Below are 57,671 nucleotides of genomic sequence, written 5' to 3'. Positions count from 1 at the left end.
GTTCTTTTCCGTCCATGTACCCTGCTCTTAGCCACGCTTGAATTTGACGGCTTAATGTAGGGTATGTGTTTATTTTGGAGATTAACGCTTTGTGGTTTATGCGGTCGAAGCATTTGGAGATATCAGCATCAAGTACATATTTGGACTTGTATCTAATGTTGTTAAATATTGCTTCGATTGCATCGTGGCAGGAACGTCCTGGTCTGAAACCATAACTGTTCGGCTCAAATTTAGCCTCCCATTCTGGTTCTAACGCTAGTTTTACTAACGCTTGCAATGCGCGGTCGTTGATTGTGGGTATTCCGCCCCCCAAACCCCCCGTGCACGGGGGGCTTGGGGGGGGTTTCTGTTGTACCAGGTTTGGGAATATTAACTCTGCGAGTTGGTTTTACCTTATTGGTTAACTTTAATCGTCCTACCAAGTTCATACGTTGCTTTGGGGTCAGAGATTTAACTCCATCCACTCCAGCCGTATTTTTGCCTTGGTTATCTTGTGTTACCCTGCGAACCGCAATACATTTAGCACTCCAGGAATTAATCAGGGTCTTTTGAAGTTTACGAACTGCTTTAACATCGCCTCGTTCACTCGCTCGAAATATGCGCTTTTGCAACTTGAAAGTTACCTTTTCCAGCTTACGCCAGTTAAGGTCTTTCCATTCCACCGTCTGAGTTTTAATCAGCGTTTTAGACATATAGATTGCTACTTGTTCTATTTCTTTGGAATTACCGAGTATCTGTCTGCATATCTTTGCCATTACAGCAAAGCATTCGCTTTTGATACCATCCCTTCCCCATATATCATTCGTTAGCTACTTACTGGACGCACGACCTCTCCAGAGATATATAGGGGTTACTTCGTTCCGATTACACATTTGTTTGAAGTCTTTAGCGTGATGTTATCCACCGGGTTTTTGGGCGGTGCTTATAAGTCGGTTGAACACCCGCTTATGCCCTATCCTTGCCTTTTGGCTTGGTGTTATTCAAGATTGTTCTTGATTTAGCCATTACACCATCACAATTAACGGTGGTTCAAACACATCTTTGCTTTCGCTACGCATGGACTTCTTACTCGATAGTTACCAGATTTGGCTTCCAGTAGTTCTACCTTTTAACCCCGCTTTAGCTTGTTGGTTGCTACCCATTCAAACTAGGGGTTATGTTTTCACCTCAGCACTTGAGGGATGGGACTTACCGCACGGCGGTTCACCCATAAATGTAATCAGTTATCACCAGTCTTATAAACTGGGTTAACCGTCCCATAAACCTTTCGGTTTATTTTAGGTTAAACGAATCGCACATCCATATATTGTTGATAAATCCCGGCAATGAATTCACAGCGATCGCGCAAAACACTATCGGTTTTCCAAAACTCATAAACAAAGGTTCTCCGATCGGATGGAATAATCGTTTCAATCATGTATTGATAACTCTGATTGTGCATCGCCTCCTGAGAAGTTTGTTCTGCCATACAAAGACTAATTTCTGGGGCAGTTACACAACTTTTCAGATGAGGAATATTGCAGGTTTGAACAGAATCTAAGAAGGTTAAATAACTTAAAATTCCATCAAATGCCCAACGTTCATCGGGAGTTAAGTTAACATAATCCACGACATCCTGAGTAATATCTAATTTTTCGGGTCATTGGTGTTCAGTTAGATTCGCTAAGTCTAACCCGCTTGATTTAAGCTGCCATAAGTCACCTTATGGATCGGACTATCTCATCATCCTTTTAATAGAAAAAGGAGTCCCCCGCTTCGACTGTCAATCGCTTACAGCCTACTCCCTTATAGGGTTAGTCTCTACACCTTCTTGCTTTTTAGCAAGCTTGGCACGGTATTGTCTGTAATGTAGAATCCTGTGACAGTTAGAACACAAGAGAATACATTTATCTAATTCTTGGAATACCTTATCTTTTCTCATTAACACCATATCTGATGGAGTATATTCCTTTTCAGAAGGATCAGTGTGATGAAAATCAAAGGCAGCAATAGTATCTTCCGTTGCAACAAATCCACATTCTGAACAACAACCACCTTTATAAATACAAAACTCTAGTTTATTTTTATTTTTTATTCCAGAGTTTCTATATTCCCTAAGATACTGCTTGTTATAGGATTGTATCTTTTCTTTATTTCTTTCAACGTAGGCTTTGGATTTAGCTTTCCCATGACTTGATGCGTAATAGTCTTGCTTGTATGCAAGAATACAACTTTTGCACCTTGAGACTATTCCACTTTTTAACCTAGCGTCTTTGTGAAATTCGGAAATATGTTTAACAACGTGACACTTGCTACAGGTCTTGCTTTCCATTTTTGATATTATGAAAGTTATATTTCATAATACAAAAAACTTTCTCGCAACGCCAATAAATTACACAGAGTTTCACCGTTTTCAAGGGATTTAGTCTGAGCTACCTAATTAACCCAGAAATTCTCGCGCATTTGTTTATACAAACCCACGGCCCAGGAATAACGCACATCATTTAATTGCATTAAATTTGTGGTTTCCCCAAACCAAATAGAACGATGATTAATATCATCATTTCCATTCGGATTGAAAATCGGATTTATGGGCATAGTTAAGGGCTTTCTACGCCCATTTTTGTCCAGGGGTGGGGATGAAGCAAAGTCTAAGGTCATACTCGTAAAATCAAGGAATTTAAGATAACTTTCCCCCACCAGTATGACATAGTTTTATCAAGTTAGCTTGTTAGCCTTTAATTAGCACAAGCAACGCAACCATCATCAGTTTCTTTGAAACTATCACGCTGCACGGTTCTGACATAATAAACCGCTTTACAGCCTTCTTGCCAAGCTAAGATTAAGGTATCAAAAATATCCTTAGCTTTGATAGCGCGATCGGGTTCATCAGGAAAGTAAACTCCCTCATTCAAATTAAACATTAATTCCATGGAAATTCCGGTATCAATCCACTTTTGAACCGTCGCCACCGCCTTAACAACAATTTGTTGATTTAGGCTTTTATTTTCCGGGTAAAACCAAAAATGATCCTGAAGAAACGGTGGAGCAATTGGAACTGTTCCCTTCGCCCATTTGTCATAGAAAAAACGACTATAACAGGGCAAAATACTAGCGGTACATCCTTGCACCAAAGAAGAGGATGTGTTAGGAGCGATCGCGGTAATATGAGAATTACGAATCCCATATTGTTGAATATCTAAACTCAATTGTTGCCAACGTTCTTTCTGCGCCGCGTGTTGCAAAAACCACTCTACGGGTTTCGCCCCAATTAACTTTCCTTGACTCCAAGCACTGCCTTTAAATGCTGGGTAATAACCCCGTTCTTTTGCCAGTTCCATTGAGGTTTTAGTACAATAGAAACCGATATCTTCAAACAGATGACTAATTTCGTTTAAATGGTTATAAGTTAAGCGATTTTTTGCTAACCAATCCGCTAATCCCATCGCCCCTACCCCAATTGTCCGATATTTTTGGTTATGGGTTTTACTAGCTTCAAAGGGAGTGTTAGTAATTTCAATCGTATTATCTAACATTCGCACCGCAATTTCACAGACTTCCGGCAGTTCTTCTCGTTCAATATTAGCTAAATTCAAAGAATCCAAGTTGCAAGTGTGTGCTTCTTCTCCAGGTTTAACATTCGACCAGCTTTCTTGGCACAAATTCCCCCCCGGAATATAGCCTTCATGTTGATTAGGATTAGCCCGATTTGAGGTATCTTTAAACCATAAATAGGGCATTCCGGTTTCTACTTGGGAACGCATGATTAACTTAAATAAATCCCGAGCATTAACCTTTTTATAAAGGGTGATTTCCGTATCTAAGTTTGCTTCTATTTTTTGATATACACTTTCAAAGGATTCCCCCCAAGTTGTGGCTAATTCAATGCCCAGTTTTTCCCTAACTTCATAGGGGTCAACCAGTGTCCAATCTTCTCGACTGATCACCCGACGCATGAACTCATCAGGAATCACTAATTGAGGGAAAATATCATAAGCTTTGCGACGTTGATCGCCATTTTCCGTCTGCATTTCCAGAAATTCAGGAACATCTAAATGCCAGACATCTAAACTCACCGTAATCGCCCCCGCCCGACGTCCGCCTTGATTCACCGCGATCGCCGTATCGTTTAATAATTTAATCCAAGGAATCACACCCCCCGAGGTGTTTTGTTTTCCCATCACCCAACTGCCAGTTGACCGCACTCGGCTAACATTTGTGCCCACACCGCCGCCATTTTTAGAAATTCTGGCGGCATCTTTAATCGTGTCAAAAATGCTTTCCAAATTATCATCCATTGCCGTAATAAAACAGCTACTCAGGGAGCCGTGAGGAATCCTTAAATTTGCTAAAATTGGGGTAGCTAAGGAAACTTTACGTTGAGCGATCGCTTGATAAAACTTTCTCGCCCAGAATAACCGATTTTCTGGTTTTTCTACAATTGCTAATAGCAACGCACAGGTTAATAGAGCTTCTTGGGGTAATTCATCTGTTAATAAATAGCGTTTATTTAACAAAACTGCCCCAGCATAATCATAATCTTTGTCCCATTCGGGATTAATCCAACTTCCGGCCTCTTGAAGTTCTTCGGCGGTGTAAGTCAGAATCCGAACGTCATATTGTCCCTGTTCCACTTTATTATGAACCGTTCTGCAATAGTCGCCGTATTCATAGCCCCGACGGACTAAGGTATCTTTCCATAAACTCCAAATCTGTAGTCTTCCCGCCACATAACGCCAGTTTGGGTCGGAGGGACTGCATAACTCTAAGGCGCAATTAATTAAATTATCCTGAATTTCTCGGGTAGTCACACCATGCCGCAGTCGGGTGGTTAGTCCCGCTTCTAGGGTAATCGGATTCGCCTCCATTCCCTCACAAGCCCAGTTAACGACTTCTCGAATTTTAGAGACATCTAATGGGGCCAGACTACCATCTCGTTTAATGACTTTAATATTTTTATTAGGGGTGATAGTAAGGGATGGTGATGTTGATTGCATAGTCAATATTTTTACCCAATGCTATAATGAATTGACGCCTTACCACTGTACTCTAATTCCATATTTAGTGACAGGGATTGACAGAAATCTTATTTTACGCTATATTTAGTGTGACACTGGGTAACTTTACTTAAAATTAGGCTTATTAGTATTATTAAGTTGCCCAAAAAGCCAACCCCAAACTTCTAACCATGGGTGGCTTGATGCGCCCAGATAAATCAGATCAATTGATACTTAAAATCAAATTAGCGATCACAACTTCCCACTAACCTTAAATTTCCTTAACCACCAAAACCGAACAATTTGCTTCCGAAACCACCTGAGAACTCACTGACCCTTCCAGAATTCGTTTTACTCCCGTTAATCCCCGATTCCCAATAATAATTAAATCCGTCTTATATATATTAGCCAAACGAATAATTTCCTCCGCCGGATCACCCGCTACAATCTCAATTTCAGTTTCACAATCTAACTGATCCTGATAAACCCGCAGTTGCTTTTCCAAATTACCATAGGGAAACTCATCTGCACTCGGACGCGGTCGATCCGCCACCAGATCAAAATCTGATTCTACCGTTGGAATAACATGGCAGAAGATCACGTTAGTTGTGGGTTGCAATTGCAGTTGACCCAGGGCCTTAATCACAAACTTAGCAGTTGGTGAATCATCCACAGCAACCAAAATCGTATTCAGCACAAAAACGTCTCCTCTAAACAACTGGAAAATCACCGCGCCTTAAAATCCTACCGCTTCAAATCGCTATTCTAAAGGCAAGACTTGATACTCCCCACATCTGAAGCCGGGGGATTCTTGAAGATCTGTGAACCGTTTCAATGGTGCTATCAAGACACCCTACACGCTCAAAACAACTACCAGTACGACAGGTATTGCAATTGCGCTTACTTTGATTTTTTTCGCTTTCCGAGTCCATCACAACGCCAGTTAGGTACGATCAACATCCTGCCATTATTTGCCCTTTAACTATTCCGAATCGAGTCGGATATGTCCGTTGCCGGGATTACTCCGCACTAGGATGGTTCAACACGCAGATGGTTATTCTTACTTGCTTTGTTTTGATTATATCACTATGGCTAAAGCCACGCAATCGTTTCACGGGATTTAAAAATCCCTACCGACTTATCCATGAGTCTGAAGCCAGGGGCTTGCGTCTCGCTTTTTGGTCAAAATTAACAGCCATCACGATTAAGGTTGAGTTCTGAGTCGTACCGAGTCACCATGGGAGGGTAAACCCTCCGCATCAGTCAACACCTGAATCAATCCGGCAACTTTCTGTAAAGCCGTTGGCGAATACTGAATTAAACTTGAATGTTTCATAAACGTTTCCACCCCCAAGGCCGAGGCATAACGGGCTGCCCCCGATGTGGGTAAGGTATGGTTAGGGCCAGCCAAATAATCCCCAACCGCCTCCGGGGTCGAACAACCCAAAAAGATTGCCCCGGCATGGCGAATTTTTTCTAGTAAATCCCAGGGTTCGGCTACCTCTAATTCTAAGTGTTCTGGGGCAAATTCATTAGATAACTCGGCTGCGGCCTCCAAGGAATCCACCACCACCACCACACCATAGTGGGCGATCGCCTTTTCCGTCAACGTCCGTCGGGGATGATTCACCAACTGCCGTTCTACCTCCGCCACCACCTGTCGGGCTAAAGCCGAATCCGTTGTTAATAAAATTGCCGCAGCCATGGTGTCATGTTCCGCCTGGGCCAATAAATCCGCCGCGATATGAACCGGATTCGCCGTACTATCCGCAATAATCAGAACCTCCGATGGCCCCGCCAGGGAATCAATGCCCACCGTCCCATAAACCAACTTTTTCGCCAAGGTCACATAAATATTGCCCGGGCCGGTAATCACATCCACCTTCGGGATCGTTTCCGTGCCATAGGCTAAAGCCGCCACGGCCTGTGCCCCACCCACCCGATAAATTTCATGGACTCCCGCCTCTTGAGCCGCCACTAACACGGCTGGGTTTACCTTAGAGTCTGGCCCTGGGGGAGTCACCATCACAATCCGGGGAACCTTGGCTACCTGAGCCGGAACTGCATTCATCAAAACCGTACTGGGGTACGACGCTTTCCCCCCAGGTATATATAATCCAGCCCGGTCAACGGGGGTAAACCGTTTCCCCAGAACCACATCATCCTCCCCAAACTGCACCCAGGACTTAGGAGTGCGCTGGCGGTGAAAGGCTTCAATTTGTTGGCGAGCAAATTGGATCGCATCCAACAATTCCTTCGAGACTTGCTGGTAAGCTGCGTCCAACTCCGAACCACTCACCCGCAACTCATCTAATGTTAATATTTTTTGATCGAATTCTTCCGTATAGTGCAAAAGAGCCTTATCCCCTTGACGCCGAACCGTTTGCAAGACTTCTCGCACGGTTGCTTCTTTATGGGTCATCGCGTCATCATGGGTACGGTCAGAGATCCGTCGTAATTCAGCTTGTGCTTCAACCCACTGAGTAATAATTCGCAGCATGGTGATTCGGAGTGCCAACCTTAAAAAAACTAGGGCGCAGATACGGAACAGACAACAGGGTTGAATATCTTGACACCGAGGCTTATTAACCCAGGTGAAAAATTTCTCCCCCTTGTTTCCTTGGCCATACCCAGACTTTGTATCCTTAAGCGATACTTTAGAGTTCTAGCCACAGGGGCAACACTCTGGGGATTCATACCGCATCTAGCATAGCACAAAAAGCTATACCCGCCTACGCGAGAGCAACCCTAGAAGCACAGGATGTTAAACCCGTTTTTTTTTGCTACAATGGCTCAAATCCAGAACTTTATTGCTCCTTCCTATGGGTAAATAGGAAGATAGGTTGAATTTGACAAAATAAATGTTATATTGGTATGTCTGTAACTGAGTATCTCTAATCGAAATACTTGCGTCTTCTTCAATCACAACCTATGGCTAATATAAAATCTGCTGTCAAACGAGTCGAAATCGCAGAGCGCAATCGCCTGCGTAACAAATCTTACAAGTCAGCCGTCAAGACTTTAATGAAAAAATGTCTCACCTCTGTTGATAAATTTGGGACTGACCCCACAACCGATAATCTCACTAACGTAAATCAACAAATGTCGGATGCCTTTAGTAAAATCGACAAGGCCGTAAAAAAGGGTATCCTGCATCCTAACAATGGCGCTCGTAAAAAATCTCGCCTGGCGAGAGCCTTAAAGCGCCACCAAACCGTTGCGGCCTAGCTCATCATTGATCAGTTATCAGTAAACGGTTAACAGTTAAGAGCCAATGCTTAGTAGTAGTCAACTCTTAGCCATGAAGGATACGGGTAATATAAACTATCCCGCGAGGACGCTGGCACTGCAAAATTGGTAACTGATCACTGATTGCTGATGAATCTGAATAAAAGGACTATGCAACTGATCGATACCCACGTCCATATTAACTTCAAAGCATTGGCATCCGATTTAGACGCAATTCGGCAGAGATGGCAGGAGGCGGGAGTAGTCCGTTTGGTGCATTCCTGTGTTCACCCTGGAGAATTTCAGGAAATACAGGAAATTGCTAATCAAGTCCCCGAACTAAGCTTTGCTGTTGGGTTGCATCCCTTGGATGCTAAACTCTGGAATTCCACCTCGGCCCAAACCATTACCCAACTCGCCCAATCCGATGATAGAGTCGTTGCGATTGGAGAAATGGGACTCGATTTCTATAAAGCCGATAACCGAGATCAACAAATCCAGGTCTTCACCCAACAGCTAGAGATTGCCTATAGTTTGAAGAAACCTGTGATTATCCATTGTCGGGAGGCAGCAGAAACCATGATTCCCCTATTAAAGCAATTCTGGCAACAACAAGGCCAAGTTTCCGGGGTCATGCACTGTTGGGGAGGAACTCCCGAAGAACAGCAGGAGTTTCTGAAGTTGGGGCTGTATATCAGTTTTAGCGGAACCGTTACCTTTAAAAACGCAATTGCTATTCAGGAATGTGCTCGTCTAGTTCCGTCTGATCGAATTTTAATTGAAACAGACTGTCCTTTTCTAGCGCCTGTTCCTCAACGGGGAAAACGCAACGAACCCGCCTTTGTGCGCCATGTTGCCGAAACCGTTGCCCGACTGCGGGACATTTCCCTAGAAACCCTATCTCAACAAACCACGAATAATGCCTGTCAACTCTTTCAGTTATCAGTTATCAGTTAACAGTGATCAGTTGAGGAGTGATTCAGTTGAGGAGTGATCAGTTGAGGAGTTAATAAATTAACTGTAAACTTCTTAACGATTAACTGATGACTGATGACTGATGACTGATGACTGATTATTGATAACTGACAACTATTAACTCAATCACTGATAACTGATAACTGATAACTAATAAATGGCAAGTCTAACCCATAACGAACCCACTTTTGTACTCCCTGACTTAATTGAAATTCAACGGTCAAGTTTTCGTTGGTTTTTAGAAGCAGGGCTAATTGAAGAATTAGAAAGTTTTTCCCCAATTACCGACTATACCGGGAAACTAGAACTCCATTTTTTAGCCAAAGATTATAAACTTAAACGTCCTAAATATGACGTTGATGAAGCCAAACGGCGGGATAGTACCTATGCCGTTCAAATGTACGTTCCGACTCGTTTAATTAATAAAGAAACTGGAGAAATTAAAGAACAAGAAGTCTTTATTGGGGACTTACCCCTAATGACAGAACGGGGAACTTTTATTATCAATGGGGCTGAACGAGTTATCGTCAACCAAATTGTCAGAAGTCCTGGGGTTTATTATAAATCTGAAATTGATAAAAACGGCCGACGGACATATAGTGCATCCTTAATTCCCAACCGAGGTGCCTGGTTAAAATTTGAAACCGATAAAAATGACTTAGTGTGGGTCAGAATTGATAAAACCCGCAAACTATCCGCCCAGGTTTTATTAAAAGCCTTGGGACTCACCAATAACGAAATTTTTGATGCCCTGCGTCACCCCGAATACTTTGAAAAGACCATTGAACGGGAAGGGGAATTTAGCGAAGACGATGCCTTAATGGAACTGTACCGCAAACTCCGTCCAGGGGAACCCCCAACGGTGGCTGGTGGAGAACAGTTACTCAATAATCGCTTTTTTGATGCCAAACGCTATGATTTGGGCCGGGTGGGACGCTATAAACTGAATAAAAAACTACGACTCACCATTCCCGATACCACCAGGGTTCTAACCTCCGTGGATATTTTATCGGCGATTGATTATTTAATTAACCTAGAATTTGATATTGGTGAAACCGATGATATTGACCACTTAGGAAATCGTCGTGTCCGGTCAGTGGGAGAACTGCTGCAAAACCAAATTCGGGTCGGTTTAAACCGCTTAGAAAGGATTATCCGAGAACGGATGACCGTGAGTGATGCCGATGCCTTAACCCCAGCATCCTTAGTCAACCCCAAACCCCTAGTGGCTGCCATTAAAGAATTCTTCGGTAGTTCCCAATTATCGCAGTTTATGGATCAGACCAATCCCTTAGCGGAACTGACCCACAAACGGCGCCTATCTGCCCTCGGCCCCGGGGGACTAACCCGGGAACGGGCCGGGTTTGCTGTCCGAGATATTCACCCCAGTCACTACGGTCGGATTTGTCCGATTGAAACCCCGGAAGGGCCCAACGCTGGATTAATTGGCTCTTTAGCAACTTTGGCGCGGGTGAACCCCTACGGATTTATTGCCACCCCCTATAACAAAGTTGAAAACGGCAAAGTCCGCTTAGATTTACCTGCGGTGTACATGACCGCCGACGAAGAAGACGATTTACGGGTGGCACCTGGGGATATTAGCACCGATGCCGAGGGAACGATTTTAGGGGAAATTGTTCCGGTGCGGTATCGCCAGGAATTCACCACCACAACTCCCATGCAGGTGGACTATGCCGCGGTATCTCCGGTACAGATTGTCTCCGTCGCCACCTCCTTAATTCCTTTCTTGGAACATGACGACGCGAACCGGGCATTGATGGGGTCTAATATGCAACGGCAAGCCGTACCACTGTTACGTCCCGAACGGCCATTAGTGGGAACCGGACTAGAAGCCCAAGCCGCCCGGGATAGTGGGATGGTGATTGTTTCGCGTATGGATGGGGAGATCAGTTATATTGACGGATCTCGGATTATTGTCAAATCCCTGACGGTAGATGCCGATTCAAATTCCAGCGAGGAAAGTTTCCTGATTCGCGAATACGACGATCTCGACCTCAAAACCAAACAGCCCTCGGTATGGAAGCAAAAATACGCTGGCTATATCGAGTACGAACTACAAAAATATCAACGTTCTAACCAAGATACTTGTTTAAACCAGCGTCCCTTGGTTTATGAAGGAGATCAGGTGGTAGCGGGTCAGGTATTAGCCGATGGTTCCTCCACCGAAGGGGCAGAACTAGCTTTAGGTCATAATATTCTGGTGACTTATATGCCCTGGGAGGGATATAACTACGAAGACGCGATTTTAATTAGTGAGCGTTTAGTCCAAGAGGATATTTACACCTCCATCCACGTTGAAAAATACGAAATTGAAGCCCGACAAACCAAACTCGGCCCCGAAGAAATTACCCGGGAAATTCCTAACGTGGGGGAAGACTCCCTGCGACAACTGGATGGGAATGGGATTATCCGAGTTGGGGCCTGGGTAGAGTCCGGGGATATTTTAGTCGGGAAAGTCACACCCAAAGGGGAATCCGACCAACCCCCCGAAGAAAAATTACTCCGGGCAATTTTCGGAGAAAAAGCCCGGGACGTGCGGGATAACTCCCTACGGGTTCCTAACGGAGAAAAAGGTCGGGTTGTAGATGTGCGGGTATTTACCCGGGAACAGGGGGATGAGTTACCGCCTGGGGCGAATATGGTGGTGCGGGTATATGTGGCGCAAAAACGCAAAATCCAAGTCGGGGACAAAATGGCCGGACGCCACGGAAATAAAGGGATTGTGTCTCGGATTCTCCCCATTGAGGATATGCCCTATTTGCCCGATGGTCGGGCTGTGGATATTGTCTTGAATCCCTTGGGTGTACCCAGTCGGATGAACGTCGGCCAAATCTTTGAATGTTTATTAGGGTGGGCGGGTCAAAACCTGAAAAAACGGTTTAAAGTGGTTCCCTTTGATGAAATGCACGGCCCGGAAATGTCACGGGAAACCGTTCACGGGAAGTTAAAAGAAGCCCGGGATAAAACCAAGAAAGATTGGTTATTTAACGAAAACTATCCGGGGAAAAGCATCGTTTATGACGGTCGCACCGGAGAACCCTTTGACCAACCCGTCACCGTGGGGATTGCCTATATGTTGAAACTGGTTCACTTGGTTGATGATAAGATTCACGCCCGGTCTACTGGCCCTTACTCTTTGGTGACTCAGCAACCCTTGGGAGGGAAAGCCCAACAAGGAGGACAACGGTTTGGAGAAATGGAGGTTTGGGCCTTGGAAGCTTTCGGGGCGGCCTATACCTTGCAGGAGTTGTTAACGGTCAAATCCGACGATATGCAGGGACGCAACGAAGCCCTCAACGCCATTGTCAAGGGTAAAACCATTCCCCGTCCTGGGACACCGGAATCCTTTAAGGTGTTGATGCGGGAGTTGCAGTCGTTGTGTTTGGATATTGCGGTGCATAAAGTGGAAACCACCGACGAAGGTGGAAGTCGAGATGTGGAAGTAGACTTAATGGCTGATATCCCAGCCACCCGGATGACCTACACCTCCAATAACTTTGCCCCCGCTAAACCTACTTATGATTTAAGTAGTTCAGTCGAAGAAGACGAATAATCAGTCATCAGTCATCAGTTACCAGTTATCAGTTGAGAAGTTATCAGTTGAGGAGTTATCAGTTGAGGAGTTAACCAACTATTACCCATTACCTATTCCCTATTCCCAGTTCCCTGTTCCCTATTCCCTTTACCGATCACTGAATAAAATGGCTAAAATTGAACAACGATTTGATTACGTTAAAATTGGAATCGCATCTCCAGAACGCATTCGGCAGTGGGGAGAAAGAACCCTACCCAATGGTCAAGTTGTTGGAGAAGTTACAAAACCTGAAACCATCAATTACAGAACCCTGAAACCGGAGATGGACGGGTTGTTTTGTGAACGAATTTTTGGCCCAGCAAAGGATTGGGAATGTCATTGTGGGAAATATAAACGGGTCAGACATCGTGGAATTGTTTGTGAGCGCTGCGGGGTAGAAGTAACAGAATCCCGTGTCCGTCGTCACCGTATGGGTTTTATTAAACTAGCGGCTCCCGTTACCCATGTTTGGTATCTCAAAGGGATTCCTAGTTATATGGCTATTTTATTAGATATGCCATTGCGGGATGTAGAACAGGTGGTTTATTTTAACGCTTATGTGGTGTTAAATCCAGGTAACTATGACGGCCTATCCTATAAACAGTTATTAACCGAAGATACTTGGTTAGAAATTGAAGACCAAATTTATAGTGAAGATTCCACCTTAACCGGAATTGAAGTGGGAATTGGAGCCGAAGCCATTTCCCGTTTGCTCGAAGATATTCCCTTAGAAGAAGAAGCCGAAAGATTACGGGAAGAAATTGCCGTTGCTAAGGGACAAAAACGCGCCAAATTAATTAAACGATTGCGGGTAATTGATAATTTTGTGGCGACGGGTTCCAAACCGGATTGGATGGTTTTGAATGTAATTCCCGTCATTCCTCCTGATTTACGGCCAATGGTGCAGTTAGATGGGGGTCGATTTGCCACCTCCGACTTAAACGACCTATATCGTCGGGTGATTAACCGGAATAATCGGTTAGCCCGGTTACAGGAAATTCTCGCCCCAGAAATTATTATCCGTAACGAAAAACGGATGTTACAGGAAGCCGTTGACGCCTTAATTGATAACGGTCGCCGAGGTCGGACAGTGGTGGGGGCGAATAATCGACCCTTAAAATCTCTCTCCGATATTATCGAAGGAAAACAAGGACGATTCCGTCAAAACCTATTAGGAAAACGGGTCGATTATTCTGGACGTTCCGTGATTGTGGTGGGGCCAAAATTAAGAATGCACCAGTGCGGTTTACCACGGGAAATGGCAATTGAATTGTTCCAACCCTTTGTAATTAACCGCCTAATTCGTCAAGGATTAGTTAACAATATTAAAGCGGCGAAAAAACTGATTCAACGGAATGATGCCAGCATTTGGGAAGTCTTACAGGAAGTCATCCAAGGACATCCGGTGATGCTAAACCGCGCCCCAACCTTGCACCGTTTAGGGATTCAAGCCTTTGAACCGATTTTAGTCGATGGTCGGGCGATTCAACTGCATCCGTTAGTTTGTCCCGCCTTTAACGCTGACTTTGACGGTGACCAAATGGCCGTTCACGTTCCCCTATCAATTGAATCCCAAGCAGAAGCCAGGTTATTGATGTTAGCCTCGAATAATATTCTATCCCCAGCAACGGGTAGACCGATTGTTACACCTAGTCAGGATATGGTGTTGGGATGTTATTATTTAACCGCAGAAAACCCTAAATTAGAGGATCAAAGTCACCGCTATTTTCCTGATTTAGAAGATGTAATCTTAGCCTATAAACAGGGCGCTTTGGGTTTACATTCATACATCATGGTGCGATTTGATGGGGAGATTTTATCGGATGAAGTAGAACAGATAGGGGTCGAACTTAAAGACGACTTAACTGGAGTGATCACTAAAACTTATGTGGGCAAAAAAACAGGGAAACTAATGCGACGAGTTCGAGAAGATTCCGAGGGGAATATTCTCGCCCAATATATTCGTACTACCCCGGGGCGTGTCATTTTCAATAAAACCGTTCAAGACACCCTGATACAGTAATCAGTTACCAGTTATCAGTTATCAGTTAGGAAGTTTACAGTTAATTTATTAACTCCTCAACTGTTACAGACGCGCCGTGGCACGTCTCTACACTGAATAAGTGATGACTGATTTACTGATAACTGGTAACTCTTAAACTGATAACTGATCACTGATAACTAATAACTGATTTAAGTCATGGCTAACAAAAAAATCTTTCGGAATCAAGTTATTGATAAAGGACAATTAAAAAAAATCATGTCCTGGGCTTTTATGAATTATGGCACGGCTCGTACCGCCCAAATTGCCGATGAATTAAAGGAATTAGGGTTTACCTATGCCACAAAAGCCGGGGTTTCTATTAGTGTTGATGATTTACAGATTCCCCCTTCCAAAAAAGCTCTATTAGAAGAAGCGGAAGAAGAAATTAGAAATACAGAACGCCGTTATATTAAAGGGGAAATTACCGAAGTTGAACGGTTCCAAAAAGTTATTGATACTTGGAATGGTACATCCGAAGCCCTAAAAGATCGGGTGGTAGAAAACTTTAAAGCCAGTAACCCCCTGAACTCCGTTTATATGATGGCCTTCTCCGGTGCGCGGGGGAATATTTCCCAAGTCCGTCAGTTAGTCGGAATGCGGGGACTAATGGCTGACCCCCAAGGGGAAATTATTGATTTACCGATTAAAACCAACTTCCGGGAAGGTTTAACCGTTACGGAGTATATTATTTCCTCTTATGGGGCGCGTAAAGGTCTAGTAGATACGGCTCTACGAACCGCCGACTCTGGGTATTTAACCCGCCGTTTAGTCGATGTTTCCCAGGATGTGATTCTGCGAGAAATTGACTGCGGAACCAGCAAGGGGATTTGGACTCGCAGTATGACCGATGGCGAACGGGTGTTAATTCCAATCAAAGATCGGTTAATGGGTCGGGTGTTAGGGGCAGATGTTCGCCACCCCCAAACCGGAGAAATTGTCACATATCAGTCAGAACAGGCGGTCAAAAATCACTCCGTGAGTGAGGAGTTATCCGTAGCCATTCAGGAAGCCGGGGTTGAGGAGGTGTTATTGCGATCGCCTCTAACCTGTGAAGCCAATCGTTCCGTCTGTCAACATTGCTATGGCTGGAGTTTAGCCCATGGTCATAACGTCAACCTTGGGGAAGCGGTGGGAATTATTGCCGCCCAGAGTATCGGCGAACCCGGAACCCAGTTAACCATGCGGACATTCCACACCGGAGGGGTATTTACGGCCGAAGCTGCTGGAATGATCCGGGCCGGAATTAATGGGGTGGTCAAGTTCTCTAAATCCCTGCGAGTCCGTCCCTTCCGTACCCGTCACGGAGATGATGCCTTCATCGTGGAAAACACGGGCCAAATTATTGTGGACGGTAGTGGAAAAAATACCGAAAAACACAGTATCGCCCAAGGGACAACGATTATTGTCCAAGAAGGTCAACAAGTTAAAGCTAACGAAATTCTAGCGGAAATTGCCGCCGGGGGTCGGACAGCCCGGAAAACTACGGAAAAAGCTACTAAGGACGTCGCCACGGACTTAGCCGGGGAAGTCAAATTTGCCGATGTGGTTCCCGAAGAAAAAACCGACCGTCAAGGGAATATGACCCGTATCGCCCAACGGGGAGGTCTGATTTGGGTTCTCGGAGGAGAAGTTTATAACCTACCCCCGGCGGCGGAACCATTGGTCAAAAATGGTGATCCAGTGCATCCGGGAAGCGTTCTCGCCCAAACTAAACTGGTTTCAGAGCATGGGGGATTAGTCCGAATTCGGGAACAGTTTGCCGAAGGTGAGCTACCTCGGGAAATTGAGATTATCACCGCCTCGGTATTGCTGGATCAGGCCTTAGTGCGGTTGGTACAGATGCAGGGACGGGAACAACATATTATTGAAACCAATAGTAACCATCGCTTCATGCTCAAAGTCAGTCCGGGTTCCAAAGTGGAAAACCACGATGTGATTGCGGAATTGATGGATGATAGCTACCGGACAAAAACCGGGGGGATTATTAAATACGCCGGGGTAGAAGTCGCCAAACGGGGTAAGGGAAAACAGGGTTATGAAGTCACCCAGGGAGGTACTTTATTATGGATTCCCGAAGAATGCCATGAGGTGAATAAGGATATTTCCTTACTGTTAACAGAGGATGGACAGTATGTAGAAGCTGGGATGGAAGTGGTTAAGGATATCTTCTGTCAGAGCAATGGGGTGATTGAAGTTACTCAGAAAAATGATATTCTACGAGAAATCGTAATCAAACCCGGGGAACTGCATCTGGTAGATGACCCCGAAATGGTGATGGCAATTGATGGCCAGATTGTCAATCCCGGCCAAGAGGTGATTCCAGGGATTATCTCGGACAACTTGCGTTATGTGGAATATGTGGAAACTCCCGAAGGCCCAGCCTTGCTGTTGCGTCCCGTGGTGGAGTTTAGCGTTCCCGAAAATCCTACCGTACCTTCTCAGGAATCTCTGAACGAGTCCATCGTTCTGCGTGCCGTGCAACGGTTAACCTACAAAGATGGGGAACGGGTACGGTCTGTGGAAGGGGTGGAACTGCTACGAACCCAGTTAGTAATTAGTATTGGCATCGAAGCCCCGCAGTTAGCCGCCGATATTGAGTTACTTCCCGATGAGAATGACCCCGACGTCAGGAAGTTACAGTTAGTGATTTTAGAATCCTTGGTAATTCGTCGGGATGCGATCGCTGATGCGACTCAGGGCAGTACCCTGACGCGGTTAATGGTCAAGGATGGAGATGAAATTGAGAAAGGCGCCGTTGTTACTCGCACGGAAATCATGTGTAAGGAAGACGGGATTATTCAGGGGATTCGGTCGGGGTCGGAAATTGTGCGCCGTTGTTTGGTGGTGCGCGAGAGTGACCAAATGACCATTCAGTTACCCGAAGGCGTTAAACCTACGGTGAAATTGGGTCAACTGTTGGTAGAAGGAATTGAAATTGCTGAAGGGGTTAACCTATCGGAGTCCGGTCAAGTCATTGCCGTTGGTAACAAAATCGTGGGTCAGGGGACTATCCCGGTAACGGGAAATCAGATTACCATGCGTCGGGGTCGGCCCTATCGGGTGTCTCCCGGTGCGATTCTGCATATTAAGGATGGGGACTTGGTACAACGGGGGGATAACCTGGTGTTGCTGGTGTTTGAACGGGCTAAAACCGGAGATATTATTCAAGGGTTGCCCCGGATTGAAGAATTATTAGAAGCCCGTAAACCCAAGGAAGCCTGTATTTTAGCCCGACGCCCGGGAACCGCCCAGGTGACTATGGATGATGACATCACCGAACTGCGGGTAATTGAAAATGATGGCACGGTTACGGATTATCCCCTGGGTTCGGGTCAATCCCCGATTGTCTCCGATGGTTACAAAGTAGAGGCCGGACAAACCTTGACCGATGGCCCTAGTAATCCCCATGAAATCCTGGAAGTGTTCTATGACCATTATCTGGAACAGGGAGAAGGGATGTATGACGCGGCTTTGGGTAGTTTCCGCCACTGTCAAGCATTCTTGGTTAACGAGGTGCAGTCGGTGTATCAGTCCCAGGGGATTGATATTTCCGATAAGCATATTGAGGTGATTGTCCGTCAGATGACCTCGAAGGTGCGGATTGATGATGGGGGCGATACAACTATGTTACCCGGGGAATTAGTGGAACTGCGCCAGGTAGAACAGGTGAATGATGCCATGTCGATTACCGGAAGTGCGCCCGCCAAATATACCCCCGTGTTATTGGGGATTACCAAGGCGTCCTTAAATACCGATAGCTTTATCTCGGCGGCTAGTTTCCAAGAAACTACCCGGGTCTTGACTGAAGCGGCTATTGAGGGCAAATCCGACTGGTTACGCGGTCTCAAGGAAAACGTGATTATCGGACGTCTGATTCCGGCGGGAACGGGATTTAATGCCTATGAGGAATCGGGTAATGCCGAGTATGGCTTTGATAATGGCACGTTGTATTTGGATGAGGAGGATGAGGACGAACTGCGGGATGTGGTTTTGGATGATAAAACCGCCCGGGTTTATAACAGTTTTGAACGGGAATTACCCCCGGAGTCCAAAGCAGCACCGTCTAGTTTAGGAAAAGGTAGCAAGGTTATATTTGAAGATAGTGAAGATGATCCTTTATTATCAGCTATCCTCGATGACGAGTTAATTGATGACGAATACGAAGACGACAACGAGGACGAAGACGAATAAAATTAGTAGAGACGTTGCATGCAACGTCTCTACTGGTCTATCAATTTAAGAGTTAATCAATGACTCAAATTATCCCCAAATTTACAATTAAACCGGGTTATCGACCTCAATCTCAAGATACGACACCGGAAGTTGATTGTTTGGAATTCTGGCTACTAAAACAACGAACACCCGAACAGCGATTGATAATGGGAAGTTCGATTAATCAAAATGCTCGTCGCTTTTCCATAAGTTGTTTTCGTCAAAGATTCTCATATTTATCTAAGGAACAATTTTCCCGAAAACTTGCGGAAGCTTGGTTGGCAGAAGATTGTCCGCACCATTATATTCCCACTGGAAATGAAATAAGTTGGGTTCAAGATTCTATTACTTTAGCTGAAATTCTCCACCCGATTTTGGAGTCCCTTAATATTCCTTATTATATTACGGGCGGTGTGGCTGCTATTGCTTATGGAGAAGTCCGAACCACCCGAGATTTGGATATCGTTATCTCAATTTCATCTCAAGATTTAACGTTATTAATTTTACAATTAGAAGCAATAGGTTTTTATGTTTCGGGTGTAGATGATGTGGTTTCGGGTCGAATGCGAATTCTACAAGTTACCCATATAGAAACAATCTCCCGTGCTGATTTAATTATGGCAGAAAATTCGGAATTTGAACAGATCAAATTTGAACGACGGCAACAATATAAAATTCCAACGGGTGCAACTGTTTTTCTAGCTTCTGCGGAAGATGTAATTCTGAATAAATTATATTGGCGAAAATCAAACCAGTCCGAAAAGCAATGGCGAGATGTATTGGGTGTATTAAAAGTACAAGGACAGTGTTTAGATTTAGCTTATCTCAAGCTTAGGGCTGAATCTTTGGGGTTAGTTGAGGATTTAGACCAAGCTTTAATTGAAGCCGGATTTTAGCTATAATGAGATGACTAATAACTGATTACTGATTTATGTCTGAAACAATTAAACTTGATCAATTTCTAAAATTTATGGGTGAAGTTTCCACCGGGGGACAAGCCAAAATCCTAATTAAATATGGTGATGTTGAAGTTAATGGTGAGGTTGAAACCCGCAGGGGACGAAAGTTAGTCACCGGAGATCAAGTATTGGTTAATGGAAAAACCTTAACGGTTAATTTATATAGCAGGGAACACCGGAACAGCCCCCCTAGCCCCCCGTGCAGGGGGGCTAGGGGGGGAGGGAACACCGGAGGAAAAGACTTCACCATCTAGCTTTGCTGCATCACTCTTTGTCCTAATAGGTCTGGCGACTGCTATAACATAGATAATAGCACTTGACCATTGGGCATAATCGTATTATAAATTATTGCATCCTGATCATTAAATCCGATGGCATCGGTTAGGTTGGCGTCGGTTAAGTTAGCTGCTTTGAAATTTGCTTTGTGTAAATCGGTATCGCGTAAATCTGCGCCCACTAACCAAGCATTTTCTAAATTACATTCATATAGAGTTGCATCGCTTAAATCTGCTTGATAAAGATTAGTATAACTTAAATTTGCTTGAGTTAAATTTGCTCCATTGAGATTAATATGGGAAAGATTTGCTCCCATCATTTGGGCACTATATAAACTGGTTTGTTTTAAAATGGCATAACTCAAATTCGTCCCCATTAAGTTAGCCCCGCGCAACGAAGCTCGACTTAAATTTGTGTAACTGAGATTCGCCCCACTCAAGTCCGCCCCAATAAAGACTAACCTACTCAGATCAAAATTTTGTAAATCTGCACCCCTGAAATCCACTCCTTTAAAACTCCATTCTCCTTCTGCCTTTCGCTGTAGTAATTCCAACCCATCCATAATATTAAGCCAAAATCCAATACGATTAATACCATCAAATGTCTATTTAAGGAAAAGCCCAGATGACACCAACAGTCCTGCCAGAAATCGATCAAAAGTTTCACCTAGTTTTACTGACTGCCCGACTTCTCCTCCAGAATAGTGCGGCAACTGAAAGAGTGCATCGAGTCACTCATCAATTGGCGGATAGTTTAGGAATTGAAGCCCGGTTATTAGTTTCCTATGAAGCCATCACATTAACAACAAAAATCCATAATCAATTCTATTCGCGCATTAGCATCCCGATTCCGGTGATGAAAATTAATATGATGGTGATCACTCAAGTGATGCGTTTAGTTGATGATATTCAACAAGGACATAAAACCTTAGAACAAGTTACGGATGAGTTAGAACTAATTAATTATCATTCTCCCCATAATTATCCGCAATGGTTTTTAGTATTAATGTTAGGAATGGCGGGGGGAAGTTTAGCTAAAATTTTTCAGGGAGACTGGCCGGCATTTTTGATTGTTAGTGTGGCAACATCCCTGGGATTAATATTACGGCAGGAATTAGCTAAACGTAAGTTCAATGGGTTTATGATCACATTTTTTGCCGCTTTTTTAGGAGGCTGTATCGGAGGTGTGGGCATTAAATTAGGTTTAACAACAACCCCAGAAACCTGTTTATTAGTTCCCTCCATGATTTTAGTTCCAGGAGTTCATTTAATTAATGCTATTTTAGATATGGTTTATAACCATCAAATTACCGGACTTGCTAGACTTAATTTTAGTTTAATGATGTTAATTTCAATCCTATTTGGGTTATTATTATCAGGCACATTTATAGATATTCCCGTTGCTATTAATTCATTTAAACCACCCCAATTACAACCAGAAAGTATTTTATTTGCTGGGATAGTTGCCGCCGGGTTTGCGATTTTATTTAATGTGCCTAAAAAGATTCTTTGGATTTGTATAGTTTGTGGCATGGTCGGTTATGGGATGCGAATTTTTTCGATTAATATAGGATTAGGATTAATTTGGGGCAATCTTTTTGCCTCCATAGTAGTTGGATTTATGACGGTTTATTTTTCTCAAAAATTCAAAGTTCCTTCAGCAGCCATTGCATTTGGTGCCGTTGTGGGAATGATTCCTGGGATTTATATTTTCAGGGCGGGAAGTGGTTTGATTTTAATGATGAAGTTAGGAATCCATGCCGATGTTCCGTTAATTGCTAATACTATTGTTATGGCAGGCACAGCATTATTAATGACCCTAGGCATTCCTGTGGGTTTAGCATTGCCTAATCTCTTGTTTTTTCGTTCAGAAGATTAGGGGAAATAGGCAATATCAGGGTTTAAGTTAAATGTTAAGAATCCCTGAAAAAATTAAGAATTGAGTATTTTCGATGCTGGATGTTTGACAAAATGTAAAGTTAAATTACAACTGTGATTAAAATGTTGAGAAATTTTCCAAAATTGAATCAATCCCTTAATCTGGAAGTTTAAAGTAATATTACAAGAGAGAACCAATGCAAGATCTGAAAAAGTATCGTATTCGATGCACACTAACCTATGGTGATATCTATAGCCAAATCATCATTTGGTTAATTGTCATCTTTATCGCCTTAGCGACTTCCCTAGCCCTGTGGAGTACAACCCGTCAAATTTATGCGTTAGCGACGGTTGGCTTAATTATTGTGCTGTCTTTACCTTTCCTACTCTTTGCATTCGTCACCACTTTATTTAACCATATTGAAATTCTATCCGTAGACCCCTTGATTCAAGACGAACCCAGTCGTGCTGAATTTCCGGCTTCCTAAACGGCACAGATCAGTTACCAGTTACCAGTTATCAGTTAATAGTTAAGAAGTTTACAGTTAATTTATTAACTCTTACACTGATAACTCTTACACTGATAACTCTTACACTGATAACTGATTAAGATGCTAGAACATGATGTGATTATTGTTGGGGGCGGACTGGCAGGATGTCGGGCGGCCGTAGAAATTGCCCGGACTAACCCCAGCCTGAATATAGCTATTGTTGCCAAAACTCACCCCATCCGTTCCCATTCCGTCGCTGCCCAAGGGGGTATTGCTGCTACCTTAAAAAATATTGATGAAAGTGATAGTTGGGAAGCCCACGCCTTTGATACCGTCAAGGGTTCAGACTATTTAGCTGACCAAGATGCTGTCGAAATTTTAGCCAAAGAAGCCCCGGATGTAATTATTGATTTAGAACATTTGGGGGTATTATTTTCCCGTCTTCCCGATGGCCGGATTGCTCAACGGGCTTTTGGGGGCCATTCCCATAATCGCACTTGTTACGCTGCTGATAAAACAGGTCATGCGATTTTACACGAACTGGTCAGTAACCTGCGACGCTATGGTGTCCATATCTATGATGAATGGTATGTGCTGCGTCTGATTTTAGAAGACGGACAGGCCAAAGGGGTGGTCATGTTCCGAATTGATGATGGACAGTTAACCGTTGTCCGGGCTAAGGCGGTGATGTTCGCCACCGGGGGCTATGGTCGGGCATTTAATACCACTTCCAATGACTACGCCTCAACCGGGGACGGGTTGGCGATGGCGGCAATGGCGGGGGTTCCCTTGCAAGATATGGAGTTTGTCCAGTTCCATCCTACGGGACTATATCCGGTGGGGGTGTTAATTTCCGAGGCTGTGCGGGGGGAAGGAGCCTATTTAATTAATAGTAATGGGGAGAGGTTCATGGCGACTTATGCCCCGAGTCGGATGGAATTAGCACCTAGGGATATTACCTCTCGCGCGATTACTTTAGAACTGCGGGCAGGCCGTGGAATTAACCCCGATGGCAGTGCCGGGGGGCCCTATATTTATTTGGATTTGCGACATTTAGGACGGGAAAAAATTATGAGTCGGATTCCCTTTTGTTGGGAAGAAGCTCACCGTTTATTAGGAATTGATGCGGCGGTGGAACCGATGCCTGTACGTCCAACCGTTCACTATTCGATGGGGGGTATTCCGACTAATATTAATGGTCAAGTTTTAAGTGGTGCGGATAGTTTTGTTGATGGATTATTTGCCGCCGGAGAAGCCGCTTGTGTGTCGGTGCATGGAGCTAATCGTTTAGGCAGTAACTCGTTATTAGAATGTGTGGTTTATGGAAAAAGAACCGGGGCGGCTATTGCCAAATTTGTCCAAAATCGCAAGTTACCAAATATTGATGAACAGCGTTATTTGAAAGAAACTGCATTGCAATTACAAGGTTTATTAGACCAGTCTGGAGACTACAGAATTGGGAAACTGCGTCAGGAGTTTCAAGATGCTATGACATCCCATTGTGGTGTATTTAGAACCGATACAGTCATGCGAGAAGGGTTAAGTCAAATTCAGGAGTTACAGAATCGTTATCAACGGATTTATTTAGATGATAAAGGCAAATGTTGGAATACAGAATTAATTGAAGCATTGGAATTAAAAAGTCTGATGATTGTAGGAAATATGATTTTAACTTCGGCCTTAAATCGCCAAGAAAGTCGAGGCGCCCATAGTCGGGAAGATTATCCTCAACGCCATGATGAAACCTTCCTAAAACATACTTTAGCCTATTATTCCCCTGCGGGTATTGATTTAGCCTATCGTCCGGTAAAAATTACCCTATTTGAACCCCAGGAACGTAAATATTAAGGTGCATAAATAGAATTTTTATATTTTATTTATGGGATAAAACCAAAAAATCCTCTTGTTTTTGGTGACTGAACACCGTAACATTCAGGAGGATAATCTCAAAACCTGTTGAATTAAATCAAACCATCATGGAGCCAAATTCACTACCAACGGAATTGATACTAACACATTCTCATCAATCTCTTGGACGTATTTGTTTAGATTGGACACCCCAACCGGGTCATTATCTAAATTTCCAGGGTCAAACCTATACTGTTTTAGAGCGTCGTCATCGCTATCAACTCAAATCCGGTCGTTACCGACTGCATAAAATTTCTTTGTATGTGCAATCGGTACAACGACCTGAAGATAGAACCTTAATCAATGGACATTGGATTCTAGGAAATGCAAACTGTCGTTTTAATGCCCATTCTGAACTGATACGCTGTGCGGTGAATCCCCTTGGCCCTTGTCAAGAATGTCGTTTTTTTGAATCCGTTTTAGCTGATTAAGGATTGAATTTCTCAAATCATTTCTGCCCGATATTCTTCAGCCGAAACCAGACGCCATTTTTGATCTCCCATGAGTTCTAAAACGTTGTTATGATAACGCAATAAACTGATTCGATGCCCAACGCTAATATAAGTTGTTCCAGTTTCATATAGTTTTTTATAAAGTAGTTCTTCATTTTTTAAATCTAGGGCACTGGTGGCTTCATCTAAAATCGCGTAGCGAGGTTTACTGATTAATAATCGGGCAAAAGCTAATCGTTGCTGTTCTCCCACGGAAAGAACATTACCCCAATCTAATTCGGTATCAAAACCGCTAACTCGTTCGGGTAAATCGGCTAAATTCACTAACTGTAATATTTGATGTAATTCCGTTTCACTCACCTCTCGATTACTATTAGGATAAAGTAATTGTTGACGCAATGTTCCTAAAATCATATAGGGACGTTGGGGTAAGAATAACATTGATGATAATTCAGGACGAACTAAGCTCCCGGTTCCTGATGTCCATAACCCGGCAATGGTGCGTAATAAAGAACTTTTTCCGACTCCACTTTGACCCATAATTAATAATCCTTGACCTTCGGGTAAGCTCAAAGATAAGTCTTTAACCAGTATTTTTTGATAGTTGGGTGTGTTGACAGTAACGTGATCTAAAGCTAGGGAATCATCAACTTTCATATCAATTTGTGTCTGACCTTCCTCCATGGATTTAGGAGATTCTAAAAATTCCGAGAAGGTTGATAAACGGTTAATTCCGGCGGCAAAAGCACTTAATATTTCAATCTGACTTACTACAATTGAAAAAGCCCCTAAAACTTGAGCAAAGGCAAAACCAGCTTGGCTAATATCCCCATATTTAATTGTTCCAGCAAAATAAATAGGAGCTAAGATTAGCGAAGGAATAATAACCACAGCATATCCATAGCTTGTGGTAAAATAATCAACATTTCTCTGCCAACCAATTAATAAATTAAAGTTTTTAAAGGCTTTGAAAAATCTTTCTTTGACTTGGAGGAGTTCCTGTTCTTCCCCTTGATAAAAAGCAATAGATTCGGCATTATCTCGGACATGAATTAATCCATAACGAAAATCAGCTTCTCGTTTTAATTGATTGAAGTTTATAGGAATTAAACGCTGTCCAACAAAAACCGTGATTATCGTACCAACAGAAGCGTAAATCAATAGAAATATGGAAAGAGATTTAGAAATAGACCAGAGGATTCCGGTAAAAGAAATTACATCAATAATTGAACTTAGAATAATTAGTAAAAATTTTAAACTGGTAATCGTAAATGCCTTAATATCCTCTGTAATTCGTTGATCTGGGTTATCAAGTTTATTTTCCGATTCTATTTTATAAAATGCTCGCTGACTTAAATATTGGTCTAAAAATTTATCCGTTAACCATTTTCGCCAATAGTTTCCCAAGCGATCGCGGGTATAAGAATAGATGACAACAATGGGAGTTCCTACGACAAACACACTGGCATAAACATAGAGAAAACGCCAAAATTCATCCTGATTTCTTTCCGCTAAAGCTGTCGTAAAAAAGTTATTAACATAACTAATAATTACATTTAATCCACTGACAGATAGGGATATAAATAAAAGCACACTCAAAAATGCCCAAGGTTGCCAACGGGTTTTAATTTGATTTCTGTACAATAAAAATGTTCCGATAGGAACGACAAGCATTAAGAGAATGATAATAATATAGCGAGAATAAATAATCCTGGCGATCAATTCATACAAACCTGGAGCAATGCTATTAAAGAAATCGGGAAAAACCGATTGACTGATAACAACAACAACACTCACTAAAACAAATACCGTAGCACCCAGAAAGATTAATAATAACAATAATAAACTTAAAAAAACCTTGCCACTACCTGGTTCTAAAGGATAAAAGAAGGGTTGAGCAATTCTTAAAAAACGTTGCCAAAGTTGAGTATCAAATTTATTCATATTTTCCATCATTTTTAACACAAACGTCCCATCCTATCAAATTTCTACATTCCATAGCTAGTTTTCACAGACTCAGTGTGTGAAAAAGGCTATATTTTCTTCCAAGTAGTTACAAAATTGGCACAAGAGGGTGAGGAGATCAGATACTATTGACTGGAGAAATCTAACCCGAATAACTATAACACATTGGGTTCAACTCTATAGTCACCAAACCGAAAAAATTTTAACCGTAAAACCTAATATGATTTTGCCTAGTTGATCATTTTTATAATATATATCCTAGGATAGATGACAAAAGTTGATTTAGTTTGTATGGGTAATTTGATGTCTCTTTGCACAATCAGGAAGGCTCAATATTCAGATCGGCTGCACTCAAGGATACAATAGTTCAGGGTCTAACAAGAATACAATGTCTGAAACCTATACAGTTGAATTTCACGATCAAGGAAACGTCCAAACAGTCGAAGTTCCAGAGGATAAACAAATCCTCCAAGCTGCCTTGGATGCCGGAATTAAGTTGTCCAATTCTTGTAATGCAGGGGTTTGTACCACCTGTGCAGCCCAAATTATGGAAGGCGAAGTTGATCAAACTGAGGGTATGGGATTAAGTCCCGAACTTCAAGCTGAAGGTTATGTCCTTCTTTGTATTGCCTATCCCCGTTCTAATTTGAAACTGGTTGCCGGAAAAGAAGACGAAGTTTATCATCGTCAATATCCCCAAACTTCTTAGTGAACAGAGGGGGTAGGGGAGGCAAACTCTTTTTATTACCCATTCGTAATTCGTAATTCGTAATTCGCAATTACCCATTACTTTTTGAATAGAAAATATAGAGGATTAAATCAAACCATGACAACCCATTTTATTACGGCTGAAATTGATATTCAGGAATCTCCAACCCAGTTAAATCAAGCCATTGAAGCGGAATTAAAAAAACGGGGGGAACCCCTACGCTGGGCAATTACCAGTATTGATTCTGAACAACAAAAAGCCCATGTTGAAGCTGTTGTAACTGTTGAGGAAACCTCTAAGGTTTGATGGTTAATAGTTAACTTTTCTAAGATTGTTCCCCCTAATCTGCTATGCCTCGGCCCTATACGGTTGTTTTAATTATCCCAACGGGAATTGGTGCGGCCATTGGTGGGTATGCGGGGGATGGTTTACCTGTAGCGCGGGCGATCGCTCAAGTTGCAGATACCCTGATTACCCATCCTAACGTTCTCAATGGTGCCCAACTTTATTGGCCAATGCCCAATACCCTATATGTGGAAGGGTTTGCCCTGGATCAATTGGCCGCCGGAAATTGGGGACTGCAACCTGTCCACCAAAACCGGGTGGGGTTACTCCTCGATCAAGCCATTGAGCCAGAATTGCGCCTCCGACATTTACAAGTGGCGGACGCAGCTAGGGCAACCCTGGGCCTAACTTTAACCGACTATGTGGTAACAGATGCCCCTCTGAACGTGGCTATTCGAACCTCGACTTCGGGGGCTTCCTGGGGAACTATTGGCAACCCAGACAGCCTGCTAAGGGCCGCAGAACGCTTAATTAAGGAGGCTAAAGCCGAGGCGATCGCCGTGGTTGCTCGTTTTCCTGAACCAGAAAATAGTGGGGTTTTAGAGGCCTATCGTCATGGACAGGGGGTTGATCCCTTAGCAGGGGCCGAAGCAGTGATCAGCCATTTAATTGTCCGCACCTTTCAAATTCCCTCTGCCCATGCTCCGGCCCTTTCTCCTCTGGCCATTGACCCGGAATTATCCCCCCGTTCGGCGGCGGAGGAATTGGGCTATACCTTCCTACCCTGTGTGTTAGTGGGGTTGAGTCGTGCCCCCCAATTCGTAAATACAGCTATGGCGGGGACAATTTGGGCGGATCAAGTAGATGCTATTGTGGTTCCAGCAACGGCCTGTGGGGGTTCTGCTGTCCTCAGTTTCAGTAGAGACGAGCCACGGCGCGTCTCCGAGCCACGGCGCGTCTGGCCTCAAATTATTGCCGTCGGGGAAAATCAAACCCGAATGCAAGTTACCCCGGAACAGTTAGGAATTAATGCCATACAGGTAAACTCTTATTTAGAGGCTTTAGGAGTTTTAGTGGCGCATAAAGCTGGACTTGATCCCAACTCCCTGCGTCCGAATATATTATCCTTGAATCAACTTAACTTACACCGCCGGGAAGTCCCCCGCTCTACTTCCAGGTGAGCGGGGGGATGAAAGGCGGGTCAACGTAGGTACCTACGTTGACCCCATCTTTTTTCAGTATTATGTAGTAAGATATTCAGACCAGGAGGTGCAAATCGAGTGCTACATCAAGCTGTACAAGTCCGTCTGTATCCAACTGCATTGCAAAAAGCACATCTTGCCCAAACATTTGGATGTTCGCGCTGGTGGTGGAATTATGCTTTAAATAAATCCATTCAGGTTTATCAAGATACCGGGAAAGGGCTGGGACAGGTAGCACTCAACGCCCTACTGCCTAAGCTCAAAAAAGCCGAAGATACCCTGTGGTTAGCTAATTGTTATAGTCAGGTTTTACAAGCTACAACACTTAATCTAACCACTGCTTATAAAAACTTTTTTGAGCAACGAGCAGGCTTCCCTAAGTTTAAATCTAAACATGGTAAACAGTCAATTCAATATCCTCAAAACGTCAAAATTGTTGATGGTAATGTCAAACTTCCTGGCAATATTGGAATAGTCAAAGCCAAAATACATAGACCAATTGAAGGGAAAATCAAGACTGTAACTGTTAGTAAAACTCCTTCCGGGAAATATTTGGCATCTATATTGACAGAAATTGAAGGGGAAAACCCTACTATTTCAGAAGGTAAAATCTATGGTATTGACCTAGGAATCAAACACTTTGCCGTTGTTACTGATGGTAAAAAGGTTTCTAAATACGATAATCCTAAACATCTTGCTAAACATGAGAAAAATCTCAAACGCAAACAGAAAAAGTTAGCCCACAAACAAAAAGGAAGTAAATCAAGACAAAAGTATAGAAAAATTGTTGCCAAAGTTTACGAACGAGTGAGTAATTCCCGGCAAGATTTTTTACATAAACTTAGTCATAAGTTGGTCAGCGATAGCCAAGCTGTTATAGTAGAGAATCTTCATGTCAAAGGCATGGTTCGTAATCATAATTTGGCAAAATCAATATCTGATTGTGGATGGGGAACTTTCACTAATTTCTTAGCTTACAAATTAGAACAGAAGGTATCAGAATCCTAAAGACGGATGGTTCAGCCGTTTGGCGCTGTAGGAGGGGAGGTAAGACCAAAAGGGGGGCGCAAGTCTGTCTTGAGGAATTCGCCTGTGAGTACAGAAGCCGACACTGTACTTGGTACTCCAAGTCAGTGTGGGTAGTTCACCAAAAAACGAGCGAGAAGCCCCTGGCTTTAGACATGGGGAGGAAAGTGGCTGCGGTTTCAACCGCCTTCAATATTTCCTGATCTAACTGATTGAAAAGTTGAGTTAGAATAGATCGTAAGTAAAACAACCATCTGCGTGTTGAAACACTCTAGTATCGGAGAAATCCCGGCACAGTGAGCCACCACACTCCTTGAGGAGTAGTAAGCCTGTATAACTGACAAGTAATGGCAGAGTGTGAAGCGTACCTATCTGGCGTTGTGATGGTCTATGAAAACAAACACAATTTAAAAGTAAGCGCAATTGCAATATCTTTTATAAGGGTAGTTGTTTTGAGCGTGTAGAGGTGATTTGATAGCGCCTTTGAGAGTTTTCGGATTCATTCAAGAATCCCCGTGGCTTCAGCCCTGGGGAGTATCAAATCCTATTAATTTTTAAATAGCGTGGTAGATCAAAAAACACCCAACAATTTTGAACTCGAATCTTTAACCCGGACTCAGGTTTTGATAGCCATGGGGGGGACGGCTATTATATTATTAGCGATCGCTAAAGCTTGGTTATATCTGAGTCATGTCACCCTTTTACCGATTAACTTTACCTGGATTAGTTTAGGGTTGGGGTTAGGTGTCGGGTTAATGATTACAATGGCTAGTTTTGTTATGTATAAAATTTGGCCTGCCTATAGTCGTAGTGCCGATACCTATTTAAAATTAGTCTTAACTCCTTTATTATGGCCGGATTTAATTTGGTTAGGCCTATTACCCGGACTGAGTGAGGAATTATTATTCCGAGGAGTAATGTTATCGGATTTGGGATTAGGAACTCTGGCTTTAGTTGTTTCTAGTATTGCTTTTGGGGTTCTACATTTTAGCGGTTCTCAACAATGGCCTTATGTGATTTGGGCAACGGTTGTGGGGTTTATTTTAGGGTATAGTGCGATCGCCACAGGTAATTTATTAATTCCGATTATAGCCCATATTTTTACTAATTTTATGTCTGGTTGTTTATGGAAATTAAACTATTTTGGTGCTAAACTCCCATAAATCCCCCTGATATCCTGCTGCATTTCTTTGTGTCTTAGTGCCTTTGTGTTTACTTCAAATTGTCAAATTCTCAATCTTCACGCCATACCCCATGCTTATTTTCCCACAAACACAAACTTCAAAACAAAAATAACCGCTAAAATCCACATAGCAATATTGGTTTCATGAAACTTACCTTGACAGGATTTAATCACAGGATAAAATAGCAAGATTGACAATTAAAATATAAGCCATAGTCATAAAAGTCGTGACCCCAGCTATAATTTCAATCCTAAAATTAGTCTGAAGTTCTCGAAAGTTGAAAAAACGGGCAACTGATTCTAAAGTGGAAGAATTAGAGTTCATATTATCCCTTAAAACCAAAGATCAACTATGGATATTAAAGCTGCTGTTGCTTGGGAAGCTGGAAAACCTTTAACCCTGGAAACTATTCAACTAGAAGGCCCAAAAGAGGGAGAAGTCTTAGTTGAAATTAAGGCGACAGGGATTTGTCATACCGACGCCTATACCCTTTCCGGTGCTGATCCTGAAGGATTATTTCCTGCTATTTTAGGTCATGAAGGCGCCGGAATTGTGGTTGAAGTTGGTGATGGGGTAAAAAGTCTTAAACCCGGAGATCATGTTATTCCTTTGTATATTCCAGAATGTCGTCAATGTCAATATTGTTTAAGTTTTAAGACGAATTTATGTCAGGCAATTCGAGGGACTCAGGGCAAAGGTTTAATGCCCGATGGTAGTAGTCGTTTTTCTAAAAACGGTCAGATGATTCATCATTATATGGGAACTTCTACCTTTTCAAATTATACGGTTTTACCGGAAATTGCCTTAGCAAAAATTCGAGAAGATGCTCCATTTGATAAGGTTTGTTATATTGGTTGTGGGGTGACAACGGGGATAGGTGCGGTGATTAATACGGCTAAAGTTGAACCCGGATCAAATGTGGTGGTTTTTGGCTTAGGAGGCATTGGATTAAATGTAATTCAAGGGGCAAAAATGGTTGGGGCGAATAAAATTATTGGGGTGGATCTTAATTCTAATAAAAAGGCAATTGCTGAGAAATTTGGCATGACCCATTTTGTGAATCCTAAAGAAATTGAAGGGGATTTGGTTTCCTATTTAGTGGAATTAACTGAAGGCGGCGCAGATTATAGTTTTGAATGTATTGGGAATGTTAAAGTGATGCGTCAAGCCCTAGAATGTTGTCATAAAGGTTGGGGAGTTAGTGTTATTATTGGTGTAGCTGGGGCGGGAGAAGAAATTAGTACCCGGCCGTTTCAATTGGTGACCGGAAGGGTTTGGAAAGGTACGGCTTTTGGTGGGGCAAAAAGTCGGACGGATGTACCTAAAATTGTCGATTGGTATATGGATGGGAAAATTAATATTGATGATTTAATTACCCATGTCATGCCAATTGAAAAAATCAATGAAGCCTTTGATTTGATGCAACAAGGAGAATCAATTCGGACGGTAGTAACATTTTAAAAAAGATATTTTTATGGGGTAGTTGTCAAATATTTAGATGGCTTTTAAAATTAGCTATTTTGTTCTGAATATTCTCAACTTACCCCATTATTTTAAAGATTAATTTTGACAAATTGATAATTTTAGGAGCAGAAAATACAGGTTAATTGCGATGTGGATTTTTGAGAAGGACAGGTTAAATGATTGGAACCAAACCAAGGATAAAAATTAGCATCCCAATCCGCCTTTGGTACAAATTCAAGAAATAAATCCATCATAATTTGATTGACAACCTTAGCAATAAATTGATTCACTAACCAATTATAGGTTTTCTCAAAATCTCGATCCCACTCTAAATAAACTGCACCAACTAATGCTTCAAACATTTCTGATAATATTTTTTGTTGTTCAAACTCCGGTTTGAAAGGATAGTTTTTTCCCAAATCACTGCCTTGATCGATCTTGATTTTTAACGCTAATTTTGCTAAAATCATGGGACTAACTAAATCACTTTTTAAAAGCGTCCGGGTTGCTTCTCCTAAATGGGAATAGTGCAGATATAAATAATCACTCACCATTTGGCTAAATAAGTTAGAACCTAAATGAGTAATACCCCAATATTCTAGGGTTCTGAGTTTCCTTTCCTTGGGCGTTAAATCCAGGTTTTCTACAATAGCATCAGGATGAGTTAAGGCAATTTCCAATAACTCTTGATGAGTAAAAAACTTAATTCCAATTTGGTGTTTAACAAAATTTGGATTAATCATGATTGAAAAAGATTTTAAGGTTTAATTAAAAGGGGTCTACAAGATATTAAAAGGAGATTACGGAAAACCAGAGATCGCTTTTCCGATTGATAAAATAAGTTGAGAAATTGAAAGTTTACAGAGGATTTCTGCTTGGAATCTAATCTGTGAAAGTTTATGCTTTGGTGGTAAAGTCTGGTTCTATCGCCATTTTTACTGCAAGTTGTCATAGCGAGATGGGATCTTTCGTCTGTCAACCACCCCAAGCTCAATCTCACCCTCTTCCCGTACTTTACTACCTTTTGGGATTAATCTGTAGGTCAGAAAACTTTACAATTCAAGCAGATATCCAAAATTTTCCCGTCATCCCCCATAAAACAGGAATTTTCGGTCATTCTATGGAAGGACATGGTGCTTGTCGTTAAACTAAGCCAGAGAGTCTGGGAATATTGAGCGTCCACAACAGCGTTCAATTCCTAAGCTATCTAATAACAAATCGCTGACCGCATTAGCGATCGCAAATTCTCCAAAAAAACTTTTAGAAAAATCAAAAGATTCCATTTCAGTCACAATCGCCAGCACCAAAGAACCCACATCATTTTCCCCTTCCATTCGTTGACGAACATAAATTTGAGCGACACGCTGTGCAATAGTTTCATTTACAGCTTCAGGGATAAATTGTTCATCCAACCAACGATTTAAGGTTTGTTTTAACCATTCCCCTTCCTGTTGCAAATTCTCACTGGGGGGTAAGGTTATGGGTGCAATGGGTTCATTCATATCCGGTTAAATATTCACGGTTGACTTTTGACTATAACATTTGATGGTTCTAGTCTTGAATTAGGGTAATAATCGGAGAATCTTTACCTTTATATTCCTCTGATATTTTGTTTTTAATTAATTCGGCAAATAACCGATTAATTGAGGATTCAATGGAATTAGCTTCTCTTTTAAAACAAACCTGAAAACTCTTAGCTTTGTCGTAGGTCTTTGTTTCTTTTCTATAGGTTTTTTCGGTTTTTGCCTCTACAAAAACTGAAGGATTGGGACGTTTATACCAATATAATTGATAGGAATAGGTGGAATCATTACCTTTAAATTTTAGAATATCATCTCCGTATCCGGGGATGGTGAGATAATATAATTCTCCCCTATGATAGACTTGGAGATAACCCCAGGTTTTCTCGGTTTTGTTGAGAAGTTTTGTTAAGGTACTCTCTAACATAAAAGATGAGTTAAGATTTAGCATAGATGAGACAATACCCCTTAGTATATTAACCAAAGTATAGCAAAGTTTGTCACCTATGCAATATGATGTCAACGCAATTATCCAAGGGTATGCAGTAGGATACTTTTTGATGGCAAATGACGGGGAACATAGCTTGGAATGGTATTCTAGTCGAGAACGGGCCCTAATTCCCCTCGATCAACGATTTCGCTATCCCAGTTCTTTGCAACGGGTTTTGAATCAAAATCGGTTTACCGTCGCCATTAATCGAGATTTTACTAGCGTTGTAGAAGGTTGTGCAAATCGAGAAGAAACTTGGATTTCTTCAGAATTAAAAGAAATTTATCATGCCTTAAACGAAGCTGGATTTGCCTATAGTTTTGAAACTTGGCAAGGAGATGAATTAGCCGGAGGCATCTTAGGAATTGTGATTGGTGGAGCTTTCATTGGGGAATCCATGTTTTTTAGAATCCCCGATGGTTCCAAGGTAGCAATGGTAAAGTTAGTTGAACGGTTAAGACAGAAAGAGTTTATTTTATTTGATGCTCAAATGAATAACCCTCACCTAGAAAGATTTGGCTCTTATATTATTAAAAATAAAGAGTACAAAACTATCTTAAAAAAAGCAATCAATCAACCCTGCTCTCTCAAGTAGTGAGTCCTTCAGGACTCAATCAAATCTTTCTTAATTATCTCAATTGAGATAAACCCGCCCCTAGGAATGAAACTAATTCAAGCAATATTAAATAGATATTTAAAATTCTATTCCGGGTTGAGCCTTAATACCTTGTTCTCGAAAAGGATGTTTAATTAAAGACATTTCTGTCACCAGATCTGCTTGTTCAATTAAAGTCTGGGGAGCACCTCGACCTGTTAAAATAATATGGGTATCCTCAGCTTTTTTTTCAAGTCCAGCGAGAACTTCTTCAACGGGTAAATAACCTAGTTTTATAGCAATATTAATTTCATCCAGTAAAATCAATTTAAACTCAGAATTTCCAATAAAAGTTAGGGCTAAATTCCAAGCCTCCCGGGTTTTTTCAATATCTCGATCTCGGTCTTGAGTTTCCCAAGTAAATCCCTCCCCTAACGCATGAAATTCTAATTGTTCCGGCCATTTACTAAAAACTGCCTTTTCTGCGGGTTCCCAAGCACCTTTAATAAACTGAATAATAGCGACCCGATAGCCATGACCCAAAGACCTTAACACCATCCCTAAAGCGGCAGTGGTTTTTCCCTTTCCGTTTCCAGTATTAACAATAATTAATCCTTTAGTTTGATTCCGTTCGGCTACTCGTTGATCCTGAACTTCCTTGCGCCGTTGCATTTTTAAACGGTGTTGTTCGGCGGTGAGACTGAATTCGCTCGTTGTGTTAGTTTCCATTTTTCATCTTAGATACTTGTTCGATCCTTATTTTACCTCTTTACTTTGAAAGAATTTAGGCGCAAAGATGCTAAACTCAAATATAATCCTATTGTCCAAAAACAATAGTTTACAATAAAAACCATTTAACTTACACCGCCGGGAAGTCCCCCGATCTACCTGTACCCAGGTGAGCGGTGGTATGAAAGACAGGTCAACTCCGTACCTACGTTGACCCCATCTTTTTTCAGTATTATGTAGTAAGATATTCAGTTACCGATGGTGAAAAGGTTTCTAAATATGACAATCCTAATCTATCTCGAGAAAGATATAGACCGATCTTAATATATTGTAGCTTTAGATTAAACTCTAATTTAGTCTCAATTTGATCGCTATTTTACTCTGATAAAAATGACCTTAATTTTGGCTGAACCATGTCTAATTTGCAATCCCCAAAATCTAACGTGAAAAAACAGGATCAAGAATGGATTCAGCAAGAAAACTACCGAGAAAAAACTGATTTTCTTGCTGAATCTTTACCCATAAAAATTACCCCACAACCATCAAATTCTAAAACGGGATGGTTCCAAATTCTACTTATTATTTCAATGGCATTGGGGATTGGTTTTGTTGGAGGACAATGGTGGCAAAGCACGCCTAAAAATGAGGATAATCCAAAGTCAGAAAAAGCTAATAAGCCCAGGGGAAATACAGTTAAAATCGCTGCGGTAGAAACTTTTAAATTTGAAGAAACCTCTGATTTTGTAGGCACATTAGAGGCACAACGGGCGGTAGATATTAAGCCAGAAATCGAAGGTAGAATTACTCAGATTTTAGTGCGTTCGGGGCAAGTGATTCAACAGGAAGAAACGATCGCTCGCCTCAAAAGTGATAGTGTAGAATCGAGTTTAAATCAAGCTAAAGCTAATTTAGTTAGAAATCAGGCTCGTTTATCAGAATTACAAGCCGGAAGTCGTCCTGAAGAAATTGCTCAGGGAAGGGCAAAATTAGCCGAAGCAAAAGCCAGATTAGCTGATGCCGAATCGGGGAGTTTATTAGCAGAAATTAATCAAGCCACATCTCAAATTGATTCGATTCAATCCGATGCTGAATTAGCTCAAAATAGGGTCAATCGCTTTAAAGATTTAAGCGAATCAGGGGCAATTTCTCAAGATCAATTTGATGCTTTATCCGCTCAAAAAAACAGTGCTAATGCAAATTTACAAGCGGCTAAACGCCGTTTAGAACAATTACAAAAAAATCGACAATCAGAAATTAATCTCCGTAAAGCCGTTGTTGAACAGGAAAAACAGGCTTTAAACCAATTAGAAAATGGCACTCGAATTCAAGAAATTCAACAGGCGGAAGCCCAGGTTGCTGAAGCGGCTGCTCAGGTTCGCAATATTGAATTAGATTTACAAGAAACAGCCGTTTTAGCACCGTTTACCGGAGTAGTTGGCGATGTAGAAATTAAAGTTGGAGATTATGTTAGTAAAGGAGATATCCTCACCCGTTTAACCGCGAATGATCAGTTAGAATTGCGTTTACCCATAGCCCTAGAACGTAAAGAGGATTTAAAGTTAGGATTATCGGTAAAAATGGTAGATGCTCAGGGAAAAGTATTAGCCACCGGACGCATTAGTTTCATCTCTCCTTCAGTAAATCAAGACTCCCAAACTATTTTAGCAAAGGCTAGTTTTGATAATAGTCAAGGATTATTTAAAGATGGTCAATTTGTGCGGGCTGAAGTAGTTTGGAAACAAAAACTAAATGCTGTGGTAATTCCGATGACTGCTGTTAAATTTCAAGGTGATCAGCGATTTGTATTTATTGCGGAAGGGGAAGAAAAATTAACTGCTAAAAAACAACCGATTAAATTAGGTTTAATTCAAGATGATCGGGCGGAAATTTTAGAAGGACTTAGACCCGGACAGAAATTGATTATTTCTGGTACACAAAAACTATCCGATGGTGCCGCGATTAATATTTTACCTGCTAATTCTGATCAGAGTTCCAAGGGTAAACGTTAAATTGGGATATTTACTGGGGATTGAAGCCCTGAAGGGCTTACTACAATTATTAATTTAATATGTTTACTCATTTTTTCATTAAAAGACCTGTTTTTGCTTCGGTTTGTTCATTGCTAATTATTATTTTAGGAATAGTCGGTTTTACTCGGCTTCCGGTGCAAGAATATCCTAAAATTGATCCGCCTATTGTTACGGTGTCAACCAGCTATCCGGGGGCTAGTCCCCAAGTAGTAGAAACAGAAGTTACGGAGATTTTAGAAGCACAAATTAACGGTATTGCTGGGATTAAAACCTTAACTTCCAGTAGTCGAGAAGGTAGCAGTTCTATTTCTGTTCAATTTCAATTAAATCGAGATTTAGAAGTAGCCGCCCAAGAAGTTAGAAGTCGGGTGGCTAGAGGGGCAGGAAGATTACCCGATGATGTTGATATTCCAGTAGTAGAAAAACGATCTGGAGATGATGAACGAATTTTATGGATCGCCTTTTTTAGTCAAACTTTATCAGCTTTAGAGTTAAGTAATTACGCAGATCTTTATATTAAAAATTCTTTAGAAACTGTTGATGGTGTTAATAGTGTTTCTATTTCAGGAGAACGCCGTTATGCCATGCGATTATGGTTAGATACCCTGAAAATGGCAGCCCGTCAAATTACCGCTTTAGATGTTGAACAAGCCCTAAGACGACAAAATATTGAAATTCCCAGTGGTCGAATTGAAGGAAAAGAAACAGAATATCCCGTAAGAACTTTGGGAAGACTGGAAACTCCCCAAGATTATGAAGACTTAATTATTAAGCGTAATGATAATGGCTCGCAAGTTAAAATTAGAGATATTGGAAGGGCAGAAATTGGGGCAAAAGATGATCGGGTAATTGCCCGTTTCAATGGAAATCCTGCGGTGGGATTAGGAATTAGTAAACTTGCCGATGCGAATTTAATTGAAGTTGCCCACGGAATTAAAGCTAAATTAGCGGAACTCAAAAAAAGTTTTCCTGAAGGACTCAGCTATGAAATTGCGGTAGATTATTCTGAGTTTGTAGAACTTGCGATTGAAGAAGTTTGGATCAGTCTGTTAATTTCGATTGGACTGGTGGTTTTAATTATCTTTTTATTCTTGAGAAATTGGAGAGCCACTTTAATTCCAGCCATTACGATTCCCATTTCTTTAATTGGGGCATTTAGTGTGATGTTTTTCATGGGATTTTCGATTAATACCTTAACACTATTTGCCTTAACTTTAGCCACGGGTTTAGTCGTAGATGATACGATTGTGGTCTTAGAAAATATCATCCGTTATATGGAAGAAAAACGGCTAGATGCCTTTCCAGCGACATACGCGGCCGTTGGAGAGGTGGTATTTGCGGTGATTGCCACAACGGTTGTTTTAGTAGCAGTATTTGTTCCCGTCGCCTTTGCAGGGGGAACCAGTGGACGATTATTTAATGAATTTGCCTTAACTTTAGCTGCTTCTGTGGTTTTTTCCAGTATCGTTGCCTTAACTTTAGCTCCTCCTCTTTCCGCCCGTTTACTACGTCATGAAACTAAGCCCCAAGGATTAATGAAAATCCTATTTTTCCCCCTGGATTTATTTGAATGGGTTTTGAATAAAACTACGGCTATTTATGGTTGGACATTACGGCTATTAATGGCAACTAAACCCGTCGTTATTTTAGGATTTATTGCCAGTTTAGGATTAACTGTTTGGTTGTTTTTACAGTTACCTCAAGGCTTTTTGCCCAGTGAAGATCGAGGTCGAATTTTTACTCCGATTACGGCTCCAGAAGGGGTTAGTATTAACTATACTAATCGAGTGGTTAAACAGGTTGAAAATATCTTCAGTCAAGTTTCGGAAATTACCAGTTATTTTGCGATCGCAGGTTCTAGTCGAGGGGCATCTCAAGCTAATACAGGATTCTCTTTTGCTCGTTTAAAACCTTGGTCTGAACGCCCGAAACCTGAACAATCTCAACAATCTTTGGTGAAGAAATTATTGGGTAAATTTTCAACAATTACTGATGCTTTAGTCTTCGCTACAAATCCAGGGGGATTACCCGGAGGCGGTCAAGGTCAACCCATACAATTTGTCTTACAAGGTAATGATTTAGAACAATTGGCACAAGTTTCTCAAGACTTTGTAATTCGCGCTAGGGATTTACCTGAATTAGTTAATATTGATACTAATTTGAAACTGAATAAACCGGAATTAACTATTAGTGTAGATCGTTCTCAAGCAGGAAATTTAGGAGTTTCTGTACAGGATATTGCCCGAACCTTACAAATTTTGGTTGGCGGTCAGGAAATTACTAATTTTAATCAGGGAAATCAACGCTATGAAGTTGTGGTTCGTGCTGAGGAAAAATATCGCTCAAATCCAGAGGATTTAAAGCAATTATATGTGCGTTCCCAACAGGGAGAAATGATTGCTTTGAGTAATTTAGTTACGATTTCTACCGCGACAACACCCCCTCAAATTAACCATTTTAATCGCTTTCGTTCTGCAACTTTAGAAGGAAGTCCGGCCCAGGGAGTTAGTTTAGGAGTCGCTTTAAATGCCTTAGAAAATTTAGCCAAAGATATTCTACCCCCTGAAATGCGAACCTCTTTTTCTGGGGAGTCTTTAGAATTTAAAGAAGCGGGTCAATCGACTAATTTTATTTTCGCCCTCGCCTTAGTTTTTATTTTTCTGACCTTAGCCGCCCAATTTGAAAGTTATATTGACCCGGTGATTATTCTATTAGCGGTTCCTCTGTCTTTATTAGGAGCATTTGGTGCTCTGTGGATAGCACAATTAGAGTTAAATGCTTTTAGTCGGATTGGGTTAATTATGTTGATAGGATTATCGACAAAAAACTCTATTTTAATTGTGGAATTTGCCAATCAATTACGAGAACAGGGATTATCAATTCAACAGGCGGCAATTGAAGCCTGTCGCTTACGATTTCGACCAATTATGATGACGGCATTATCTACTATTTTAGGGGTAATGCCTCTGGCTTTTGCGACGGGGGCAGGAGCCGCGAGTCGGGTCGCAATTGGCATGGCGGTGATGGGTGGAATGTTTGTTTCTACATTTTTGAGTCTGTATATTATTCCGGTTTTTTATGTGATTGCCACCAGTATCCAATCTCGTTTGATGGGGCATAATTCTCAACGCCAAAATTTAGAAAATGTCGCGCCGAATACAGACAACGGATCTCATTATAATGGAAATAGTCATAGTAATGGTAAGGAAACTGTGACATCCCATCGGGATCATCTGACCAAATCTTCACAAAGTTCTGATCAAACCCAGAATTTGTAAAGGAATCTTGTTGATTATTCTGGCAACTTATCTGCTTGTGGCAAATGGGATAATATGTGTATAATTTAGTTAACATAACTTAATTCATATCTTACTCAAAGATAAAGATAAGGCGTGAACGCCTCACTACGGGGAAATGGAGTTATATTACAACAGTTGGTATTTTGAACGAGCAAATTGATATAATTTTCGCCAGATTAAACGGTTGGTTAAGACTACTAATAATGACATCACAGCCGTAGAAGCAAACAACAGAGGATAGTTACCTGTTTCTGTTGCTTGAGAAATTAGTGATCCTAACCCTGGTGTGATTAAAGTTTGGTTTTGAAACTGAACATATTCGCTAACAATACTGGCATTCCACGCCCCACCAACGGCCGTAATCATCCCTGTAATTAAATAGGGAAAAATTCCGGGTAAAATCACAGTTTGCCATCGCAGCACTAACGAGAGTTTATAAATACTAGCTGCTTCAAATAACTCTGAGGGAATTGCCTGCGCCCCGGCAATTACATTAAATAAGATATACCACATTGTTCCTAACATCATCAGCGCCACAGAACCGATTTGTAAACCTCCTCCTAAACGCGCTAAAAATAGTAATAAGACGGGAAATAAAGCTGTTGCTGGAACTGATGCAGCAATTTGAACTAAGGGTTGTAAAGTTTGGGCTAGTCGAGGATTTCGGCCAATAGCAACTCCCACAGGTACAGTCCATAATAAGGATAAAAATAAGGCGATAATAACCCGTAAAGCGGTTAAAATAGCTCCGGTAATCACTTGTTTCCAGTCTTGAAAATCTAGTTTTTGTAATAATATAACTCCTTCCCAAGTTCCCCATAAAACCATAAATCCAAACCCAGTTAAAAATATCCGACTCCACCAATTTTGATCGGATTTTGATGGTAAAACTGGGGTGGAGGTGGGATTAGCTTTGACGATGCGCTGAGAAATTTTATCTGACCAAAGCTGCCCAAAACGTTCGGTTACAATTCGCCAAGTAGGAGAACGTCGCAGGAAATCTAATACAATTGATTGGGGAATATTTTGGGATTCAACGGTTTCTAACTTGAATTTTTCTGCCCAAGCAATTAATGGTTTCCAGACCAAAAAATCTAGAAGAATAATAATTCCAATTAAAACTGCTACTCCCCAAGCAATAGCAATAAAATCACCTTGATCAGAAGCCTGAGCTAAAAATGATCCTAAACCGGGAAGGCGAAAACTGCGATCGCCTAAGGTAAAGGATTCAATTGCCATCAAAAAAAACCATCCTCCGGCAACGGACATCACACTATTCCAAACTAATCCTAAGATTCCCGATGGTAATTCCACTGACCAAAACCGTTGCCAAGAATTGAGATGATAGACTTTTGCTACTTCCAATAATTCTTTAGGAATACTCGATAAAGATTGATAGAAACTAAAGACTAAATTCCAAGTCATTCCCGTAAAAATTAACAGAATAGCTGCCAGTTCAATTCCAATTCTTTGACCGGGAAACAGGGCAATTAAAGCGAGTACAACCCCAGGTAAAAATGATAAAACTGGAATGGATTGTAAAATATCTAATAAGGGAATTAAAACTTTAGCCGCCAAGGGAAAACGATAAGCAGAATAGGCATAAACTAAACTAAAAATTAAGGATAAAAAATAAGCTGCTCCCATCCTTAATAATGTTTGGGCGGTATAACTTGGAAGTTGATCTAAATCAGTGGAGATGATGACATCGGGTTGATAATCTCCGGTTAATTGGGAAGCCGTGCGAACAATTACTAAAAGTACAGTAATAACTGCTAGAATTAATAAGCCATCTTGCCATGTTAAACGAGAGCGATCTAAGGTTTGATTTTTAGGGGTAAGAGAACGAGTCATATAGTTTATACCTCCGGTGTTATTGAACTAAAATCAGATGTTTCTAAAAAGATTTCCCCACTGGGTTCATCATAGGCATAAAGTTCTGCATAACGTCCCCAGTCAATGGCTGTATTTAACTGTCGTTGCGCTTCTTTAGGACTAAAATGATTATTCAGAACATCTAAGACTAAATCTTCGGGAATACGACGATTTTGTTTAGATTGACAAAGGGTATAGATTTGTTGAACTAGGCGAATATGACTCAGTAATTGTTGACGAATAATTTGTTTTCGCTGGTCAATATTTCCCTGAATAAACTCTAGGGCGATTGGTTTTAGGTTAAAATCTCCTTCTCGAATTTCGATTAAATCCATAAATTTTGCGGCTTCTAAAATGGGGAGTAAATCATCAACATCCAGTTGCAGTTCTTGCCCTAAACGATATAAATCAGGATTTTGTCGATCTTCTAAGAGTTCTAATAAACCCGCAATAGAACCAATGCGGACGTAGGGTAAAGATTGATATTTATTCAGAGTATTTTTAACGGTTGTTTGAGGTTCTATGGTTTCTAATTCTGGGTTGGTGAGAATTTTATAAACTTGATCGACTAAGGCTTGGAAACTTGCACTTTTGCGATCGCGATAATGACTTAATTTAATTGATAAATTTGCCCGAATTCGCCCAGGATTTCTACCTAAAACAATCACCCGATCCGCTAAGGTGATCGCTTCTTCAATCCCATGAGTTACAATTAAAATTGCTTGGGTAGGAATACGTTTTTCTAACCACAAATCTAACAGTTCAATTCGCAAGTTTTCTGCGGTTAAAACATCTAAAGCGGAGAAAGGTTCATCCATACATAATAATTCCGGTTCAACGGCTAAAGCCCTAGCAAATCCAACCCGTTGTCGCATTCCCCCTGATAGTTCTTTGGGATAAGCATTTTCAAATCCATCTAAACCAATAATATCGATCATTTTTAGGGCTTTTTGTTGTCGCCAGTCTACAGGAAATCCCCCGGCTTTTAATCCTAATTCGACATTTTCTAAAACCGTTAACCAAGGGTAAAGGGCAAAACTTTGGAAGACAATTGCTACCCCGGGATTAATTCCAATTAATGGTTTTCCATGACAGAGGACTTGTCCTTGGGTTGGATAAATTAACCCGGCAATTATTCGCATTAAGGTGGATTTTCCTGAACCAGAAGGCCCTAATAAAGCGATGATTTCGCCCCGGCGCAATTCTAAGTTAATGTTATTGAGAATCGGAATTTCTTGACCATTGGGCTGTTGATAGGATTTACCAACGCCTTTGAGGATCATTAAAGGTTCTGTTTTGGAATCACTCATAGTCGGTTCTCAATAATTCTTCTTCAATCTGCTTCTATTGTGCTATTTTTGTTAACCAGAGAGTCATTTTAACATGAATTATGACCCAGCAAAAATATATTTTTAAGTTAATAATAGGTTAAGTCGATTCGCTATTTTTGTTTGGCTATATGAATAATAAAAATTAGCAATAGATCGCTTATTCTTCTAAATCAGAAGATTCTTCTAATTCTAAATCTAAAGACAACTGTGCTTCTACTGATTCTAATTTTACATCTTCTCGCTTTCAAACATAATCAACTAATTTAATCCATTTGACTCCTCCATATAGTGTTTCTGAGATATATATAGCAAAACCTTCTAATAAATTTCCGAAAATCGTTTCTTCTTGGGAAGATAGAAAAGCATCGACAATACTTTTTACAAATTCTCCTGCCAATTCAATATTTTTAGCCTTAAACAAATAAGGATTTTTACGCTTAATAATATCTCTAATCTGAAGTTGTCTCAACTTTTCAAATCGTTTGTCATAAAATGGGTTCAAAACATTCTCAATTAGATATTTAGAATAAATTTGATGATTCGATTCGCTCATGGCTAAATTATTAACTTCTTGTGTTTGATTAATCCCAGAAAAACTTTGATTTTGACAATTAAATAGGGTTTTTTCTATATTAATTAAAGCCCTCTGATAATATTCTTCTTTAATCTCAATACCAATATAACGTCTACCTAACTCTTTCGCTACCATCGCAGTTGTTCCCGAACCCAAAAAGGGATCAAAAACTATATCTTCTGGTTCTGTAAATAATTGAATAAACCAGGAAGGCAGAGATTTAGGAAATGTAGCACTGTGACTTTTATTGCTGCATTCCGTTGCTAAATGTAAAACATTGGTAGGATAAACCATTGTCCGTCCTAACCAATTAGAGACATTTTTGCCAAATCCACTTTCGACTTTAGAATTATCCCGTATTTGATCAATTTCACTCAAATTTTTTAAGCGAGTTTTAGCCCAATCTCCCATCGGAACCATAACCCTTTCTTGATACATTTTGAATTTTTTCTGCTTATTAAACTGTAGACAACGTTCCCAAGCATCACGAAAACGATTAGGCCATTTACCAGGATAGCTATTCTTTTTATGCCAAATATATTCTTCTGTCCATAACCATCCTTGTTGTTGCATTTCTAAAATTAACTTAATAACGTAGTTATGCCTTTCTCCATTAACAACTTTTTCTTTGATATTAATAATAAAGGTTCCATCTTCTTTTAAAACTCTGTACAGTTCTTTAGAAATGGGAAGAAACCATTGGACATAATCATCTGGATTAATCCCGCCATAGGTTTTTTTCCGGCTATCTGCATAGGGAGGAGATGTTACAATCAGATCGGCTATATTAGAAGGAATTTGCTGCAAAACCTTTGAGCAATCACCTAAAATAATTGTGTTGTGCCAATCTTTTTCAGAGGTAATTATATCCTGCTGATTGGGATTTGATATTAGTTTAAATTCTAAAGGGTGAATACTCAATTTAACTTTCCTCGCAGGTTGGCTTTCTTCCAAAGAAGCGATCGCTTTTTCTAAATCCAACTCTATCAGTTGTAGTGATTTTGAATCAAATGGTGATAATTTCAGGGGTTTAATCCATTATCCGTAATTTAATTACCAAGGAAGAAGGAGCCCTGAAGGGCTCACTACGGTTTTAACGGCGTCTTCTGCTGCCACTTCCAGAGTAGGAACGACTGCTAGAACCACTGCCGAAACTGGGTTTGCGTTGTTGGGTTGAACCTTTATTCGGGGAGGTGCGTAAATCCGTTGCTCCGAACCCTGAACCCGTTGAACGGCTGGAATTGGGGGAGGCGGGACGCTTACCGGAGGAATTTGGGTTGGAGTTACGGATATTTCCGGTAGTGCGTAGGGTGGTACTATTTTTTACTGCCGCCGGGGGAGTATTGTATCGAGTCCGATAGTCGTTGACAGCTTGATTATAATTGGAACCGTAACCGCCATATCCGGTCATCACACGGCCAGGTTGATACATGGGAGGGACATAATAGCGGGGGGCAAATAAGCTATTAGCGATTGCACTTCCGGCCAAAGAGGCGGCAAAAGGTGTCCAGAAACTCGATTCTTGTCGCACGACAACGGTTTGCGGTTGACCTGTGGCGGGGTTGGTTTGAGTTTCGGTAACGTTATGAACATATTCGATGCGAAAGTCTTCGGTTAAATACAAAACGGGTTGACCATTGGTAATATTTAAGGTACTTTTTTCTCCGGCTTTAATTTGTTCATCGCTTAATTGCGCCATTTGTAAATCTGTTGTCCGGTAGGTAGCAGATTTACCCGCCGGAGTATTTAATAACATGAGGGTATACTCCCCATCGACGTCATTATATTGGGCTTGCTGAACGGGATATTTACCCTCAATAACTTGATTTTGGGGCGCCGATGTGGTGCGAGTGGATTGTTGGGTATTCGATGAAGTAGTTGCAGACCCACAAGCAACTGTTGTCCAACAAAATGTTACCGAAATCAACAGAATTAAGAATTTTTTCCACATAAACCAATTAACTTTTTTCAACATTTATATCTCCTATTCTAACAAGAAAAATCTGAATTGATCACTGTTTTTTGATTTCAATATCAACCGATACTATTCCTTAAAGGGGGATGAGTTCGGGAAAGTTCTCTAATAATTGATCACTGGTTAATTCATCTCCTAAAACAGCCGGGGAAAAATGCACTTGAATCCCTCGGAGTCTGTGTTGATAATGCAGATTAATAATTGCTTTTAACCCAAGATTCATCGCATCCAAACTTGCTAAATCCGTTTCTAAATCGGGAACTTCCCCTTCACTTACTATTGTAATCATCACAATTAAATTGTGGGTAATTGGCACAGATAGGTATTGACTTTCATCAAGGGGTTGAGATAAATCCGGTTGACTCAAATATCGTTGTCCAGAATCCGTAAATAGTTCGTTAAAGTAGTCCGCCGCCTCCCCCTCACTCCAAACCACATCCCCTTCATTCGATCCTGACTGCCAATAAGTATCATACTGAAGCAGACCTTGGCAGACTTCTACTAACGCCTTTCCTGTTACCTGCAAGTCTCCCTCGGCATCAATAACATCTCTGGCGGCTCGGTTGAGTATTCCCAACAGGGGAGCGACCTGATCTCCTCCTAAATGCAGAAACAAACGACTGACGACAAATCGAGTTTTCCCGATCATCCGATTAAAGCGATCGCCTAAAGCAGCCATAGTTTGACTTCTCCCTAATTATTTGTGATTCAATCAGCTTATCATTTTAAGATATCCTATTGTTAGCCGTCGGGTTTTGGTTCTAAGCTGACAATACTCTTTAATATTAATCAACATGAACTCCACTCCTTCTCCAACTATTTCTCCTCCAGAAAAGCTAAATTTATCGACAAAATTAGCCTTTGGTGCTGGAGATTTAGGCCCAGCAATTACTGCTAATATTTCTGTATTTTTTGTTTTGGTTTTTCTGACTAATGTTGCGGGTTTACCTGCCGGATTAGCCGGAAGTGTATTAATGGTCGGAAAAATTTGGGATGCGATTAATGATCCGATTGTGGGAGTATTAAGCGATCGCACAGTTCACCCTTGGGGAAGGCGCTATCCTTGGATGGTTTTTGGGGCAGTTCCCTTTGGGATTCTGTTCTTTTTACAGTGGATTGTTCCGAGTAATAATCAATGGTTTTTGTTTTGGTATTATGTAATTATTGGGATTTTATTTAATACCGCTTACACCGCCGTTAATTTACCTTACACTGCCCTAACTCCTGAATTAACATCAGATTATAACGAACGTACCAGTCTCAATAGTTTTCGCTTTTCTTTTTCTATCAGTGGTAGTATTTTTTCGTTGATTTTAGCACAAATTATTTTTAGTTTTTTCCCCGATTCTCCCTATCAAAAATATTTAATTTTAGGGGCAGTTTGTGCAATTCTATCAATTTTCCCCCTATTTTGGTGTTTTTTGGGAACTCGAAAGCGGGTATGGGCGGGACATTCTGTAGCAGACAATCAGGATAATTCCGATAGTATTCCGATTGCTGAACAAATCAAAATTGCCTTTAGTAATCGACCCTTTTTATTGGTTATTGGAATTTATCTTTGTTCCTGGTTGGGGGTTCAACTGACCGCTTCAATTTTACCCTATTTTGTAGTGAATTGGATGCAGATGCCGGAAGCAACTTTTCCCCAGGTGGCAATTGCGGTTCAAGGAACAGCTTTAGTAATGTTATTTGTCTGGAGTTCTATCAGTAAACGCTATGGGAAAAAGTCAGTTTATTTTATGGGAATGGGAGTATGGATTATTGCCCAAGCGGGTTTATTTTTCCTCCAACCTGGACAGGTTGGCTTAATGTATATTCTAGCAATTCTAGCCGGATGTGGGGTCTCAACAGCCTATTTAGTTCCCTGGTCAATGATTCCTGATGTCATTGATTTAGATGAATTAAATACTGGACAAAGACGGGAAGGAGTTTTCTATTCTTTCATGGTTTTATTACAAAAAATTGGGTTAGCCGTTGGCTTATTTTTGGTCGGACAAGCCTTAGATATTGCTGGATTTCTTTCCACAGTTCCCGGTCAACCCGCCCCCATTCAACCGGACTCGGCTCTGTTAGCCGTGCGGTTTGCTATTGGCCCTTTACCAACTATTGTCCTAATTATTGGGATGATTTTTACTTTTTTATATCCGATCACAAAAGAGGTTCACGCCGATATTTTACTACAACTTAGCGAGAAAAAACGGCAGGAAAATCTCCATTAAAACCTGGGTAGAGATATTAACAGAAATGTCTCTACCTACAATTTTTCAATTATCAGATAATGTGGTAATATAATAGATAAGTAATATCAATAAAGCCACTGAGTCCTAGCCATCACCAACCCCAGTTTAAAATCCATGCAACTGACTTCAACCTGCGATTATTTACAATTATCTCCCGCCGCCCTAGCATTAATGGCAGACTTTTTTAAAGTGTTATCAGAAGTAAGTCGCTTACAAATTATTTGCTGTTTAAAATCTGGAGCTAAAAATGTTACCCAAATTATTGAAGCCACCGGGTTAGGACAGGCAAATGTTTCTAAACATTTAAAACTTTTAGCCCAAGCTGGAATTGTGACTCGCACCCAACAAGGGGTTAGTGTTTATTATGAAATTGCTAATCCACTTTTATTTGAAGTTTGTGATTTAGTCTGTGAATCTCTAGTTGCTCAAATGCAGCAACAAAACCAACAGTTAGAGCAACTTCGAGCCATTAAATCTGCTGTTTAGTTTATTTTTTTAATCCTTGATTTAACTAAATATTGCCATGAATGTTGATGAATTTCTCCTAAGATATGCCGCCGCCGAACGGAATTTTCCTGATATTGACTTATCTTATGTTGATTTACAAGAAGCTAATTTAGTCAATTTAAACCTAACCGGAGCAAATTTAAGTTATGCAGATTTACGGGAAGCAAGATTAGGAAAAGCTAACCTTTCTAAAGCCAATATTAGCTATGCTAACCTCAGTGAAACCATTCTTTGGGGGGCTGATTTAAGCGAAGCCAATTTATATCAAGCTCAGTTACGAGAAGCTGATTTAACCGGAGCAAAATTAATTAAAACATCCCTAGAAAAAACTCAACTCATCAAAGCTTGTTTATCGGGATGTAATTTAAAAAATGCCAACCTTTCCCACGCTATTATTTTTGAAGCTAATTTTCGCCCTAACCAGAATCAACAAACGGATTTAACCGATGCAATTCTAGTTGAGGCAGATTTGAGTTATACTAATTTTAGCGGGGCAATTTTAGAACAAGCTAACTTTGAAAAAGCCAAGCTCTGTCACGCTATTTTTGGGGTTTCAGGTTTAGGAGTTTTAAGTTCGGAACAAAGCTACAATACTAATCTCACTGGTGTGAATTTCAAAGATGCTGATTTAAGTTATGCCGATTTTAGCGGGGCGAATTTATCCGGTGCTAATTTACAAAGTGCAGACTTAACTCGGACGATTTTAACCCATACTAATCTTCATGGGGCGATGATGCCCGATGGCACAATTCATGATTAATTTTTAATTAAAAACTAAGGTTTTAACATGATAGATAAAACCCTAGTTTTGTGTAAAAATATTAATGAACTTCTGCCCGTAATGCTTCGGCATCAATGGGTTTAGCTAAATAAATTCTTAGCAAATGCCACAAAGTTGAACAATTAGTGGGTAATTTTAATAGGAATTTAACCAATTTTGGTTTTTCGGTAGCATTAATTTTTTGATTCTTCACATTATTCTCAGAACATTGTTCCAAACGACGGAAAAAGTCCGGGTGTTCTGTATCTAAAACCTCTGGAAATGCTCTTAGGGAAGTTTCATTAGTTTTCCGCACAACATGACGATTATATTCCTTTGCATCTAACCCCAAAGTTTCATAAAAATCTTCTCGTTCATTCACGGTTAAAGTATGGGTTGCAAACACGGTTAATAAGAAAAACCTTGCCCACAGTCTACCTTTCCAAGTTTGCCACATATTGGGCTGCGATCGCAATAAAACCTTAAAGAAATCCCCATGACGGTTTTCATCCTGACACCAGTTTTCAAAATAGCGGAATAAAGGATAATATTCATGTTCGGGATGGTTTTCTAAATGACGAAACACCGTAATATAGCGCCAATAACCAATTTTTTCCGATAAATAAACCGCGAAAATAATCCACTCCGGTTTAAAGAAAGTATAAGTCCGGTTTTTAGTTAAATAGCCTAAATCTAAGGATAAATTAAAATCCGACATCGCCTTATTAATAAACCCCGCATGACGAGCTTCATCTCTAGCTAATAAATGAAACGCTTCTGATAATAAAGCGTTGCGATTTTTCAGTTGACGAGATAACTCTTTAAATAATAAAAAACCAGAAAATTCAGAGGTACAAGACCTTTCTAAAAAGTCAACAAACGCTAGGCGGGTTCTCTGGTCAATTTGTTCCCAACTTTGGTCAAATTGTTCATCCCGAACAAAATGGTGACGGTTATAGTCCGCCCGCAACTCCTCTAAAACCGCCGAAAATTCCTCCTCACAACTAGATAAGTCCATATTCGCCATCGCGTCAAAGTCGGTCGTATAGAAGCGAGGGGTCAGCAACGTCTCTTGAACCGGATTTTTAATACCGGGGCGCAGTCCTTGAGTTTCGGGGTTTTGGATAGTATTTACCATCGCTGCGAGTCCTTAAATATTACTATCTAGTTATTGAACTATATAATTTTTGTTTTGTCTAGGGGTTTCCCCAAAATTCCCCCGTGAGTAAAGAATTGTAACGACCATATAACCATTCAGTGATATAGTGATACATTCATTCAAGTGGAGAAAACCAAACCTCGGCTTGCCATTTCTCCTGTTTTTAGTCTTAGGAAAAATTTAATCTTATTTATCCATAAAACCATGACTAATTTAGCTGAAAAACTCAAAATCGGAACCCAACAATCTCATAGTAATGCCGAACATACCGGATTTATGAGAAACTTTTTATCTGGGGGTATTAGTAGAGAATCTTTTTGTCAACTTTTGAGTAATTTATATTTTGTTTATAGCCAATTAGAAGCGGAATTACAATCCCATCAAACCCATCCAAATATTAGCAGAATTTATTTCCCTGAACTCAACCGCAAAGCCAATTTAGAGAAAGACTTAAACTTTTATTATGGAGAACATTGGCCAGATAATATTACCGCTTCTCCCGCAGCCCAAGATTATGTTTCTCGACTTACTGAACTTTCTGTTACCGAATCCACCTTATTAATTGCCCACTCCTATACTCGTTATATGGGTGATTTATCTGGAGGACAAAGTTTGAAAAAAATTGTCCAATCTGTCTTTAATTTAGCAGAACATCAAGGAATTTGTTTTTATGAATTTGATCAAATTTCTGATATCAATGAATTTAAAAACCTCTATCGCCAAAGATTGAATGAATTAGTCTTAAGTGAAAAACTCCAAGATCAAATTGTCGCCGAAGCTAATAATGCCTTTGTCCTAAATATTGCCATGCTCCGAGATTTAGGAGAAATTCCAACTCCAGCGACCGTTTAATTTTGTCTATTTACCATCTACCATTATAACTAATTAGGGAGAATAAATCAATGGTTTTTTCGGTTTCCAATGTGGCGTTTGATTTTGATTTAATTGAAAAATACGGTAATGCAGTTCCCCGTTATACCAGTTATCCACCAGCTACAGAATTAAAAGATGAATTTACGCCCTTAGATTGGGAATTTTCCCTAACTGAATCTAATCAACGCCAATCTCCCTTATCCCTTTATTTTCATATTCCTTTTTGCCAGACAGCTTGTTATTTCTGTGGCTGTAATGTGATTGTTTCTAATAGTAAAAATGCAGCTACAACTTATGTCGAATATTTGTCAAAAGAAATTGAATTTACCTCGCAGTTTATTGACACTCGGCGACCAGTTACCCAACTACATTGGGGCGGAGGTACACCTAATTACCTATCTTTAGAACAAATTGATTATTTATGGGAAACCATTAATAAACAGTTCACCTTTGCCGATAAAGCTGAAATTTCGATTGAAATTAATCCGCGATATATTGATAAAAACTATATCTTTTTCCTGAAAAAAATTGGGTTTAATCGGATTAGTTTTGGGATTCAAGACTTTAATCCCCAGGTACAAGAAGCCGTTAATAGGGTGCAACCGGAAGCTCTGTTATTTGATGTCATGGATTGGATTAAGGAAGCTGGGTTTGAAAGTGTGAATGTGGACTTAATTTATGGTTTACCCTATCAAACTTTATCTAGTTTCAAAGAAACCATTAAAAAGACCATTAAACTTGATCCTGATCGGATTGCTATTTTTAACTTTGCCTATGTTCCCTGGATGAAACCCGTACAGAAAAATATTCCTGAATCTGCCTTACCCCAACCCCATGAAAAGTTAGAAATTTGGCAAATGTCGATCCAAGAATTAACCGATAATGGCTATGTTTTTATTGGCATGGATCACTTTGCTAAACCTAATGATGAATTAGCGATCGCTCAACAAAATTCATCCTTAAAACGGAATTTTCAAGGGTATACAACCCAACCAGAAGCGGAATTATATGGCTTTGGGTTAACTTCTATTAGTATGTTAGAAGATACCTATGCTCAAAACCATAAACGATTAAAAGACTATTATCAAGCCATTGATCAAGGAATTTTACCTGTCAGTAAAGGGTTTAAATTAAGTAAAGATGATATGCTCAGACGAGATGTAATTATGCAAATTATGTCTAGTTTTTACTTAGATAAATCTCAAATTGAAGCTAAATATCATCTGGATTTTGACACCTACTTTGCCCAGGAATTAATCGCCATGCGTCCCTTAATTATTGATGGTTTAGTTCAGTCTAATTATGATTCCATTGTGGTGACAAATCTAGGCAGACTTTTAGTTAGAAATATTGCCTTTTTATTTGATACCCATACCCCCGCCCTACAGCAACAGAAATTATCCCGGGCGATTTAATTGCCAGATTGTCCAGAATCCAGTAAGGTAGTTTATAGCCACCTTTATTGTTGAGGATTTTATTGGATCTATGACTTATTTTTGGTTTAAATCCTTTCATATCATCGGAATGGTTGTCTGGTTTGCGGGTTTATTTTATTTGGTGAGATTATTTGTTTATCACGCCGAAGCCGAAGACAAACCCGAGCCCGCCCGCAGCATTTTAAAAGAACAATATGAATTGATGGAAAAGCGTCTTTATGGGATTATTACAACCCCTGGAATGGTGGTAACGGTGGTGATGGCGATCGCCCTTTTAATTACACAACCCAGTCTTTTACAAGATATGTGGCTGCATATCAAATTAGGATTAGTTGCGGTTTTAGTCGCCTATCATTTTTATTGTGGTCGAATTATGCGACAATTAGCCACAAATAAAATTATATTCACCAGTCAACAATTCCGCAGTTTAAATGAAGTCCCAACGGTACTTTTATTGGTGATTGTTTTACTAGCAGTATTCAAAAATAGTTTACCCCTAAATACAGCCGTTGCTGTCACGGGTAGTTTTATTGTAGGGATGATTGTTTTCTTTCAACTCTATGCCTTCCATAGACAAAAAAACACCCAGCAAGTTGTTAGTCAGTAAGCCGATAGTCAACTAAACTACCCACACTTCTCTACGAGTAAGTGTAGGTAGTTCAAAACCACAAAATCCCGAACACAAGCCAAATTCTCGCGTTCAGGATGAAATTAATTGAATCTTCCGTATTTTAACTGATTATTCGGCGGCGGTTGCTAACCCTTCCGTTGCCCCTTTTGTCCGGCGACGAGTTAAGGTATTGAATAACATTTGACCAATAGCTTTAACTAAATTCCCCTCTAATTCGTTGAACATTTTCATGTTCATCCCAAACGCATCATTGGCTTCATCAACAATGCGAGTTGCCATTTCTTGGTCAATATCAACGCTATCCATTTGTTGACGATAATTGACCTTAAACGCTTTTTCGTCGGGAATATCATTAAACTCGTAAAACTGAGTTCCTTGTCCATCCTGTAAGTTCATCGCATTTTGAGCAATTCCCTTAAGAATTTGCCCCCCGGACAAATCCCCTAAATAGCGAGTATAGAGATGTGCAATTAACAATTCGGGTTCAGAATTGGAGATTTCTCGAATTCGAGCAACATAAGCTTTTGTTGTTTCAGAAGATTGTACTTCTTCTTTCCAATTTGCACCATGATAAAAGTATAAATCCTGCTCTAAACTTTGTTTGCGATTCAGTTCAGGAAAATACAATTTAGATAAAATTGGATGGTTACGGTGGCGCTCCATTTCTTCTTCCATTGCGGAGTAAACAAAATAGAGATTACCCACCAATTTCCGGTAAGACGTTTTTTCTACCGTACCCTTTAAAAAGCACTTGATAAAACCAACGTTTTCCGCCATTGTGTGAGACTTCTTCGTGCCTTCTCGCAGTTGGGTTGCTAAGTTAACGCTCATACTAAAATTTTAATCCCAAAGCTAAATTCAACAAATAGGCGTCTTACTAATCACAGCACCTAGAAAAACCACCTAATTTTTGATATTAAACTAATTTCATGATAAATGGTGTTAAGAATTGTCACATTCACCCATGATACCAACCAGCCGGTTAAATTTCTAACCTCTTTGTGTCTTTGAGTCTTTGTGGTTCAATTAATCTTGACCCCTCACCTACAATTTAATTAAACTCACAGCTATTTTACCACGAAAACACACTTCTACATCCGTTCCCACTTCATAAAGGCGATCGCTATAATTTCCATGATAATGAAAATAATCCCCTTCTATTCTATAATTAATCGGCAAAGATTGGGTTCCTAATTTACAAAATACCATATCTGGGTCAGGGTCTTCCGGTTCCAAATAGGGAAAATTAACATTCCAAAAATACCCCTGTTGCGGAGGATGTTTCATTAATTCATTTAACACTAAACTTGCCCAACGGGTTGCCGTTTTCCAATTTACGGGTTTTCCTTTTTTACGATATTGGGATAAAGCTATCCCCGGAATTCCTTGAATTGCTGCTTCCCTAACTGCCGCCACCGTCCCAGAAATATAAACATCAACCCCCATATTTCCCCCCGAATTAATCCCCGAAATTACCCAACTTAAATCAGGACAAAGATGGGACACCGCTAACCGAATACAATCGGCGGGAGTTCCCCCAATTGCATATTCAATTTCTGAACGTTTTTCTACCTTAATTCCTTGATTGGTCGTCACTTGATGCCCACATTGAGAATATTCTTTTTCAGGAGCAATCCAGATTTTTTCCCCAGAAATTGCCTCCCCTAACGCTTTAATTCCGGGTGCATCAATACCATCATCATTTGTTAATACTATTTTCATTTTTTTTAAGGGAATGGGGAACACGGATTTAAGAGGATTTCACGGATTTTAATCTGTGTTAATCTGCGTAATCCGTTTAATCAGTGTTCAGATTTCACGGATTTTAATCTGTGTTAATCTGCGTAATCCGTTTAATCAGTGTTCAGATTTCACGGATTTTAATCTGTGTTAATCTGCGTAATCCGTTTAATCAGTGTTCAGATTTCACGGATTTTAATCTGTGTTAATCTGCGTAATCCTTTTAATCAGTGTTCAGATTTCACGGATTTTAATCTGTGTTAATCTGCGTAATCCTTTTAAATCCGTGATAGGTAATGGGTAATAGAAAGAGTTTAGGTTAAAATGCTGCCTCCCATAATCTTAATATAACGACGATTTAATTCATCCCGCATTAAAGGTAAACCCTGTAACTTTGGATCTTTTTTTAATACCTTTTGGGCGGCATCCCTAGCTAATTGTAACACCTCCTGATCCTCGACTAAACTCGCTAAAGCAAAATCCGGTAAACCCGACTGACGAGTACCCAAAACCTGTCCTGGCCCTCGCAATTGTAAATCCATTTCTGCAATCAAAAACCCATCCTGAGATTGTTCCAAAACCTGTAACCTTTGTCGCGCTTCCGGGGTAGAACCTCCTAACATTAATAAACAATAGGATTTATCTTTTCCACGACCCACCCTACCCCGTAATTGATGCACCTGAGATAATCCAAATCGTTCTGCATTTTCAATTAACATCACCGTGGCATTGGGAACATCAACCCCCACTTCCACCACCGTTGTTGACACCAGAATTTGGGTTTCTCTATCCCGAAATAGAGTAATAGCTTGATCTTTTTCCGCGCTACTCATTCGACCATGGAGCAACCCAATTTTAAACTCAGGAAAAATCTTAGACTGTAATTTTTGATGTTCCTCCACCGCCGATTTAACATCTAATTTTTCCGATTCTTCAATTAACGGTAACACCACATAAACCTGTCTGCCTTTTGCTACCTCGCGCTGAATTAAATCATAGGCATCCCGTCGTTGTTTTCCGTTTAAAATTGTAGTTTGAATTGGTTGGCGACCGGGGGGAAGTTCATCAATTTGACTCAC

48 protein-coding genes and 2 pseudogenes (2 of these 50 cut by a window edge) are annotated in these 57,671 nt (G+C 40.7%); 27 read left to right on the top strand and 23 right to left on the bottom strand.

Annotation, left to right across the window (positions count from 1 at the left end; genetic code table 11):
* The 7 genes and pseudogenes from ltrA to hisD all read right to left on the bottom strand — a co-directional run.
* Positions 1-692 (bottom strand): annotated as a pseudogene (gene ltrA / locus AC559H_RS13315) (group II intron reverse transcriptase/maturase) (it extends 1,073 nt beyond the left edge of the window).
* A 590-nt stretch (positions 693-1,282) separates the two neighbouring features.
* Positions 1,283-1,627: pseudogene (locus tag AC559H_RS13310) on the bottom strand (ribonucleotide-diphosphate reductase subunit beta); the annotation flags it as partial.
* A gap of 150 nt (positions 1,628-1,777) precedes the next feature.
* On the bottom strand, positions 1,778-2,311 hold the full coding sequence (locus AC559H_RS13305) for a hypothetical protein (RefSeq protein WP_036831655.1): 534 nt from the start codon (positions 2,309-2,311) through the stop codon (positions 1,778-1,780).
* Between the two features lie 104 nt (positions 2,312-2,415).
* Positions 2,416-2,640, bottom strand: coding sequence for a ribonucleoside-diphosphate reductase (locus AC559H_RS13300; protein WP_227351138.1), 225 nt, complete (start codon positions 2,638-2,640; stop codon positions 2,416-2,418).
* Between the two features lie 77 nt (positions 2,641-2,717).
* Complete coding sequence (locus AC559H_RS13295) at positions 2,718-4,976, bottom strand: ribonucleoside-diphosphate reductase subunit alpha (protein WP_026795572.1); 2,259 nt, start codon at positions 4,974-4,976, stop codon at positions 2,718-2,720.
* Between the two features lie 271 nt (positions 4,977-5,247).
* Positions 5,248-5,673, bottom strand: coding sequence for a universal stress protein (locus AC559H_RS13290; protein ID WP_026785757.1), 426 nt, complete (start codon positions 5,671-5,673; stop codon positions 5,248-5,250).
* A 507-nt stretch (positions 5,674-6,180) separates the two neighbouring features.
* On the bottom strand, positions 6,181-7,476 hold the full coding sequence (gene hisD, locus AC559H_RS13285) for a histidinol dehydrogenase (RefSeq protein ID WP_026785758.1): 1,296 nt from the start codon (positions 7,474-7,476) through the stop codon (positions 6,181-6,183).
* A 431-nt stretch (positions 7,477-7,907) separates the two neighbouring features.
* Between hisD and rpsT the strand changes: the two genes are divergently transcribed.
* The 7 genes from rpsT to AC559H_RS13250 all read left to right on the top strand — a co-directional run bounded on the left by rpsT (position 7,908) and on the right by AC559H_RS13250 (position 20,243).
* On the top strand, positions 7,908-8,204 hold the full coding sequence (rpsT, locus tag AC559H_RS13280; RefSeq protein WP_026785759.1) for a 30S ribosomal protein S20: 297 nt from the start codon (positions 7,908-7,910) through the stop codon (positions 8,202-8,204).
* 171 nt (positions 8,205-8,375) lie between these two features.
* Positions 8,376-9,161 carry a TatD family hydrolase gene (locus AC559H_RS13275; RefSeq protein WP_026795573.1) on the top strand — a complete coding sequence of 262 codons (786 nt, stop codon included), beginning with the start codon at positions 8,376-8,378 and terminating at the stop codon, positions 9,159-9,161.
* Positions 9,162-9,336: 175 nt separating this feature from the next.
* Entirely contained in the window at positions 9,337-12,753 is a 3,417-nt protein-coding gene (gene rpoB / locus AC559H_RS13270; RefSeq protein ID WP_026785761.1) for a DNA-directed RNA polymerase subunit beta, read from the top strand.
* A 148-nt stretch (positions 12,754-12,901) separates the two neighbouring features.
* Positions 12,902-14,797, top strand: coding sequence for a DNA-directed RNA polymerase subunit gamma (locus AC559H_RS13265; protein WP_026795574.1), 1,896 nt, complete (start codon positions 12,902-12,904; stop codon positions 14,795-14,797).
* Between the two features lie 177 nt (positions 14,798-14,974).
* Positions 14,975-19,009 (top strand): DNA-directed RNA polymerase subunit beta', encoded by a 4,035-nt coding sequence (locus AC559H_RS13260; RefSeq protein ID WP_026795575.1) that lies wholly within the window; start codon positions 14,975-14,977, stop codon positions 19,007-19,009.
* Positions 19,010-19,068: 59 nt separating this feature from the next.
* Positions 19,069-19,926 carry a hypothetical protein gene (locus AC559H_RS13255; protein WP_026795576.1) on the top strand — a complete coding sequence of 286 codons (858 nt, stop codon included), beginning with the start codon at positions 19,069-19,071 and terminating at the stop codon, positions 19,924-19,926.
* A 35-nt stretch (positions 19,927-19,961) separates the two neighbouring features.
* Entirely contained in the window at positions 19,962-20,243 is a 282-nt protein-coding gene (locus AC559H_RS13250; protein WP_081694770.1) for an RNA-binding S4 domain-containing protein, read from the top strand.
* Positions 20,244-20,284: 41 nt separating this feature from the next.
* On the opposite strand, the gene AC559H_RS13245 is transcribed toward AC559H_RS13250, so the two are convergent.
* Positions 20,285-20,827 (bottom strand): pentapeptide repeat-containing protein, encoded by a 543-nt coding sequence (locus tag AC559H_RS13245; RefSeq protein WP_051319514.1) that lies wholly within the window; start codon positions 20,825-20,827, stop codon positions 20,285-20,287.
* 62 nt (positions 20,828-20,889) lie between these two features.
* Here AC559H_RS13245 and AC559H_RS13240 point away from each other — a divergent pair, with 62 nt between their 5' ends.
* From AC559H_RS13240 to AC559H_RS13225, 4 genes are all read left to right on the top strand, one after another.
* Positions 20,890-22,143 (top strand): threonine/serine exporter family protein, encoded by a 1,254-nt coding sequence (locus tag AC559H_RS13240; RefSeq protein WP_026785765.1) that lies wholly within the window; start codon positions 20,890-20,892, stop codon positions 22,141-22,143.
* A 196-nt stretch (positions 22,144-22,339) separates the two neighbouring features.
* Complete coding sequence (locus AC559H_RS13235) at positions 22,340-22,630, top strand: hypothetical protein (protein ID WP_026795577.1); 291 nt, start codon at positions 22,340-22,342, stop codon at positions 22,628-22,630.
* Between the two features lie 123 nt (positions 22,631-22,753).
* The gene (locus AC559H_RS13230) at positions 22,754-24,481 is read left to right on the top strand and encodes a succinate dehydrogenase/fumarate reductase flavoprotein subunit (protein WP_026785767.1); all 1,728 of its coding nucleotides are present in this window, start codon (positions 22,754-22,756) and stop codon (positions 24,479-24,481) included.
* Between the two features lie 128 nt (positions 24,482-24,609).
* Positions 24,610-24,972 carry a DUF6464 family protein gene (locus AC559H_RS13225; RefSeq protein WP_026785768.1) on the top strand — a complete coding sequence of 121 codons (363 nt, stop codon included), beginning with the start codon at positions 24,610-24,612 and terminating at the stop codon, positions 24,970-24,972.
* A 12-nt stretch (positions 24,973-24,984) separates the two neighbouring features.
* Here AC559H_RS13225 and AC559H_RS13220 read toward each other — a convergent pair whose 3' ends face one another.
* Positions 24,985-26,937 carry an ABC transporter ATP-binding protein/permease gene (locus AC559H_RS13220; protein WP_026785769.1) on the bottom strand — a complete coding sequence of 651 codons (1,953 nt, stop codon included), beginning with the start codon at positions 26,935-26,937 and terminating at the stop codon, positions 24,985-24,987.
* A gap of 409 nt (positions 26,938-27,346) precedes the next feature.
* Here AC559H_RS13220 and AC559H_RS13215 point away from each other — a divergent pair, with 409 nt between their 5' ends.
* The 5 genes from AC559H_RS13215 to AC559H_RS13195 all read left to right on the top strand — a co-directional run bounded on the left by AC559H_RS13215 (position 27,347) and on the right by AC559H_RS13195 (position 31,343).
* On the top strand, positions 27,347-27,667 hold the full coding sequence (locus tag AC559H_RS13215) for a 2Fe-2S iron-sulfur cluster-binding protein (protein WP_026785770.1): 321 nt from the start codon (positions 27,347-27,349) through the stop codon (positions 27,665-27,667).
* Positions 27,668-27,784: 117 nt separating this feature from the next.
* Positions 27,785-27,973 (top strand): DUF8621 family protein, encoded by a 189-nt coding sequence (locus tag AC559H_RS13210; protein ID WP_026785771.1) that lies wholly within the window; start codon positions 27,785-27,787, stop codon positions 27,971-27,973.
* Between the two features lie 44 nt (positions 27,974-28,017).
* Entirely contained in the window at positions 28,018-29,133 is a 1,116-nt protein-coding gene (locus AC559H_RS13205) for a DUF3326 domain-containing protein (protein WP_026798524.1), read from the top strand.
* 99 nt (positions 29,134-29,232) lie between these two features.
* Complete coding sequence (locus tag AC559H_RS13200; RefSeq protein WP_414093012.1) at positions 29,233-30,162, top strand: RNA-guided endonuclease InsQ/TnpB family protein; 930 nt, start codon at positions 29,233-29,235, stop codon at positions 30,160-30,162.
* Positions 30,163-30,743: 581 nt separating this feature from the next.
* Complete coding sequence (locus tag AC559H_RS13195; RefSeq protein ID WP_026785772.1) at positions 30,744-31,343, top strand: CPBP family intramembrane glutamic endopeptidase; 600 nt, start codon at positions 30,744-30,746, stop codon at positions 31,341-31,343.
* A 186-nt stretch (positions 31,344-31,529) separates the two neighbouring features.
* Here the strand turns inward: AC559H_RS13195 and AC559H_RS13190 are convergent, their stop codons facing one another.
* Positions 31,530-31,688 (bottom strand): hypothetical protein, encoded by a 159-nt coding sequence (locus AC559H_RS13190; RefSeq protein WP_237157179.1) that lies wholly within the window; start codon positions 31,686-31,688, stop codon positions 31,530-31,532.
* Between the two features lie 27 nt (positions 31,689-31,715).
* On the opposite strand from AC559H_RS13190, the gene AC559H_RS13185 reads away from it, so the two are divergent.
* Positions 31,716-32,825, top strand: coding sequence for an S-(hydroxymethyl)glutathione dehydrogenase/class III alcohol dehydrogenase (locus AC559H_RS13185; protein WP_026785773.1), 1,110 nt, complete (start codon positions 31,716-31,718; stop codon positions 32,823-32,825).
* Between the two features lie 122 nt (positions 32,826-32,947).
* On the opposite strand, the gene AC559H_RS13180 is transcribed toward AC559H_RS13185, so the two are convergent.
* Positions 32,948-33,571, bottom strand: a complete 624-nt coding sequence (locus tag AC559H_RS13180) for a ribonuclease III domain-containing protein (RefSeq protein WP_026795578.1) — start codon at positions 33,569-33,571, stop codon at positions 32,948-32,950.
* Between the two features lie 146 nt (positions 33,572-33,717).
* Between AC559H_RS13180 and AC559H_RS13175 the strand changes: the two genes are divergently transcribed.
* Positions 33,718-33,975, top strand: coding sequence for an alpha/beta hydrolase (locus tag AC559H_RS13175; RefSeq protein WP_036831661.1), 258 nt, complete (start codon positions 33,718-33,720; stop codon positions 33,973-33,975).
* A 1-nt stretch (position 33,976) separates the two neighbouring features.
* On the opposite strand, the gene AC559H_RS13170 is transcribed toward AC559H_RS13175, so the two are convergent.
* Positions 33,977-34,330 (bottom strand): DUF8822 family protein, encoded by a 354-nt coding sequence (locus AC559H_RS13170; protein ID WP_026785775.1) that lies wholly within the window; start codon positions 34,328-34,330, stop codon positions 33,977-33,979.
* 49 nt (positions 34,331-34,379) lie between these two features.
* Complete coding sequence (locus AC559H_RS13165) at positions 34,380-34,799, bottom strand: hypothetical protein (protein WP_026785776.1); 420 nt, start codon at positions 34,797-34,799, stop codon at positions 34,380-34,382.
* 55 nt (positions 34,800-34,854) lie between these two features.
* On the opposite strand from AC559H_RS13165, the gene aat reads away from it, so the two are divergent.
* Complete coding sequence (gene aat / locus AC559H_RS13160; protein WP_026785777.1) at positions 34,855-35,433, top strand: leucyl/phenylalanyl-tRNA--protein transferase; 579 nt, start codon at positions 34,855-34,857, stop codon at positions 35,431-35,433.
* 99 nt (positions 35,434-35,532) lie between these two features.
* Here aat and cobO read toward each other — a convergent pair whose 3' ends face one another.
* Positions 35,533-36,162 (bottom strand): cob(I)yrinic acid a,c-diamide adenosyltransferase, encoded by a 630-nt coding sequence (cobO, locus tag AC559H_RS13155; protein WP_026785778.1) that lies wholly within the window; start codon positions 36,160-36,162, stop codon positions 35,533-35,535.
* A gap of 413 nt (positions 36,163-36,575) precedes the next feature.
* On the opposite strand from cobO, the gene AC559H_RS13150 reads away from it, so the two are divergent.
* On the top strand, positions 36,576-38,171 hold the full coding sequence (locus AC559H_RS13150) for an efflux RND transporter periplasmic adaptor subunit (protein ID WP_026795579.1): 1,596 nt from the start codon (positions 36,576-36,578) through the stop codon (positions 38,169-38,171).
* A 59-nt stretch (positions 38,172-38,230) separates the two neighbouring features.
* Complete coding sequence (locus tag AC559H_RS13145; protein WP_071782706.1) at positions 38,231-41,470, top strand: efflux RND transporter permease subunit; 3,240 nt, start codon at positions 38,231-38,233, stop codon at positions 41,468-41,470.
* 147 nt (positions 41,471-41,617) lie between these two features.
* Here AC559H_RS13145 and AC559H_RS13140 read toward each other — a convergent pair whose 3' ends face one another.
* From AC559H_RS13140 to AC559H_RS13120, 5 genes are all read right to left on the bottom strand, one after another.
* Positions 41,618-43,345, bottom strand: coding sequence for an ABC transporter permease (locus AC559H_RS13140; protein ID WP_026795580.1), 1,728 nt, complete (start codon positions 43,343-43,345; stop codon positions 41,618-41,620).
* Positions 43,346-43,350: 5 nt separating this feature from the next.
* The gene (locus AC559H_RS13135) at positions 43,351-44,676 is read right to left on the bottom strand and encodes an ABC transporter ATP-binding protein (RefSeq protein ID WP_026785781.1); all 1,326 of its coding nucleotides are present in this window, start codon (positions 44,674-44,676) and stop codon (positions 43,351-43,353) included.
* Between the two features lie 265 nt (positions 44,677-44,941).
* On the bottom strand, positions 44,942-46,252 hold the full coding sequence (locus AC559H_RS13130) for a PmeII family type II restriction endonuclease (protein ID WP_202806294.1): 1,311 nt from the start codon (positions 46,250-46,252) through the stop codon (positions 44,942-44,944).
* Positions 46,253-46,364: 112 nt separating this feature from the next.
* Positions 46,365-47,246 (bottom strand): hypothetical protein, encoded by an 882-nt coding sequence (locus AC559H_RS13125; protein ID WP_237745549.1) that lies wholly within the window; start codon positions 47,244-47,246, stop codon positions 46,365-46,367.
* Positions 47,247-47,322: 76 nt separating this feature from the next.
* Entirely contained in the window at positions 47,323-47,925 is a 603-nt protein-coding gene (locus AC559H_RS13120; RefSeq protein ID WP_026795582.1) for a DUF1517 domain-containing protein, read from the bottom strand.
* A 115-nt stretch (positions 47,926-48,040) separates the two neighbouring features.
* Between AC559H_RS13120 and AC559H_RS13115 the strand changes: the two genes are divergently transcribed.
* From AC559H_RS13115 to hetL, 3 genes are all read left to right on the top strand, one after another.
* Positions 48,041-49,465 carry an MFS transporter gene (locus AC559H_RS13115; protein ID WP_026785784.1) on the top strand — a complete coding sequence of 475 codons (1,425 nt, stop codon included), beginning with the start codon at positions 48,041-48,043 and terminating at the stop codon, positions 49,463-49,465.
* Positions 49,466-49,600: 135 nt separating this feature from the next.
* Positions 49,601-49,972: an ArsR/SmtB family transcription factor gene (locus AC559H_RS13110; RefSeq protein ID WP_042155991.1), complete on the top strand. Its 372-nt coding sequence runs from the start codon at positions 49,601-49,603 to the stop codon at positions 49,970-49,972.
* A gap of 37 nt (positions 49,973-50,009) precedes the next feature.
* A complete protein-coding gene (gene hetL / locus AC559H_RS13105) occupies positions 50,010-50,753 on the top strand; it encodes a heterocyst differentiation pentapeptide repeat protein HetL (protein WP_026785786.1) in 744 nt (247 codons plus the stop codon).
* Between the two features lie 61 nt (positions 50,754-50,814).
* Here hetL and acsF read toward each other — a convergent pair whose 3' ends face one another.
* The gene (gene acsF / locus AC559H_RS13100) at positions 50,815-51,891 is read right to left on the bottom strand and encodes a magnesium-protoporphyrin IX monomethyl ester (oxidative) cyclase (protein ID WP_026795583.1); all 1,077 of its coding nucleotides are present in this window, start codon (positions 51,889-51,891) and stop codon (positions 50,815-50,817) included.
* A 225-nt stretch (positions 51,892-52,116) separates the two neighbouring features.
* Between acsF and AC559H_RS13095 the strand changes: the two genes are divergently transcribed.
* From AC559H_RS13095 to hemJ, 3 genes are all read left to right on the top strand, one after another.
* Positions 52,117-52,764 carry a biliverdin-producing heme oxygenase gene (locus AC559H_RS13095; protein WP_026795584.1) on the top strand — a complete coding sequence of 216 codons (648 nt, stop codon included), beginning with the start codon at positions 52,117-52,119 and terminating at the stop codon, positions 52,762-52,764.
* Positions 52,765-52,814: 50 nt separating this feature from the next.
* On the top strand, positions 52,815-54,200 hold the full coding sequence (gene hemN, locus AC559H_RS13090; protein ID WP_026795585.1) for an oxygen-independent coproporphyrinogen III oxidase: 1,386 nt from the start codon (positions 52,815-52,817) through the stop codon (positions 54,198-54,200).
* 70 nt (positions 54,201-54,270) lie between these two features.
* A complete protein-coding gene (gene hemJ / locus AC559H_RS13085) occupies positions 54,271-54,828 on the top strand; it encodes a protoporphyrinogen oxidase HemJ (RefSeq protein ID WP_026785790.1) in 558 nt (185 codons plus the stop codon).
* A gap of 132 nt (positions 54,829-54,960) precedes the next feature.
* Here the strand turns inward: hemJ and AC559H_RS13080 are convergent, their stop codons facing one another.
* The 3 genes from AC559H_RS13080 to recG all read right to left on the bottom strand — a co-directional run.
* Entirely contained in the window at positions 54,961-55,683 is a 723-nt protein-coding gene (locus tag AC559H_RS13080; protein ID WP_026795586.1) for a biliverdin-producing heme oxygenase, read from the bottom strand.
* Between the two features lie 213 nt (positions 55,684-55,896).
* Complete coding sequence (gene surE, locus AC559H_RS13075) at positions 55,897-56,574, bottom strand: 5'/3'-nucleotidase SurE (RefSeq protein WP_026785792.1); 678 nt, start codon at positions 56,572-56,574, stop codon at positions 55,897-55,899.
* A gap of 332 nt (positions 56,575-56,906) precedes the next feature.
* A protein-coding gene (gene recG, locus AC559H_RS13070) for an ATP-dependent DNA helicase RecG (RefSeq protein WP_026795587.1) crosses the window boundary here: on the bottom strand, positions 56,907-57,671 show its 3' end. Its footprint extends 1,719 nt past the window's final position; 765 of the gene's 2,484 nt are visible here — the last part of the coding sequence; its start codon lies beyond the right edge, outside the window; the stop codon is at positions 56,907-56,909.

This window comes from Planktothrix prolifica NIVA-CYA 540 (assembly GCF_963864145.1).
GTDB lineage: Bacteria > Cyanobacteriota > Cyanobacteriia > Cyanobacteriales > Microcoleaceae > Planktothrix > Planktothrix agardhii.
The sequence above is the reverse complement of the archived record's forward strand: the minus strand, read 5'-3'. Positions and strand labels throughout refer to the sequence as shown.

What these genes read in the sequence shown, in the direction of transcription:
- AC559H_RS13240 (WP_026785765.1), top strand. Translation starts at nt 20,890, where the DNA reads ATGACACCAACAGTCCTGCCAGAAATCGATCAAAAGTTTCACCTAGTT.
- AC559H_RS13110 (WP_042155991.1), top strand. Translation starts at nt 49,601, where the DNA reads ATGCAACTGACTTCAACCTGCGATTATTTACAATTATCTCCCGCCGCC.
- AC559H_RS13180 (WP_026795578.1), bottom strand. Translation starts at nt 33,571, where the DNA reads ATGATTAATCCAAATTTTGTTAAACACCAAATTGGAATTAAGTTTTTT.
- AC559H_RS13245 (WP_051319514.1), bottom strand. Translation starts at nt 20,827, where the DNA reads ATGGATGGGTTGGAATTACTACAGCGAAAGGCAGAAGGAGAATGGAGT.
- hemN (WP_026795585.1), top strand. Translation starts at nt 52,815, where the DNA reads ATGGTTTTTTCGGTTTCCAATGTGGCGTTTGATTTTGATTTAATTGAA.
- AC559H_RS13080 (WP_026795586.1), bottom strand. Translation starts at nt 55,683, where the DNA reads ATGAGCGTTAACTTAGCAACCCAACTGCGAGAAGGCACGAAGAAGTCT.
- AC559H_RS13260 (WP_026795575.1), top strand. Translation starts at nt 14,975, where the DNA reads ATGGCTAACAAAAAAATCTTTCGGAATCAAGTTATTGATAAAGGACAA.
- AC559H_RS13275 (WP_026795573.1), top strand. Translation starts at nt 8,376, where the DNA reads ATGCAACTGATCGATACCCACGTCCATATTAACTTCAAAGCATTGGCA.
- surE (WP_026785792.1), bottom strand. Translation starts at nt 56,574, where the DNA reads ATGAAAATAGTATTAACAAATGATGATGGTATTGATGCACCCGGAATT.
- AC559H_RS13220 (WP_026785769.1), bottom strand. Translation starts at nt 26,937, where the DNA reads ATGAATAAATTTGATACTCAACTTTGGCAACGTTTTTTAAGAATTGCT.
- AC559H_RS13305 (WP_036831655.1), bottom strand. Translation starts at nt 2,311, where the DNA reads ATGGAAAGCAAGACCTGTAGCAAGTGTCACGTTGTTAAACATATTTCC.
- AC559H_RS13185 (WP_026785773.1), top strand. Translation starts at nt 31,716, where the DNA reads ATGGATATTAAAGCTGCTGTTGCTTGGGAAGCTGGAAAACCTTTAACC.
- AC559H_RS13190 (WP_237157179.1), bottom strand. Translation starts at nt 31,688, where the DNA reads ATGAACTCTAATTCTTCCACTTTAGAATCAGTTGCCCGTTTTTTCAAC.
- cobO (WP_026785778.1), bottom strand. Translation starts at nt 36,162, where the DNA reads ATGGAAACTAACACAACGAGCGAATTCAGTCTCACCGCCGAACAACAC.
- acsF (WP_026795583.1), bottom strand. Translation starts at nt 51,891, where the DNA reads ATGGTAAATACTATCCAAAACCCCGAAACTCAAGGACTGCGCCCCGGT.
- AC559H_RS13145 (WP_071782706.1), top strand. Translation starts at nt 38,231, where the DNA reads ATGTTTACTCATTTTTTCATTAAAAGACCTGTTTTTGCTTCGGTTTGT.
- hemJ (WP_026785790.1), top strand. Translation starts at nt 54,271, where the DNA reads ATGACTTATTTTTGGTTTAAATCCTTTCATATCATCGGAATGGTTGTC.
- AC559H_RS13125 (WP_237745549.1), bottom strand. Translation starts at nt 47,246, where the DNA reads ATGTTGAAAAAAGTTAATTGGTTTATGTGGAAAAAATTCTTAATTCTG.
- AC559H_RS13235 (WP_026795577.1), top strand. Translation starts at nt 22,340, where the DNA reads ATGCAAGATCTGAAAAAGTATCGTATTCGATGCACACTAACCTATGGT.
- hisD (WP_026785758.1), bottom strand. Translation starts at nt 7,476, where the DNA reads ATGCTGCGAATTATTACTCAGTGGGTTGAAGCACAAGCTGAATTACGA.
- AC559H_RS13225 (WP_026785768.1), top strand. Translation starts at nt 24,610, where the DNA reads ATGGAGCCAAATTCACTACCAACGGAATTGATACTAACACATTCTCAT.
- AC559H_RS13230 (WP_026785767.1), top strand. Translation starts at nt 22,754, where the DNA reads ATGCTAGAACATGATGTGATTATTGTTGGGGGCGGACTGGCAGGATGT.
- AC559H_RS13165 (WP_026785776.1), bottom strand. Translation starts at nt 34,799, where the DNA reads ATGCTAAATCTTAACTCATCTTTTATGTTAGAGAGTACCTTAACAAAA.
- AC559H_RS13120 (WP_026795582.1), bottom strand. Translation starts at nt 47,925, where the DNA reads ATGGCTGCTTTAGGCGATCGCTTTAATCGGATGATCGGGAAAACTCGA.
- hetL (WP_026785786.1), top strand. Translation starts at nt 50,010, where the DNA reads ATGAATGTTGATGAATTTCTCCTAAGATATGCCGCCGCCGAACGGAAT.
- AC559H_RS13210 (WP_026785771.1), top strand. Translation starts at nt 27,785, where the DNA reads ATGACAACCCATTTTATTACGGCTGAAATTGATATTCAGGAATCTCCA.
- AC559H_RS13295 (WP_026795572.1), bottom strand. Translation starts at nt 4,976, where the DNA reads ATGCAATCAACATCACCATCCCTTACTATCACCCCTAATAAAAATATT.
- rpoB (WP_026785761.1), top strand. Translation starts at nt 9,337, where the DNA reads ATGGCAAGTCTAACCCATAACGAACCCACTTTTGTACTCCCTGACTTA.
- AC559H_RS13170 (WP_026785775.1), bottom strand. Translation starts at nt 34,330, where the DNA reads ATGAATGAACCCATTGCACCCATAACCTTACCCCCCAGTGAGAATTTG.
- AC559H_RS13150 (WP_026795579.1), top strand. Translation starts at nt 36,576, where the DNA reads ATGTCTAATTTGCAATCCCCAAAATCTAACGTGAAAAAACAGGATCAA.
- AC559H_RS13115 (WP_026785784.1), top strand. Translation starts at nt 48,041, where the DNA reads ATGAACTCCACTCCTTCTCCAACTATTTCTCCTCCAGAAAAGCTAAAT.
- AC559H_RS13300 (WP_227351138.1), bottom strand. Translation starts at nt 2,640, where the DNA reads ATGACCTTAGACTTTGCTTCATCCCCACCCCTGGACAAAAATGGGCGT.
- aat (WP_026785777.1), top strand. Translation starts at nt 34,855, where the DNA reads ATGCAATATGATGTCAACGCAATTATCCAAGGGTATGCAGTAGGATAC.
- AC559H_RS13095 (WP_026795584.1), top strand. Translation starts at nt 52,117, where the DNA reads ATGACTAATTTAGCTGAAAAACTCAAAATCGGAACCCAACAATCTCAT.
- AC559H_RS13135 (WP_026785781.1), bottom strand. Translation starts at nt 44,676, where the DNA reads ATGAGTGATTCCAAAACAGAACCTTTAATGATCCTCAAAGGCGTTGGT.
- AC559H_RS13140 (WP_026795580.1), bottom strand. Translation starts at nt 43,345, where the DNA reads ATGACTCGTTCTCTTACCCCTAAAAATCAAACCTTAGATCGCTCTCGT.
- AC559H_RS13265 (WP_026795574.1), top strand. Translation starts at nt 12,902, where the DNA reads ATGGCTAAAATTGAACAACGATTTGATTACGTTAAAATTGGAATCGCA.
- AC559H_RS13215 (WP_026785770.1), top strand. Translation starts at nt 27,347, where the DNA reads ATGTCTGAAACCTATACAGTTGAATTTCACGATCAAGGAAACGTCCAA.
- rpsT (WP_026785759.1), top strand. Translation starts at nt 7,908, where the DNA reads ATGGCTAATATAAAATCTGCTGTCAAACGAGTCGAAATCGCAGAGCGC.
- AC559H_RS13205 (WP_026798524.1), top strand. Translation starts at nt 28,018, where the DNA reads ATGCCTCGGCCCTATACGGTTGTTTTAATTATCCCAACGGGAATTGGT.
- AC559H_RS13255 (WP_026795576.1), top strand. Translation starts at nt 19,069, where the DNA reads ATGACTCAAATTATCCCCAAATTTACAATTAAACCGGGTTATCGACCT.
- AC559H_RS13250 (WP_081694770.1), top strand. Translation starts at nt 19,962, where the DNA reads ATGTCTGAAACAATTAAACTTGATCAATTTCTAAAATTTATGGGTGAA.